The 55,211-nt window shown below is 61.3% G+C and carries 57 protein-coding genes and 2 tRNA genes (1 of these 59 running past the window's edge); 30 read left to right on the forward strand and 29 right to left on the reverse strand.

Annotation, left to right across the window (positions count from 1 at the left end; genetic code table 11):
* Nucleotides 1–33: 33 nt before the first annotated feature.
* Both NPS47_RS12825 and NPS47_RS12830 read right to left on the reverse strand, forming a co-directional pair.
* Nucleotides 34–1,887 (reverse strand): DUF4105 domain-containing protein, encoded by a 1,854-nt coding sequence (locus tag NPS47_RS12825; protein WP_274295301.1) that lies wholly within the window; start codon nt 1,885–1,887, stop codon nt 34–36.
* Nucleotides 1,888–1,963: 76 nt separating this feature from the next.
* Nucleotides 1,964–2,452: a DUF3015 domain-containing protein gene (locus tag NPS47_RS12830; RefSeq protein WP_157194296.1), complete on the reverse strand. Its 489-nt coding sequence runs from the start codon at nt 2,450–2,452 to the stop codon at nt 1,964–1,966.
* 278 nt (nt 2,453–2,730) lie between these two features.
* Between NPS47_RS12830 and NPS47_RS12835 the strand changes: the two genes are divergently transcribed.
* The 5 genes from NPS47_RS12835 (at nt 2,731) to NPS47_RS12855 (ending at nt 7,442) form a co-directional block, all read left to right on the forward strand.
* Nucleotides 2,731–5,169: a Lon protease family protein gene (locus NPS47_RS12835; protein ID WP_157194295.1), complete on the forward strand. Its 2,439-nt coding sequence runs from the start codon at nt 2,731–2,733 to the stop codon at nt 5,167–5,169.
* A gap of 159 nt (nt 5,170–5,328) precedes the next feature.
* Complete coding sequence (locus NPS47_RS12840; protein ID WP_045187966.1) at nt 5,329–5,670, forward strand: hypothetical protein; 342 nt, start codon at nt 5,329–5,331, stop codon at nt 5,668–5,670.
* Nucleotides 5,671–5,796: 126 nt separating this feature from the next.
* The gene (locus tag NPS47_RS12845; RefSeq protein ID WP_038614811.1) at nt 5,797–6,285 is read left to right on the forward strand and encodes a TIGR00645 family protein; all 489 of its coding nucleotides are present in this window, start codon (nt 5,797–5,799) and stop codon (nt 6,283–6,285) included.
* A gap of 147 nt (nt 6,286–6,432) precedes the next feature.
* Nucleotides 6,433–6,738, forward strand: a complete 306-nt coding sequence (locus NPS47_RS12850) for a DUF6482 family protein (RefSeq protein WP_274295302.1) — start codon at nt 6,433–6,435, stop codon at nt 6,736–6,738.
* 86 nt (nt 6,739–6,824) lie between these two features.
* Complete coding sequence (locus NPS47_RS12855; RefSeq protein ID WP_274295303.1) at nt 6,825–7,442, forward strand: FKBP-type peptidyl-prolyl cis-trans isomerase; 618 nt, start codon at nt 6,825–6,827, stop codon at nt 7,440–7,442.
* Between the two features lie 114 nt (nt 7,443–7,556).
* Here NPS47_RS12855 and NPS47_RS12860 read toward each other — a convergent pair whose 3' ends face one another.
* From NPS47_RS12860 to NPS47_RS12870, 3 genes are all read right to left on the reverse strand, one after another.
* Complete coding sequence (locus tag NPS47_RS12860; protein ID WP_028944047.1) at nt 7,557–7,805, reverse strand: hypothetical protein; 249 nt, start codon at nt 7,803–7,805, stop codon at nt 7,557–7,559.
* Nucleotides 7,806–7,940: 135 nt separating this feature from the next.
* Complete coding sequence (locus tag NPS47_RS12865) at nt 7,941–8,282, reverse strand: zinc ribbon domain-containing protein YjdM (protein ID WP_274295304.1); 342 nt, start codon at nt 8,280–8,282, stop codon at nt 7,941–7,943.
* Nucleotides 8,283–8,381: 99 nt separating this feature from the next.
* On the reverse strand, nt 8,382–9,350 hold the full coding sequence (locus NPS47_RS12870) for a polyprenyl synthetase family protein (protein ID WP_274295305.1): 969 nt from the start codon (nt 9,348–9,350) through the stop codon (nt 8,382–8,384).
* Between the two features lie 252 nt (nt 9,351–9,602).
* Between NPS47_RS12870 and rplU the strand changes: the two genes are divergently transcribed.
* From rplU to NPS47_RS12895, 5 genes are all read left to right on the forward strand, one after another.
* A complete protein-coding gene (gene rplU, locus NPS47_RS12875) occupies nt 9,603–9,914 on the forward strand; it encodes a 50S ribosomal protein L21 (protein WP_038614793.1) in 312 nt (103 codons plus the stop codon).
* Nucleotides 9,915–9,946: 32 nt separating this feature from the next.
* Nucleotides 9,947–10,204: a 50S ribosomal protein L27 gene (rpmA, locus tag NPS47_RS12880; protein WP_009398991.1), complete on the forward strand. Its 258-nt coding sequence runs from the start codon at nt 9,947–9,949 to the stop codon at nt 10,202–10,204.
* Nucleotides 10,205–10,397: 193 nt separating this feature from the next.
* Complete coding sequence (gene cgtA, locus NPS47_RS12885; RefSeq protein ID WP_038614790.1) at nt 10,398–11,621, forward strand: Obg family GTPase CgtA; 1,224 nt, start codon at nt 10,398–10,400, stop codon at nt 11,619–11,621.
* Between the two features lie 75 nt (nt 11,622–11,696).
* A complete protein-coding gene (proB, locus tag NPS47_RS12890; protein ID WP_274295306.1) occupies nt 11,697–12,815 on the forward strand; it encodes a glutamate 5-kinase in 1,119 nt (372 codons plus the stop codon).
* A gap of 10 nt (nt 12,816–12,825) precedes the next feature.
* Nucleotides 12,826–13,281, forward strand: a complete 456-nt coding sequence (locus NPS47_RS12895; protein WP_107023755.1) for a CreA family protein — start codon at nt 12,826–12,828, stop codon at nt 13,279–13,281.
* Nucleotides 13,282–13,358: 77 nt separating this feature from the next.
* On the opposite strand, the gene mksF is transcribed toward NPS47_RS12895, so the two are convergent.
* From mksF to mksB, 3 genes are read right to left on the reverse strand one after another with little or no spacing between them, the layout of a single operon-like run.
* Nucleotides 13,359–16,193: an Mks condensin complex protein MksF gene (gene mksF / locus NPS47_RS12900; protein ID WP_274295307.1), complete on the reverse strand. Its 2,835-nt coding sequence runs from the start codon at nt 16,191–16,193 to the stop codon at nt 13,359–13,361.
* Nucleotides 16,190–16,891, reverse strand: a complete 702-nt coding sequence (gene mksE, locus NPS47_RS12905; RefSeq protein ID WP_274295308.1) for an Mks condensin complex protein MksE — start codon at nt 16,889–16,891, stop codon at nt 16,190–16,192. Before mksE ends, mksF begins: the two co-directional genes overlap by 4 nt.
* A complete protein-coding gene (gene mksB, locus NPS47_RS12910) occupies nt 16,881–18,158 on the reverse strand; it encodes an Mks condensin complex protein MksB (protein WP_274295309.1) in 1,278 nt (425 codons plus the stop codon). Before mksB ends, mksE begins: the two co-directional genes overlap by 11 nt.
* 179 nt (nt 18,159–18,337) lie before the next feature.
* Here mksB and NPS47_RS12915 point away from each other — a divergent pair, with 179 nt between their 5' ends.
* From NPS47_RS12915 to NPS47_RS12930, 4 genes are all read left to right on the forward strand, one after another.
* On the forward strand, nt 18,338–19,129 hold the full coding sequence (locus NPS47_RS12915; protein WP_274295310.1) for an energy transducer TonB: 792 nt from the start codon (nt 18,338–18,340) through the stop codon (nt 19,127–19,129).
* Entirely contained in the window at nt 19,122–19,574 is a 453-nt protein-coding gene (gene rimI, locus NPS47_RS12920) for a ribosomal protein S18-alanine N-acetyltransferase (RefSeq protein WP_274295311.1), read from the forward strand. Before NPS47_RS12915 ends, rimI begins: the two co-directional genes overlap by 8 nt.
* Nucleotides 19,575–19,621: 47 nt before the next feature.
* Nucleotides 19,622–20,260: a carbonate dehydratase gene (gene can / locus NPS47_RS12925; protein WP_038614773.1), complete on the forward strand. Its 639-nt coding sequence runs from the start codon at nt 19,622–19,624 to the stop codon at nt 20,258–20,260.
* A 65-nt stretch (nt 20,261–20,325) separates the two neighbouring features.
* Nucleotides 20,326–20,931 (forward strand): D-Ala-D-Ala carboxypeptidase family metallohydrolase, encoded by a 606-nt coding sequence (locus tag NPS47_RS12930; RefSeq protein ID WP_274295312.1) that lies wholly within the window; start codon nt 20,326–20,328, stop codon nt 20,929–20,931.
* Here NPS47_RS12930 and NPS47_RS12935 read toward each other — a convergent pair.
* Nucleotides 20,919–21,797 carry a LysR substrate-binding domain-containing protein gene (locus NPS47_RS12935; protein ID WP_274295313.1) on the reverse strand — a complete coding sequence of 293 codons (879 nt, stop codon included), beginning with the start codon at nt 21,795–21,797 and terminating at the stop codon, nt 20,919–20,921. The genes NPS47_RS12930 and NPS47_RS12935 overlap by 13 nt on opposite strands.
* 147 nt (nt 21,798–21,944) lie before the next feature.
* Here NPS47_RS12935 and NPS47_RS12940 point away from each other — a divergent pair, with 147 nt between their 5' ends.
* Both NPS47_RS12940 and NPS47_RS12945 read left to right on the forward strand, forming a co-directional pair.
* Complete coding sequence (locus tag NPS47_RS12940; protein ID WP_274295314.1) at nt 21,945–22,562, forward strand: LysE family translocator; 618 nt, start codon at nt 21,945–21,947, stop codon at nt 22,560–22,562.
* Between the two features lie 41 nt (nt 22,563–22,603).
* Nucleotides 22,604–23,554 (forward strand): FecR family protein, encoded by a 951-nt coding sequence (locus tag NPS47_RS12945; RefSeq protein ID WP_274295315.1) that lies wholly within the window; start codon nt 22,604–22,606, stop codon nt 23,552–23,554.
* 60 nt (nt 23,555–23,614) lie between these two features.
* On the opposite strand, the gene NPS47_RS12950 is transcribed toward NPS47_RS12945, so the two are convergent.
* Nucleotides 23,615–23,691: transfer RNA gene (locus NPS47_RS12950), tRNA-Met, on the reverse strand.
* 130 nt (nt 23,692–23,821) lie between these two features.
* Nucleotides 23,822–24,016: a hypothetical protein gene (locus tag NPS47_RS12955; RefSeq protein ID WP_274295316.1), complete on the reverse strand. Its 195-nt coding sequence runs from the start codon at nt 24,014–24,016 to the stop codon at nt 23,822–23,824.
* Nucleotides 24,017–24,266: 250 nt separating this feature from the next.
* Between NPS47_RS12955 and NPS47_RS12960 the strand changes: the two genes are divergently transcribed.
* Entirely contained in the window at nt 24,267–25,484 is a 1,218-nt protein-coding gene (locus tag NPS47_RS12960; protein WP_274295317.1) for an MFS transporter, read from the forward strand.
* On the opposite strand, the gene NPS47_RS12965 is transcribed toward NPS47_RS12960, so the two are convergent.
* A complete protein-coding gene (locus tag NPS47_RS12965) occupies nt 25,446–26,384 on the reverse strand; it encodes a LysR family transcriptional regulator (protein ID WP_274295318.1) in 939 nt (312 codons plus the stop codon). The genes NPS47_RS12960 and NPS47_RS12965 overlap by 39 nt on opposite strands.
* 101 nt (nt 26,385–26,485) lie before the next feature.
* Nucleotides 26,486–27,712: an MFS transporter gene (locus tag NPS47_RS12970; protein WP_274295319.1), complete on the reverse strand. Its 1,227-nt coding sequence runs from the start codon at nt 27,710–27,712 to the stop codon at nt 26,486–26,488.
* Between the two features lie 464 nt (nt 27,713–28,176).
* Here NPS47_RS12970 and NPS47_RS12975 point away from each other — a divergent pair, with 464 nt between their 5' ends.
* Nucleotides 28,177–29,334 carry an MFS transporter gene (locus NPS47_RS12975; RefSeq protein ID WP_274295320.1) on the forward strand — a complete coding sequence of 386 codons (1,158 nt, stop codon included), beginning with the start codon at nt 28,177–28,179 and terminating at the stop codon, nt 29,332–29,334.
* Between the two features lie 51 nt (nt 29,335–29,385).
* On the opposite strand, the gene ppk2 is transcribed toward NPS47_RS12975, so the two are convergent.
* The 9 genes from ppk2 to NPS47_RS13020 all read right to left on the reverse strand — a co-directional run bounded on the left by ppk2 (nt 29,386) and on the right by NPS47_RS13020 (nt 37,163).
* The gene (gene ppk2 / locus NPS47_RS12980; protein WP_274295321.1) at nt 29,386–30,195 is read right to left on the reverse strand and encodes a polyphosphate kinase 2; all 810 of its coding nucleotides are present in this window, start codon (nt 30,193–30,195) and stop codon (nt 29,386–29,388) included.
* A 153-nt stretch (nt 30,196–30,348) separates the two neighbouring features.
* Complete coding sequence (ychF, locus tag NPS47_RS12985; RefSeq protein WP_274295322.1) at nt 30,349–31,449, reverse strand: redox-regulated ATPase YchF; 1,101 nt, start codon at nt 31,447–31,449, stop codon at nt 30,349–30,351.
* Nucleotides 31,450–31,470: 21 nt separating this feature from the next.
* Nucleotides 31,471–32,055, reverse strand: coding sequence for an aminoacyl-tRNA hydrolase (pth, locus tag NPS47_RS12990; protein ID WP_038614756.1), 585 nt, complete (start codon nt 32,053–32,055; stop codon nt 31,471–31,473).
* Between the two features lie 74 nt (nt 32,056–32,129).
* A complete protein-coding gene (locus tag NPS47_RS12995) occupies nt 32,130–32,729 on the reverse strand; it encodes a 50S ribosomal protein L25/general stress protein Ctc (RefSeq protein ID WP_274295323.1) in 600 nt (199 codons plus the stop codon).
* Nucleotides 32,730–32,867: 138 nt separating this feature from the next.
* On the reverse strand, nt 32,868–33,809 hold the full coding sequence (locus NPS47_RS13000) for a ribose-phosphate pyrophosphokinase (protein ID WP_009405962.1): 942 nt from the start codon (nt 33,807–33,809) through the stop codon (nt 32,868–32,870).
* A gap of 48 nt (nt 33,810–33,857) precedes the next feature.
* Nucleotides 33,858–33,932 (reverse strand) — tRNA-Gln (locus tag NPS47_RS13005).
* Between the two features lie 34 nt (nt 33,933–33,966).
* Nucleotides 33,967–34,812 (reverse strand): 4-(cytidine 5'-diphospho)-2-C-methyl-D-erythritol kinase, encoded by an 846-nt coding sequence (gene ispE, locus NPS47_RS13010; protein ID WP_274295324.1) that lies wholly within the window; start codon nt 34,810–34,812, stop codon nt 33,967–33,969.
* Between the two features lies 1 nt (nt 34,813).
* Entirely contained in the window at nt 34,814–35,431 is a 618-nt protein-coding gene (gene lolB, locus NPS47_RS13015; RefSeq protein WP_274295325.1) for a lipoprotein insertase outer membrane protein LolB, read from the reverse strand.
* Between the two features lie 4 nt (nt 35,432–35,435).
* Nucleotides 35,436–37,163: a tetratricopeptide repeat protein gene (locus tag NPS47_RS13020; RefSeq protein WP_274295326.1), complete on the reverse strand. Its 1,728-nt coding sequence runs from the start codon at nt 37,161–37,163 to the stop codon at nt 35,436–35,438.
* Nucleotides 37,164–37,339: 176 nt separating this feature from the next.
* On the opposite strand from NPS47_RS13020, the gene hemA reads away from it, so the two are divergent.
* From hemA to NPS47_RS13050, 6 genes are all read left to right on the forward strand, one after another.
* The gene (hemA, locus tag NPS47_RS13025) at nt 37,340–38,617 is read left to right on the forward strand and encodes a glutamyl-tRNA reductase (protein ID WP_274295327.1); all 1,278 of its coding nucleotides are present in this window, start codon (nt 37,340–37,342) and stop codon (nt 38,615–38,617) included.
* Nucleotides 38,614–39,696 carry a peptide chain release factor 1 gene (gene prfA / locus NPS47_RS13030; RefSeq protein ID WP_038614744.1) on the forward strand — a complete coding sequence of 361 codons (1,083 nt, stop codon included), beginning with the start codon at nt 38,614–38,616 and terminating at the stop codon, nt 39,694–39,696. Before hemA ends, prfA begins: the two co-directional genes overlap by 4 nt.
* Nucleotides 39,697–40,527 carry a peptide chain release factor N(5)-glutamine methyltransferase gene (gene prmC / locus NPS47_RS13035; protein ID WP_274295328.1) on the forward strand — a complete coding sequence of 277 codons (831 nt, stop codon included), beginning with the start codon at nt 39,697–39,699 and terminating at the stop codon, nt 40,525–40,527.
* A complete protein-coding gene (locus tag NPS47_RS13040) occupies nt 40,521–41,276 on the forward strand; it encodes a molybdopterin-synthase adenylyltransferase MoeB (protein ID WP_274295329.1) in 756 nt (251 codons plus the stop codon). Before prmC ends, NPS47_RS13040 begins: the two co-directional genes overlap by 7 nt.
* Nucleotides 41,269–42,069: a glutamate racemase gene (gene murI, locus NPS47_RS13045; RefSeq protein ID WP_274295330.1), complete on the forward strand. Its 801-nt coding sequence runs from the start codon at nt 41,269–41,271 to the stop codon at nt 42,067–42,069. Before NPS47_RS13040 ends, murI begins: the two co-directional genes overlap by 8 nt.
* A 117-nt stretch (nt 42,070–42,186) precedes the next feature.
* On the forward strand, nt 42,187–42,705 hold the full coding sequence (locus NPS47_RS13050) for an acyloxyacyl hydrolase (RefSeq protein ID WP_274295331.1): 519 nt from the start codon (nt 42,187–42,189) through the stop codon (nt 42,703–42,705).
* Between the two features lie 38 nt (nt 42,706–42,743).
* Here NPS47_RS13050 and NPS47_RS13055 read toward each other — a convergent pair whose 3' ends face one another.
* The 4 genes from NPS47_RS13055 to NPS47_RS13070 form a co-directional block, all read right to left on the reverse strand.
* On the reverse strand, nt 42,744–43,448 hold the full coding sequence (locus tag NPS47_RS13055; RefSeq protein WP_274295332.1) for an SDR family NAD(P)-dependent oxidoreductase: 705 nt from the start codon (nt 43,446–43,448) through the stop codon (nt 42,744–42,746).
* Nucleotides 43,441–44,886 carry a deoxyribodipyrimidine photo-lyase gene (phrB, locus tag NPS47_RS13060; RefSeq protein ID WP_274295333.1) on the reverse strand — a complete coding sequence of 482 codons (1,446 nt, stop codon included), beginning with the start codon at nt 44,884–44,886 and terminating at the stop codon, nt 43,441–43,443. Before phrB ends, NPS47_RS13055 begins: the two co-directional genes overlap by 8 nt.
* Before the next feature lie 9 nt (nt 44,887–44,895).
* On the reverse strand, nt 44,896–45,864 hold the full coding sequence (locus tag NPS47_RS13065; protein ID WP_274295334.1) for a YbgA family protein: 969 nt from the start codon (nt 45,862–45,864) through the stop codon (nt 44,896–44,898).
* 127 nt (nt 45,865–45,991) lie between these two features.
* Nucleotides 45,992–46,978, reverse strand: a complete 987-nt coding sequence (locus NPS47_RS13070) for an NAD(P)/FAD-dependent oxidoreductase (protein WP_274295335.1) — start codon at nt 46,976–46,978, stop codon at nt 45,992–45,994.
* Nucleotides 46,979–47,166: 188 nt separating this feature from the next.
* On the opposite strand from NPS47_RS13070, the gene NPS47_RS13075 reads away from it, so the two are divergent.
* Nucleotides 47,167–48,072, forward strand: a complete 906-nt coding sequence (locus NPS47_RS13075) for a TIGR01777 family oxidoreductase (protein ID WP_274295336.1) — start codon at nt 47,167–47,169, stop codon at nt 48,070–48,072.
* Nucleotides 48,073–48,085: 13 nt separating this feature from the next.
* Nucleotides 48,086–49,099, forward strand: a complete 1,014-nt coding sequence (gene hemH / locus NPS47_RS13080; RefSeq protein ID WP_274295337.1) for a ferrochelatase — start codon at nt 48,086–48,088, stop codon at nt 49,097–49,099.
* A gap of 77 nt (nt 49,100–49,176) precedes the next feature.
* On the opposite strand, the gene NPS47_RS13085 is transcribed toward hemH, so the two are convergent.
* On the reverse strand, nt 49,177–50,439 hold the full coding sequence (locus NPS47_RS13085) for a uracil-xanthine permease family protein (protein WP_274295338.1): 1,263 nt from the start codon (nt 50,437–50,439) through the stop codon (nt 49,177–49,179).
* A 2-nt stretch (nt 50,440–50,441) separates the two neighbouring features.
* Nucleotides 50,442–51,080: a uracil phosphoribosyltransferase gene (gene upp, locus NPS47_RS13090; RefSeq protein WP_274295339.1), complete on the reverse strand. Its 639-nt coding sequence runs from the start codon at nt 51,078–51,080 to the stop codon at nt 50,442–50,444.
* Nucleotides 51,081–51,243: 163 nt separating this feature from the next.
* Here upp and NPS47_RS13095 point away from each other — a divergent pair, with 163 nt between their 5' ends.
* The 3 genes from NPS47_RS13095 to NPS47_RS13105 all read left to right on the forward strand — a co-directional run bounded on the left by NPS47_RS13095 (nt 51,244) and on the right by NPS47_RS13105 (nt 52,746).
* Nucleotides 51,244–51,801: a hypoxanthine-guanine phosphoribosyltransferase gene (locus NPS47_RS13095; protein ID WP_274295340.1), complete on the forward strand. Its 558-nt coding sequence runs from the start codon at nt 51,244–51,246 to the stop codon at nt 51,799–51,801.
* Nucleotides 51,802–51,920: 119 nt separating this feature from the next.
* Complete coding sequence (locus NPS47_RS13100) at nt 51,921–52,388, forward strand: hypothetical protein (RefSeq protein ID WP_274295341.1); 468 nt, start codon at nt 51,921–51,923, stop codon at nt 52,386–52,388.
* Between the two features lie 70 nt (nt 52,389–52,458).
* On the forward strand, nt 52,459–52,746 hold the full coding sequence (locus NPS47_RS13105; protein ID WP_274295342.1) for a PA4642 family protein: 288 nt from the start codon (nt 52,459–52,461) through the stop codon (nt 52,744–52,746).
* Nucleotides 52,747–52,800: 54 nt separating this feature from the next.
* On the opposite strand, the gene mqo is transcribed toward NPS47_RS13105, so the two are convergent.
* On the reverse strand, nt 52,801–54,306 hold the full coding sequence (mqo, locus tag NPS47_RS13110) for a malate dehydrogenase (quinone) (protein WP_274295343.1): 1,506 nt from the start codon (nt 54,304–54,306) through the stop codon (nt 52,801–52,803).
* A gap of 750 nt (nt 54,307–55,056) precedes the next feature.
* On the opposite strand from mqo, the gene NPS47_RS13115 reads away from it, so the two are divergent.
* On the forward strand, nt 55,057–55,211 hold the 5' end (the start) of the coding sequence (locus tag NPS47_RS13115) for a YajG family lipoprotein (protein WP_274295344.1). 430 nt of this gene lie beyond the right edge of the window; 155 of the gene's 585 nt are visible here — the first part of the coding sequence; the start codon lies at nt 55,057–55,059; its stop codon lies off the right edge, out of view.

The raw sequence follows: 55,211 nt of genomic DNA on the forward strand, positions 1-55,211 counted from the left end.
TGCTTGTGGGAGCGGGCTTGCCCCGCGATGGGATCAGTAGTGATACCACTTCACCTCCAGCATCACCTCGTTCTGCGCCGTCGCCAGCTGACTGAATTCACGCTTGGCACTCAGGCGCAAACCGAGGTCACGGGACAACTCCCACTGCTGGTTCAGGCTCAGGCTGCGGCGCACCTCGCCGTTGGTGAAGTAATCGGCTTTCGCCTCGACACTCAGGTTACCCAACGGATTGCGCCACAGCAGACCGGTGTTGAAGCCGGCCGCCGGGGAAATGAATTCGGAGAAGTCGTTGTTATGTTCGACCCTCACCGTACCCAGGGCAAAGCCAAGCATTTCATCAGCCAGTTGCCAGGTACCGCCCGCCCCACCATTGACGTGGCTGACCAGCACTTCGTCGTCGTGCTTGCCCAGCACCCGTTCAAGACCGCCGGTCACCTGCCACGACCAGGGTTGCAGCAGGTCGTTGCGCGGCGTCAGCGAGCGGATGGTAGCCAGGTCCAGACGCTGCACCTGCCAGTCGTTGCTTTCGTACTGACGCACCTTGAGCTGGAGTATTTCGATCTGTGCACCGAGGGGGAAGCCATAGGCGTTGTCGTTGAGATCGTGGTAGGCCATGCGCAGGCCGTATTCGGCGAAGGCGCGGTCTTCGCGGGTCCCCGCGCCAAGCTGCCAGGTGCGCGATTGATGGCCATCCTCGGGCAATCCGGGGCGTTCAATGTCCAGCTCCGGCGCCGGGTTGCGGTTGATTGCCCGCAGCAGCTCGAAGCTGCGCTGGGTCCGCGCCGGATCGCGCTCCTGACCGTTGGCCCGGTAGCGTTCGAGGCGGTAGGCAGCGTCCTGGACCAGCGCCTGACGGTCGCGGGGCAGGGCGGTGAACTCGGGACTCTGCAGGTGAGCGGTGTCAGCGCTGACGTCCAGTACTTGTTGTTGCTCGGCGCTATCCAGCGGCTTGGCACGCTCCAGCAGCTCGCGTTCGCGCGACGGGCGATAGTCGATGCGTTCCACCAGCCCCGACTGCTTGACCGCCTTGACCGTGTCGGTGGGAATTGCGGTCAGCGGAAACTGTGAGGTCAGGTCCAGGCCCGGGCGGGCGACCTGGAGCAATTCGAGCAGGCGATACGAGCAGTTCTCGTCGAAAAAGAAATAGTCGAACTGGATCTGCTTGAGCTCCCAGACATGTTCGACCATGCGCCCGGTTTCTTCCGGTGTCAGGTTAAGCCGGTATTCCCACAGGTCGCGGTTCTCCAGGCTGCGGTATTCGGAGAGCTTTTCCTGGTAAGGCACCAGGGCAAACAGCCCCGGGTAGCCGCCCATCAGGCCTTTCCAGGCGTAGAGGATGCTGTTGTCGTTGCCTTCGATGTAGGCACCGAAGTTGATCGCGTAGCTGAGCAGGGCGGTCTGGTTGCTCTGCACGTCGGCCTGGTCGATGCGCAGCAGGGTATGACCGAACATCGAAGACGGGCTGTTGAGGTAAGCCGCAGGGAAGATCATCACTGCGCTATGAGGCGAGACGTCCTTGTACCACTGGGTGTATTCCTTGCAGTCCGGCGCCGGCAGGTCATCGAGCTGCAGCTGTTCGCGCAGCCAGCGGGTGCGTGCCGGGAATACACATTGCGCATGTTTGTCGCCCAGACTGGCCGGGGCATAGAGAGCCTGCAATGTGGCGCGCAGCTCCTGGTCGGGATGGTGGGCACCGTCCTCGGCGAGGAAGAAGCGCCGGTCATCGACATAGCTGCGCCAGCCGCCGAGCTTGGCGGTTTCATAGTGGCCCAGGGAGATCCAGTAACGGTCGGCGGCCAGTTGCGCAAGGCGTGTGTCATCGTATGAGGGAGCAGCTTGCAGCGGGGCGCAGGCACAGAGCGCCAGGTAGGCAAGGCGTTTGAGCATGTCGGGCAACTACGTCTGAATGATGCCGATAGAGGCAGGAAACAACCCGCCCCGGTCAGGGGCGGGTGGGCCGAGCTTAAGCCTGGGTCGCGTACTTGGCCAGGCGTGGATCGCTTTTGAGTACTGCCAGGGTGTTGCTGTGAACATCTTCGGCGGTCACATCCGCAGTCTTGAAAATTTCCTGGAAGTGCTGGTGGGTGACGGCGGCAAAGTGCGCACGGTCTTCCGGGGCGACGCCAAGCACCACCGCGTAGGTGGTCAACGCTTCGCCCTGACCTTTGGCCATGTCTTCGGAGAGTTCGTTCATCATGCCGTTCATGGCGAACCAGGATTTGCCGCCATAGGTCAGTGCCGCGTTGGTCGAACAGCCGTTGGTGCCCGAGGTCATGCCGAAGGTGGCGTTGCCGGAGGTACCGTTGGTGGTGGAAGCGAGGAAGTGGGCCGGTGTGCCGCGTTGGCCCTCGAACAGCATGTTGCCCCAGCCGCAGTCCGGTCCACCAGGGGCCTGGGCCATGGCGTTGAGGGAAACCGCGGTGAACAGAGTACCCAGAAGAATCCGTTTCATAGCTTTGTTCTCTTTCTAGTCGTAGATACCAAAGGTCAGGGTTATCTGGCATGTCTGTCAGCAGAATTGCCAGGGCGGGTCGGTTGTTTACCCAGCCGCGCAGTAATGGAGTTTAGGCACGATCTAAGGGTTCCGTGATTTATTGCGAAAAATTGCTGAGGAATGTTGACCGGGCGCGGGTTTTCGACCCTGCGACATATTGTGCCGATGAGCCTTGCAAGGCGCGGGCAGGCGGCGCCAGAATGCCGTCATCTGCCCCGCCGAAGTAAGGAAGCCCGATGCCCGATCCTGTCGCTGCGAGCCTGCGTCTTGCGCCAGAAGCCTTGACCCGGCCGTTTTCCGCCGAACAGTTCGCCTTTTCCACCACCAATGATCTGGAGCCTTTTCGCGGTGTGCTTGGCCAGGAACGTGCTGTCGAAGCCTTGCAATTCGGCGTCGCCATGCCGCGCCCCGGTTACAACGTGTTTGTCATGGGTGAGCCCGGCACCGGGCGATTCTCGTTCGTCAAACGTTACCTCAAGGCCGAAGGCAAGCGTCTGCAAACGCCGTCGGACTGGGTCTACGTCAATAATTTCGACGAGCCGCGCGAGCCGCGGGCCCTGGAGCTGCCCCCGGGCAGTGCGGGGGCGTTCATCAGTGACATCGGTGGTCTGATCGACAACCTGCTGGCCACCTTCCCGGCGGTGTTCGAGCACCCGTCCTACCAGCAGAAGAAGAGCGCCATCGACCGCGCCTTCAACCAGCGCTATGACCGTGCCCTGGATGTCATCGAGCGCGCGTCGCTGGAAAAGGACGTGGCCCTGTACCGCGACAGCAGCAACGTCGCTTTCACGCCGATGGCCGATGGCAAGGCGCTCGACGAGGCGGAATTCGCCCAGTTGCCGGAAGCCGAGCGCGAGCGCTTCCATGAAGATATCGCCGCCCTCGAAGAGCGCCTCAACGAAGAGCTGGCCAGCCTGCCGCAGTGGAAGCGCGAATCGAACAATCAGCTGCGCCAGTTGAACGAAGAAACCATCACCCTCGCGCTCCAGCCTTTGCTCGCGCCGCTGTCGGAAAAGTACGCGGAGAATGCTGCCGTGTGTGCTTACCTGCAGGGCATGCAGGTTTATCTGCTGCGCACGGTGGTCGAGCAACTGGTCGATGACAGCAAGACTGACGCCCAGGCGCGCAAGCTGCTGGAAGAGCAATACGCCCCGAGCCTGGTGGTCGGCCATCACGTCAGTGGTGGCGCACCGGTGGTGTTCGAACCGCACCCTACCTATGACAACCTGTTCGGCCGTATTGAATACAGCACCGACCAGGGCGCGCTCTACACTACCTATCGCCAGCTGCGCCCCGGCGCGCTGCACCGGGCCAATGGCGGCTTCCTGATCCTCGAAGCGGAGAAGATGCTCGGTGAGCCGTTTGTCTGGGATGCGCTCAAGCGCGCCCTGCAATCGCGCAAGCTGAAGATGGAGTCGCCGCTCGGTGAGTATGGCCGCCTGGCTACCGTGACCCTCAATCCGCAGATGCTGCCGCTGAACATCAAGGTGGTGATCATCGGCTCGCGCCAGTTGTACTACGCCTTGCAGGACCATGATCCGGACTTCCAGGAAATGTTCCGGGTGCTGGTGGACTTCGACGAAGACATCCCGATGGTCGACGAGAGTCTGGAGCAGTTCGCCCAGTTGCTCAAAACCCGCACCAGCGAGGAGGGCATGGCACCGCTGAGCGCCGATGCGGTGGCGCGTCTGGCGACCTACAGTGCGCGCCTGGCCGAGCATCAGGGGCGTTTGTCGGCGCGCATTGGCGACCTGTTCCAGCTGGTCAGCGAGGCGGATTTCATTCGTCACCTGGCCAACGACGAGATGACCGATGCCGGTCATATCGAACGCGCGCTCAAGGCCAAGGCGACCCGCACCGGCCGGGTCTCGCAGCGCATTCTCGACGACATGCTGGCGGGGATCATCCTCATCGACACCGAAGGCGCCGCGGTCGGCAAGTGCAACGGCCTGACCGTGCTGGAAGTCGGTGACTCGGCGTTCGGTATCCCCGCGCGCATCTCCGCCACGGTTTATCCCGGTGGCAGCGGCATTGTCGATATCGAGCGCGAGGTCAACCTCGGCCAGCCGATTCACTCCAAAGGCGTAATGATCCTCACCGGCTACCTGGGCAGTCGTTATGCCCAGGAATTCCCTCTGGCGATTTCGGCGAGCATTGCTCTGGAGCAGTCTTACGGTTATGTGGACGGTGACAGTGCGTCGCTCGGCGAGGCCTGCACACTGATCTCGGCGTTGTCGAAAACCCCGCTCAAGCAGTGCTTTGCCATCACCGGCTCGATCAATCAGTTCGGTGAAGTGCAGGCGGTGGGTGGGGTCAACGAGAAAATCGAAGGCTTCTTCCGCCTCTGCGAGGCGCGCGGGCTGACGGGCGAGCAGGGCGCGATCATTCCGCGCGCCAACGTCGCCACCCTGATGCTCGATGAGCGGGTGTTGCAGGCGGTGCGCGCAGGCATGTTCCACGTCTATGCGGTCAGCCAGGCCGATGAAGCCTTGAGCCTGTTGGTCGGCGAACCGGCCGGTGAGCCGGATGCCGAAGGCGAATTCCCCGAGGGCAGCGTCAACGCCCGCGTGGTAGAGCGCCTGCGGGTGATTGCCGAAATGATCAGTGAAGAGGAGCTCAAGGAGGCCGAGAAAGAGCATGCCGAGCAAGCCCTGGCCCAGGTGAAATCGTCCTGAGTCAAATTATCGGCGCCGCAGCGGTCATGACCGCTGGGCGCCGGTTTTTCCACGCGGCAGCGGATTTCTTCTATTCTTCTATGCAGGGATCGTAGTCATTACAGGATCGAAACAGCCTTGCCCGCAAGGCTGAACCAGGGTTTACCGAGGATCGTCGCCATGCCGCGCAGCCTCAGCCTCACCCGCCAATGCCTGGGCCTGGTGACCCGCATTGAATGCAGCATTCGCCCACTGGCCGGTGACAACGGCATGTGGACCCTTTTATTTGCCGCCGGCATGGCTGGCGAACAACCTTCGGCGATCAAAGCCCAGGGACCTTTTCATGGGCCCTTTGTGGCTGAATCAGTGCTCGACGCCATCGTCGACAGCCTGACCCTGCATGGCTATCAGGTGGCCGACGACCCGCAGATCTGGTGCGTGCACCTGCAGGCCCAGCTCCGCCGGATCAATGGTGAGCGAGTCCATCACGTCGGCGATTTCCAGTTCCATCCGGAAACCTGAAGCGCCGATCCGCAGGCACTGCAACAACGCCCGATGCTGCCCCTGTGGCAGCGTGCCACGGGCTTTTTCTGTCATGGCTGGCTGTTATACTCGCGCTCGCTTTTTTTGCCACCTGACGAGTTTTCAATGGAACGTATTATCGAAAATGCGATGTATGCCTCGCGCTGGCTGCTCGCCCCGATCTATTTTGGTCTGTCGTTGGGCCTGCTGGCGCTGGCACTGAAGTTCTTCCAGGAGATCTTCCATGTGCTGCCCAATATCTTCTCGCTGGCCGAGGCTGACCTGATCCTGGTGATCCTTTCGCTGATCGACATGGCCCTGGTCGGTGGTCTGCTGGTGATGGTGATGATTTCCGGCTACGAGAACTTCGTCTCCCAGCTGGATATCGACGAAGACAAGGAAAAACTCAACTGGCTGGGCAAGATGGACTCGTCTTCGCTGAAGATGAAAGTGGCGGCGTCGATCGTGGCGATCTCCTCGATCCATCTGCTGCGGGTGTTCATGGATGCGCGCAACATCGAGACCGAATACCTGATGTGGTACGTGATCATCCACATGACCTTCGTGGTGTCGGCCTTCGCCATGGGCTACCTGGACAAGCTGACCAAGCACTGATCCCCCGTCCGGCGCGCTGAATGACCGCCCGTCCGTTGCAAAACGGACGGGCGGTTGCGTTTTTGCCTTGTGCTTTGCCGCCTGCTGTACAAAAAATGAACCGTCACTCGAAGTGCCTGCTCAACGTTCCAGTAGCGAGGTATCAGCATGAACCTTCAACAACTGAACACAGAGGCCAAGGCCGGTCATGTCGAAGAACTCAATCTGATCGCCCTCGAAGGCGGCGATTTCATTATCGAAGCACGGGTGAAAGGCCACGCCCATCCACTGGATGACAGACATGGACAGCGCGTGAAAGTGCATTCGGTGGTTGATGCGCAGCGTCTGCTCAACGGTTTGCCCTCCGTGCCGGTGCACATGGTGCACTGGTCGATGGATGACGAGATGTGCGGCGCCGGCAGCGCCGGTGACGGCGACCTGAAAATCCCGATGCCACGCCGTTCTGCCTGGTAGCTGAACTGCTTTGCCGCAGTGTGCTAGGCTGCTCGCCCTTTTCATAAAGGGCGCAGTTGTCGTGCGCCCTGCAGCGGAGCAAGCAAATGTCCGAAATCAACCTGTCTACCGACGAAACTCGCGTCAGCTACGGCATCGGCCGTCAGCTGGGTGGCCAACTGCGTGACAACCCGCCACCGGGCGTGAGCCTGGACGCGATCCTGGCCGGCCTGACCGACGCTTTCAACGGCAAAGACAGCCGCGTCAGTGAGGAAGACCTGTCGGCCAGCTTCAAGGTCATCCGTGAAATCATGCAGGCAGAAGCGGCGGCCAAGGCCGAAGCGGCTGCTGGCGAAGGCAAGGCCTTCCTGGCCGAAAACGCCAAGCGTGACGGCATCACCACCCTGGCTTCGGGCCTGCAGTTCGAAGTCCTGACCGCAGGTGAAGGCGCCAAGCCAAGCCGTGACGACAGCGTGCGCACTCACTACCACGGCACCCTGATCGACGGCACCGTGTTCGACAGCTCCTACGAGCGTGGTCAGCCTGCAGAGTTCCCGGTCAGCGGCGTGATCGCTGGCTGGACCGAAGCCCTGCAACTGATGAACGCCGGCAGCAAATGGCGCCTGTACGTTCCGAGCGAGCTGGCTTACGGCGCTCAGGGCGTTGGCAGCATCCCGCCGCACAGCGTACTGGTGTTCGACGTCGAGCTGCTGGACGTACTGTAAGCACTGCGGAGGGCCTTTCGGCCCTCATCGCCGGCAAGGCCGGCTCCCACAGGATTGCACTGATCTGAAGATCAACTGGGTCTCTGTGGGAGCTGGCCTTGCCAGCGATGCTTTTCAGTTCCACTCGGTTCCACCACCAGGGCGCAACGCCCGCGCATAGCAGAACAGGAACAGGTTCCTCACCAGTTCCTTGAGCACAATCGGCTCACTTGAATTCAAACCGTTGAGGTCCAGGTCACCCTGATCGCGCAGTTCGTCCAGTGCTTCTTCTTCGAGCACGGCACAGACTTCGCCGGTTTCCCGGTGCAGGATGCGCAGGTAAGGATGGGGGCGGTCAAGCCAGGCGTCGATCAGATAAGTCATGGCTATTCTCCTTGGAAGCTTCCAATGAGAATAATTCTTATTATCAGAATAGCAAGAGACTATTGGGAAAAAATCGCCCAATGGTGTTTGGCGCGATGTTTCGAGGCTGGCTGGCAGCCCCGAAACCACCGGGACTCAGACCTTGCGGACGAACTCGGATTTCAGCTTCATCGGGCCAATGCCGTCGATCTTGCAGTCGATGTCGTGGTCGCCATCGCACAGGCGGATGTTCTTGACCTTGGTGCCGACCTTGACCACCAGCGAGGTGCCTTTGACCTTCAGGTCCTTGATCACGGTGATGGTGTCGCCGTCCTGCAGGACGTTGCCCACCGAATCCTTCTTGACCGCTTCATCGCTCACTGCCTCGGCTTCACCGGCGGCGGACCACTCGTGAGCGCACTCTGGGCAGATCAGCTGGGTGCCGTCTTCGTAGGTGTATTCGGAGTTGCATTTAGGGCAGGGTGGCAAAGTGCTCACTAGGGTTCCTCAAGACGTACAGGTACAAAACCTACATTGTATAGGGTTTTGTCCGTCAGAGGGTAATCAGGCCCATCGAGCGATGGGCCAGAGGCAGGATCAGTGCGTGCGGGCGACCGCGAATTCGCTCAGTTCGACCAGGGCGTCGCGGTATTCGCTGGCTGGCAACACGTCCAGGCAGGCGATGGCGCGGGCCACGTAGTCGCGGGCCAGCTGCGCGGTGTACTCCAGGGCGCCGGAGGCTTCGACCGCAGCACGGATGCTTTCGAGGTCTTCGATGCCGCCTTTCTGGATCGCCTGGCGCACCAGTGCAGCCTGTTCGGCGGTGCCTTCGCGCATGGTGTAGATCAGCGGCAGGGTCGGTTTGCCTTCGGCCAGATCGTCGCCGACGTTCTTGCCCAGGGTCTGCGCATCGCCCTTGTAGTCGAGCAGGTCGTCGACCAGCTGGAAGGCTACGCCCAGGTGATCACCGAAGGTGCGCAGCGCTTCACTTTGCTCAGGGGTGGCCTGGGCCAGGGCGGCGGCGCTGTGGGTCGAGGCCTCGAACAGCATCGCAGTCTTGCCGCGGATGACGTCCATGTAGACTTCTTCGGTGGTGCTCGCGTCGCGAACCTTGGACAACTGCAGGACTTCGCCCTCGGCGATCACCCTGGTGGCCTTGGAGAGGATCTGCATGACCGGCATCGAGCCCAGTTCGACCATCATCTCGAACGAGCGCGAATAGAGGAAGTCACCGACCAGCACGCTCGGCGCGTTGCCCCACAGGGCATTGGCGGTGGAACGGCCGCGGCGCATGCCGGACATGTCGACCACGTCATCGTGCAGCAGGGTGGCGGTGTGCAGGAATTCGATGGTGGCGGCCAGCAGGCGCACGTCGTCGCCTTCGCGACCCAGGGCCTTGCCACACAGCAGCACCAGCAGCGGGCGCAGGCGCTTGCCACCGGCTGAAGTGATGTAGTCGCCGATTTTCGATACCAGCGGTACACGCGAAGTCAGCTGTTTCTTGATAATCTCGTCAACGGCGCTGAAGTCGTCCGCTACCGCTCGGTAGAAAGCTTGGGGTTGCATCGGCCACAGGTGCTCCATAAAGGTTGCGCGGCATGCTAGGTCGCGGGTCCCGGCGTGTCAAGGCGCGGTCCCCGCAGGCCGGGGGCGGGACTTGCAAGGGGCGAGCGGCTTGCGTACAATCGCGCACCCTGAACTTCCTGGGCAGCACCTGCCTTACGCAATTGCACTGGGCCGTTCCAGCCCTATGCAGCCATGCCAGCCAATACTCTTCCTATAAAGAGCTGGGTGAGCAGGATTATCGGAGAAATACCCATGTACGCAGTAATTGTTACCGGTGGCAAGCAGTACAAAGTCGCCGAAGGTGAATACCTGAAAATCGAAAAACTGGAAGTCGCCACTGGCGAATCCGTGACTTTCGACCGCGTTCTGTTGGTTGCCAATGGCGACGACGTGAACATCGGCGCTCCAGTCGTTGCTGGTGCCAAAGTTGTTGCTGAAGTGATCTCCCAAGGTCGTCACGACAAAGTTCGCATCATCAAGTTCCGCCGCCGTAAGCACCACATGAAGCGTATGGGCCACCGCCAGTGGTTCACCGAAATCAAGATCACCGGTATTTCGGCTTAATCGCCAAAATCCCATTTCTGGAGAATTGAACCATGGCACACAAAAAAGCTGGTGGTAGTACCCGTAACGGTCGCGACTCAGAAGCCAAACGCCTTGGCGTGAAGATGTATGGCGGCCAGGCTATCGTTCCTGGCAACATCATCGTGCGTCAGCGCGGCACCCAATTCCACGCTGGCTACGGCGTTGGCATGGGCAAGGATCACACCCTGTTCGCCAAGATCGCGGGTAAGATCAAGTTCGAAGTAAAAGGCGCCTTCGGTCGTCGTTACGTGAGCGTTGTCGCCGAGTAATCGCGCGAACGCTGGAAAAGCCCTGTCTCGCGACGGGGCTTTTTCGTTTGTGGGGTGAGTCTCTTGCAAAGCTGTTTGTATGGGCTGCCGGCGCTGGTGTTTCGGTCGTTGACGGGGGCCGCCGCGCTCACTTTTGCAAGAGCCTTATGTCTTTGTGTCACTCAGCTCGTCCAGCTGACGAGAGGCGGTTTTTATGAAGTTTGTTGACGAAGTATCGATCCGGGTCAAAGCCGGTGATGGCGGTAACGGTTGCATGAGCTTCCGCCGTGAAAAATTCATCGAGAACGGTGGTCCCAACGGCGGTGACGGTGGCGACGGCGGTTCCGTATTCATGGTTGCCGACGAGAACCTCAATACCCTGGTCGACTACCGTTACACCCGTCACTTCGAAGCCCAGCGCGGCTCCAACGGTGGCAGCACCGACTGCACCGGCAAGAAGGGCGACGACCTGATCCTGCGCGTGCCGGTCGGCACCACGGTGATCGACTCCGCCACCCAGGAAGTCATCGGTGACCTGGTCAAGCCTGGCCAGAAGCTGATGGTGGTTCAGGGCGGCTGGCACGGCCTGGGCAACACCCGTTTCAAATCCAGTACCAACCGTGCGCCACGCCAGACCACGCCGGGCAAACCGGGTGAGCAGCGTGACCTGAAACTGGAAATGAAGGTATTGGCCGACGTTGGTCTGCTGGGCTTGCCGAACGCCGGCAAGAGTACCTTCATCCGTTCGGTCTCGGCCGCCAAGCCGAAAGTCGCCGACTACCCGTTCACCACCCTGGTGCCAAACCTGGGCGTGGTCAGCGTCGACCGCTGGAAGAGCTTCGTCATTGCCGACATTCCCGGCCTGATCGAAGGCGCCTCCGAGGGTGCCGGCCTGGGTATCCGCTTCCTCAAGCACCTGGCGCGTACCCGCCTGCTGCTGCACCTCGTCGACCTCGCGCCGCTGGATGAAAGCAGCAGCGCCGATGCCGCCGAAGTGATCGTCAACGAGCTGGTACGCTTCAGCCCGTCGCTGGCCGAGCGTGATCGCTGGCTGGTGCTGAACAAGACCGACATGCTGATGGACGACGAGCGTGACGAGCGCGTCAAGGAAGTGGTCGAGCGCTTGCAGTGGGAAGGTCCGGTCTACGTGATCTCGGCCATTTCCAAGCAGGGCACCGAGCAGCTCAGCCGCGACATCATGCGCTACCTCGAAGACCGTGCTGATCGCCTGGCCAACGACCCGGCCTATGCCGAAGAGCTGGCTGACCTCGATCAGCGCATCGAAGACGAAGCCCGTGCCCAGCTGCAGGCGCTGGACGACGCGCGTGCCTTGCGCCGCAGCGGCGTCAAGAGCGTGCACGACATCGGCGACGACGATGACGACGATTGGGATGATGACGACGAAGACGGTCCGGAAATCATTTACGTGCGCGACTGATTCGTTGCAGTACACTAAACGCCGCTCTCTGGAGCGGCGTTTTAGTATCTAAAGATCTATATAGGTTGGAAGAAGATGCGGAGCAAGGTGACGGGTGCGCAGCGCTGGGTGGTGAAGATCGGCAGTGCCCTGCTGACAGCAGATGGCAAGGGTCTGGATCGCGCCGCCATGGGTGTCTGGGTCGAGCAGATGGTGGCGTTGCATGAGGCAGGTGTTGAACTGGTGCTGGTGTCGTCCGGGGCGGTTGCCGCGGGGATGAGCCGCCTGGGCTGGGCCAAGCGACCGAGCGCGATGAACGAGCTGCAGGCTGCGGCGTCGATCGGCCAGATGGGCCTGGTGCAGGCCTGGGAATCGAGCTTTGCCGAGCATGGCCGGCATACCGCGCAGATCCTCCTGACCCACGACGACCTCTCCGACCGCAAGCGTTACCTCAACGCTCGCAGCACCTTGCGCACGCTCGTCGAGCTGGGCGTGGTGCCGGTGATCAACGAGAACGACACGGTGGTCACCGACGAAATCCGTTTCGGCGACAACGACACCCTGGCCGCGCTGGTGGCCAACCTGGTCGAAGCCGACCTGCTGGTGATCCTCACCGACCGCGACGGTATGTTCGATGCCGACCCGCGTAACAATCCCGATGCGCAGCTGATCTACGAAGCCCGTGCCGATGATCCGAGCCTGGATGCGGTAGCCGGTGGTACCGGTGGCGCGCTGGGCCGTGGCGGCATGCAGACCAAGCTGCGTGCTGCGCGTCTGGCGGCACGTTCCGGTGCCCACACGATCATCGTTGGCGGGCGTCTGGAGCGTGTGCTCGATCGTCTCAAGGGCGGCGAACGTCTGGGTACCCTGCTGTCGCCTGAGCGCGGCATGCTGGCTGCGCGCAAGCAGTGGCTGGCCGGGCACCTGCAGACGCGTGGCACCCTGGTGCTTGACGACGGCGCGGTGAAGGCCTTGCGCAAGGACAACAAGAGCCTGTTGCCGGTTGGGGTCAAGACCGTGCAGGGTAGCTTCCGCCGTGGCGAGATGGTCGTGTGTGTCGGGCCTGATGGCCTCGAAGTCGCTCGCGGCCTGGCCAACTACAGCGCCCTTGAAGCGCAGAAAATCATCGGGCAGTCGTCTGAAGCAATCGAAAGCCTGCTGGGCTATAGCGCCGAGCCGGAACTGGTGCATCGCGACAACCTGATTCTGGTCTGAGGAAACAACCGTGCTCAAAGGGATAGTGACTGCCGCGCTGCTGGCATTGCCGGTGTTGGCATCGGCCGAGGAAATCGGCCAGGTGTCGACCGTGTTCAAGTTTGTCGGGCCGAACGACCGTATCGTCGTCGAGGCTTTCGATGACCCTAAGGTGGAAGGGGTGACCTGCTACCTGTCGCGGGCCAAGACTGGCGGTGTGAAGGGTGGCTTGGGCTTGGCCGAAGACCGTGCCGAAGCCTCGATCGCCTGTCGCCAGGTGGGGCCGATTCGCTTCAAGGAGCAGCTCAAGGATGGTGACGAGGTGTTCAAGGAACGCACCTCGCTGGTATTCAAGACCATGCAGGTGGTGCGCTTTCTCGACAAGAAGCGCAACACCCTGGTCTATCTGGTGTACTCGGACCGGCTGATTGAAGGCAGCCCGCAGAATGCGGTGACGGCGATTCCGATCCTGCCCTGGGCCCAGTAAAGCTTCGCGGGGCAAGCCCGCTCCCACCGGAGGGTGATGATTCCGGTGGGAGCGGGCTTGCCCCGCGATTAGCTGCTTCAGGCTGAAGCTTCTTCCTCTTCTTCTTTGCGCACCACCGCCTTCTCCACATCCCGGCGACTGATGTACTTCCAGTCCGCCTCGTCGATGTAGATCCCGTTCGGTCCGCTGCCGCCTTCCAGGTCGATGGCGACATGCGCCGAAACCTGCGGCTTCACACTCGCCAGAATCGGCACGAAGCCCAGCTGCAGGCTGGTTTCCAGCAGTGCCGCCTGGTTGCGTTCGTCGATGTCGGCCGCCTCGTCGAGGTAGTACGGCAGGCGCACGCGGCCGGCCAGGTCACGGTCCATCAGGTGCAGCAACAAGTACATGTTGGTCAGCGCCTTGATGGTCATGGTAGTGCCGTTGGATGCCGCACCGTCGATGTCGGTGTGGATCACTGGCTGGCCGCCGACCTTGGTGATCTCGAAGGCCAGTTCGAACAGGTCCTTGAGCCCCAGCTGGTTGTGGTTGGCCGCGACCAGGCGCGCCAGGTACTCCTTGGCTTCTTCGTTCTTGTTGTCCTGCTCGGCACTGGCACTCAGGTCGAACACCGACAGAGTCTCGCCTTCTTCGTACTGACCGGCGCTGTGGATGATCTGGTCGATGTGCTTGAGTGCTTCCTTGTTTGGCGCCAGGACAATGCGGAAGCTCTCCAGGTTGGAAACCTGACGCTTGTTGATCTCGCGGTTGAACAGTGCCAGCTGGTGCTCGAGGCTGTCGTAGTCGCTGCGGATGTTGCGCAGGGTCCGGGCGATGTCGGTGACGGCCGCGCGGCGCGCCTTGCCCAGGGTCAGGGCTTCTTCGGTGCGGTGCGAGTAGGCGTTGATCAACAGTTGCAGGCGGCGCTCCATGTCGTCTTCGCTGTCGAACTTGGCCACGCCCTTGAGGCGCACCTGGGCGTACAGCGCTTCAATCTGGCCATCAACGCGTAGCAGGCCCTGCCAGCTGTCCTGGTAGTCGTTGAGCAGCGGCAGCAGGTTGTCCATGGAGTCGTCGACCGGCTCCATGAACGGCGTGCCGAACGGCAGGTCGGCCGGCAGCAGCTGGCGACGGCGCAGAGCGTCGTCGAGGGTACGTTGCTTGGCTTCCATGTCGGCGATCTGGCGGCCGACCAGTTGCAGCTTGGCCGACAGCTGCTGGACGCGCTCGGTGAAGGCGTCGCTGGAGCGCTTGAGTTCGTCCTGGGCGGCTTCCATCTGGGCCAGCTGTTCGAGCTTGTCGCCTTCCTCGGCGGCCAGGGTCTGGCTGCGGCGGAAGTCTTCCAGGGCTTTTTGCGCGTCCAGAACCTGCTGGTACAGGGCTTCGGTCTGGGTCTTGCTCGCGGCGCGGTCGGCGGCCACGGCTTGCTGGGTCTTGAGCTGCTTGAGCTCTTTCTCCAGGCGTTCTTTCTGGTCGCGCAGCGCGGCACGGTCGGCCAGGGCCTGCAGGGCAGGGGGCTCGATGTGCGACAGGTCGATCGACAGGCCGGGGGCTTCGAAGCGCTCGCCCTTGAAGCCGTCGAGCACCGCTTCCAGGGATTTGACCCAGATGTCGCTGTCGTCCAGCTCGATGCCGCGCTCGCCCAGTGGCAGGCTGAACAGTGCGCCGTTGAACAGGCGCATCAGGCGTTCGACGTCCTGCTGCGAGAACTCTTCGCGCAGACGCGCGTAGCTGTTGTTGTCGGCGTGGTCGAGCTGCTGCTTGACCGACTTCAGGCGTTTTTCCAGGTCGCGCAGACGCTCTTCGAGGTCTTCGGCACTGAACTGACGGGACTGGGCCAATGCACCGGCCAGTTCGTCGTGGGCGTCCTTGGCGGCCAGCAACTGCTGTTCCAGGACCTTGACGTCATCGACCAGGGCAAAGCGGTGCTTGAGCACCGACAGCTCGCCGAGCCAGCGTTGCACGCCGGTGATTTCACGTTCCAGACGCATCAGCTCCTGGGTGCCACCGCGCTGGTCGTTCTGCAGGTGGTCCTGTTCGTTCTTGTAGTGCTCGGCCTGGATCACCAGCTCTTCTTTGCGGGCGCTGGCGTAGTCCTGCCAGGTGCCGAGCAACGAATCGAGCAGCGGCGACAGGCGATGCAGCTTGCCGCGCAGGATGTCGCGCTGGGCCACGCCGTTGGCCAGGGCCTCGACCAGCGGGCCGGCAGCGACCAGCGAGTTGTAGTCCTGCTCCATGCGGCGAACGTCGCGGAAGGCTTCTTCGCAGGCGGCGATGTAGTCGACACTGCCCGAGCGCAGGCTGTGCTCGAAGGCATCTAGGAACAGCTGCTTGAGCTTGGCCGCAGTGATTTCGCGCATGTGCAGCAGGTTGATGAACAGTGCGCGGAAGGTCTTCAGGCTCTGCTCGCTGGTGGAACGCAGCGGGATTAGGGTGAGGTCGAGCGGGATCGAGGTGTGACCGCCGACCAGCAGGCGCCGCAGTTCATCAGGCTTGAGCTCGTAGGCCTTGAGGCCATTGCGCTCAAGGTTGCTGAACAGTTCCTTCTGGCGCAGGCAGGTGTCGTCCTTCTGGTAATGCGCCAGATCCAGCTCGCCGGCATAGGCGAAGAACTGGTGGCCGAAACCGCCACCCGGGCCGCGACCGACCACGCCGATCACGTGCGGACCGTGCGGGAGGTTGACCTCGCAGAGGATGTAGCTGGTGTCGCTGGCAAAGTAGAAACGCCGCGACTGCTCCAGGCTGTACTTGCCGAAGCTCATGTCGGACATGCGCGCCAGGATCGGGAACTGCAGGGCGTTGATCGAGGCACTCTTGCCCAGGTTGTTCGCGCCATAGACCGACAGCGGGTGTTCCAGGGGGAACAGGCCAAGGCTGTAGCCGGCGGTGTTGAGCAGTGCGAAGCGGCGAATGCCGTAGCGTTCCTGGCTCATGCGTCAATCTCCTGTTGCTCTTCGGCGATGGCGCGGGCCAAGGCGTCTTCTTCGCTTTCTTCGAACGGGCTGAGGTCGAGCGGATCGTCGGTGCGGTTCAGCTCTTCCGGGCTCTCTTCTTCGACCAGTACCGGCGTCGGCAGCGGCAGGGTGCTGTGCAGGCTGGCGGCCAGGTCGCGGTCCTGCTGGACCGACAGGCAGACGTCAAGGAAGCGGTGCATCGGCGGCAGGAAGCGGTAGATGCCGTTCTCTTCGTGAGCAAAACCGAGTTGGGTCATGCGGCGCATGATCTTTTCTTCCAGCTCGTCGGGGGTTTGCACTTCGGCCTGAATGAACAGGTCGCGGTATTTCTCCAGCATCGATGGCAGCTCATCGCGGCCGAGGCTGCCGCCATCGAGAACCGACATCGGGTCGCGGCCCTGGTCGGCCAGGTGTTCGACCAGAATGAAGGTGAACAGCGACAGGCGCTGGGCGGTCTTGTTGACCTGCGCAGCGGCCAGCTCCGGGACGAAATAGTAGAAACCGCGGGTGTCGCACACCAGTTCAAAGCCCAGGGCCTTGAACAGGCCGCGGTACTGGTCCTGGAAGTTCGACAGGTGGGCGTACAGCTCCGGGTCGCGGCGGCTGATGTGAAAGCCCTTGAACAGCTCGCGGAAGATCGGCGCGAGCTGAGGCAGTTCGGAAAGATCAAGATGCATGGGCAGGGCTCGCAGTAGGCTCAGGCGATGGTTCGCGGCTCGATGTCAGGGCGAAGGAGCGCAGGCTGACCAGGTGTTCGCGGGTGAGGTATTCGCGGCGCTCGAGGCGCTCGCGGGTAAAGCGTTTTTCCCGCGACAGGCGCGAGAACCAGTACAGCAGTTCGTCGGTGGCACCTTCGGGCTCCTGGTCCAGCAGCCAGACCATCAGGTCCGGCAGGGGCAGGGCACCTTCGCAGCGCTCGAGCATTTCCTTGACCGTGCGCGGCGCGCGCGGGGCCTCGCCCTTGTGGCTCTTGTGCGCCTTGGGGAACTTGGCCGGCTTCGGTTCGAAGCGGGCCAGGGCATACACGTAGGCTTCGACCTGGCTGGCACTGCCGAGGAAGGTGCTCTGCGGCCGGGTGAACATCGGCATGGCGGCCTGGGGGACTGCGTCCAGACCTTTACGGCGGATCACCGACAGGGCCAGGGCAGCGCCGCGGGTCACGGCGTTGTGACGGCGGGCTTCTTCACGCAGCGGCAGCAGCAGTTCGCGGGCATGGCGCAGGGTCAGCTGGGCGCTGGTCTGCATTTCGAGGATGCGCGCGTGGGTACGCAGCAGCATGTCGTCATCGACCAGGTGGCCGAGCCGGGCCTGCTCGCCGAGCAGACGCAGCAGCACGGTCTCGACCTTGCGTACGCCCTGTTCGAAAGCGCCGTCGGCGTTGACCAGCTGGATCATCGGCTCGACATATTCGTCCCAGGTCGCCAGGACCTCGGCATAACGCTGGCGCAGCGGGATCTGGCGGTCGCTGGTCTTGGCCCGTTCGGCCACGGCGACCAGCGCCTGCTCATCGTTGTCGAGTTTTTTCAGGACATCGCGCACACGCATGTCGAGCAGGCGCAGCTGGCGCGCCAGGTCGTTGCCATCGCGAATCTCGAAGGCGTCCTGGATATGCCCGGCCAGGCGCTCGAGGTGGCGCAGGTAGGCTTCGATCTCCAGGCACAGGCCCAGGCGGTGTTCGCGGCGCAGGTAGGCGAGGAAGTCGTGGATCTGCGCATTGAGCTCGAAACGGTTGGGGCTTTTCGCCACCGGCACGAGGATATCCAGGCGGATCCAGACGTCGAGCAGGCTGGTGATGTCCTGGGGCGTGCTCTCCAACTGCTGGTTGGCCAGTTGCTGGCGCAGTTCGGCGAGGCTCAGGGTGCCCCCGTCGAAGCGCTCGCACAACGGCTCAAGCAGGGCCCAGTGTTCGGCTAGGGCGCGCAGGACGCGCTTGGGTTCGATCATTGGCGGGTCGACTCGTTGCCAAATAAAAGCGCCGATTGTACTGCATCAGGTGCCTGTCGATTCACCCCCTGATCGTTTGAAGCTGCTGTCGGGCGGTTTTCTGCCGATCAACAGCGGCGCCGAGCGGCGAACAACGTTAGAATATCGGCCCTGACTTATCCACAGATGGCCGATCCTTCTTGTTAATCGAGTCCCGCCGCCGCGCTTACCTCAACGCCATGCAAGTGGTGCACTGGCTGCCGCGTACCGAACTGCCGTTCGCCGCGCCGTCGCGCCCGGAGCTGTTGCTACCGCTGGCGCCTGAGGCGGTGCCCGAGTTCGATGCGCCGCAGGTGGAGCCGGCACGGGTGACGGTCAATGCGCCGCAGGCGCGCAGTGGCGAGCGACCGAAGATCGAGATCCCGCGTCCTGGCAGCACGCCCAAGGCTGCCAGCAAGCCCGCTGAAGCCGCTGAAGCAGCCCCGGTAGTGGCCAAGCCAGTGCCGGTACCGCCACCGCGTTTCGCGCTGCAATTGCTGCGCGCCGGTAGTTGCCTGCTGCTGGTGGAATTGGCGACCGGCCAGCCGTTTCAGAGCCGCGACCCTTCGTATCTGTTGCTCAAGGACATGCTGCGCGCCGCCGGTCTGCCCGACAGCCCGCAGATCGTCGGTGAGCCGGTGCGTTGGCCGTTGCTGGTGCGTGGCAACCTCGACCAGGGCCCGCAGGCGGCAACCGATTTTGTCCAGGGCTTCATTCAGGCTCGGCTTGAAGAGTCGCCCTGTGTCTGTTTATGGCTGATTGGCCTGCCTGCCGTGCGGTTCGCCGGAGAGGCAGACGCCGAGGCTTATTACCGCGAGTTGCCGGTCGAGGGGCTGGGCACTGCCTGGGCCTTGCCTGGCCTTGAACTGTTGATGGACGAACCGCAACGCAAGGCGGACGTCTGGCAAGCCATGCGCCGGCTGATGGCGCGCTGGAAACCAAGCGATGAGTGACACAATCAGCTTCCGCCGGATGACCGAGGCGGATCTGGATGCCGTACTGAAGATCGAATACGCCGCCTTCAGCCACCCCTGGACCCGGGGGATTTTCCTCGACGGGCTAAAATCCTATGAAATCTGGCTGATGTTCGAAGGCGGGCAGCAGGTGGGTCATGGCGTGATCAATGTGATCATCGACGAAGCGCACCTGCTCAATATCACGGTCAAACCGGAGAGCCAGGGCCGTGGTCTGGGCCTGCGTCTGCTGGAAGAGCTGATGAAACGCGCCTACGAGCTGAACGGCCGCGAGTGCTTCCTTGAAGTGCGCGCCAGCAACCAGTCGGCGTATCGTCTGTACGAGCGCTACGGCTTCAATGAAATCGGGCGGCGCCGCGACTACTACCCGGTTGCTGGCGGTCGCGAAGATGCCTTGGTCATGGCCTGTACCCTGATCGAGTAAACGAGCGTCACTGTAGCCCGGCAACATCCAACAGATGAGAAGCGAACATGCACGATCTACAAGAACTGATTGATAACAACGCGCGCTGGGCCGATGCGATCAAGCAGGAAGATCCGGATTTTTTCGCCAAACTCGCCCGTCAGCAGACCCCTGAATTTCTCTGGATCGGTTGTTCCGATGCTCGGGTGCCGGCCAACGAGATCGTCGGCATGCTGCCGGGTGATCTGTTCGTGCACCGTAATGTCGCCAACGTGGTGCTGCACACTGACTTGAACTGTCTGTCGGTGATCCAGTACGCGGTGGACGTGCTCAAGGTGAAGCACATTCTGGTGACCGGGCATTACGGCTGCGGTGGTGTTCGCGCGTCGATGCAGGACCGCCAACTGGGCCTGATCGACGGCTGGCTGCGTTCGATTCGCGACCTGTATTACGAGAACCGGGTGGAGCTGGCCAAGCTTGCCACCGAAGAGGAGCGAGTCGACCGCCTGTGCGAGCTGAATGTGATTCAGCAAGTGGCTAACGTCGGTCATACCACCATCGTTCAGAACGCCTGGCACCGCGGTCAGAGCCTGTCGGTGCATGGCTGCATCTACGGCATCAAGGACGGTCGCTGGAAGAGCCTGAACGCGACCATCAGTGGCCTGGACCAGTTGCCGCCGCAGTATCGCTTGCGTCCTCAAGATTAAATTGGCTTTCATCGCGCCCATGCTTAACTCCTTGTGATGCTTAGAACAGCCAAGGAGTGGGACAAATGGCCTCATGGCGCACAATCGGGCTCTTGCTGACACTGCTGTGCAGCGCTCATTCGCACGCCGATGAGCGCGACCTTTACATGTTTGCCCAGTGGGCTGGCGACCATGAAACCCGGACCTTTCGCCAGATGCTGGTGGATGCACGCCTGTATGGCGTGGTGCCGATTTCTCAGCTGCTGCGTTCGGCCAGTGACTGGCGCCTGTGCTTGTCGCAGCCCTTTGCGGTGGCGCCAGCCGCGCAGTGGCCGTCAGTACGGTCGACCCTTCAGTTGCTCAAGACCCTGGGTGACCAGGGCCTGTTGCAGCGTTATGAAGTGGTTTCGGCCTACCGCGATCCGCGTCTCAACCGCTGTGCTGGCGGCGCCGTAAACAGCGCGCACACCCGGGCGTTTGCGGTTGATGTGATCCTGCCGTCCTGGGCCGATCCCAATCCGTTGTGCCAATTCTGGCAGGCCCGGGGCAAGGCCTGGAACATGGGCCTGGGCCGTTACCCATCAGGGCGCATTCATATCGACACGGCGGGCTTTCGCACCTGGGGCGGGGACTTCAGTGCTGGCTCGTCTTTCTGTGCCTTGCCAGCGGCCGATCAGCCTCAAAGCAAATGAGCCAGGCAGGCTTGCACCTGTGCGCTGACCCACTGGGCGAAACGTTGGCATTTGTCGTCGTCGGCCATTGTTTGCAGGCACAGCAGGTAGTACGCCGATTGATCCTGGACGAAGCTGCGCGGCGCTTGCAACTGGCCGCTATCGATCTCGTCCTGAACCATCAGGAATGAAGCCATGGCCACACCCAGGCCAGCCACGGCAGCCTGGATGCACAGATAAAAATGTTCGTAATCGGCGCGACTGCTGCCCTTGATTGATTCGCCTGTCACACGCAACCAGGTGTTCCAGGCACTGGGTCGTGATGCACTGTGCAGCAAGCGCAGGCCCTCCAGGCCCTGGTCCGGTATGGCCAGGTGGGTGCTGCTCACCGGGCCTACCCATTCATCGCAGATTTTTACGGCGTGCAGATCGGCTTCCCAGCGAAAGTCATCGCGGCGCAACGCCAGATCAACGCCGCTGCGGGCGAAATCGACAGGGCCACCAGCCGCCACCAGATGCAGGTGGATATCGGGATGGGCGGCGTGAAAGGCCGGTAGCCTCGGGATCAGCCATTTCATCGCGATGGTAGGCTCGCAGGACAGCACCAGCACGTTCTCCCGCGCCTGTTGCTGCAGTCGATGTACCGCGCCCTGTAGTTGCTCGAAGACTGACAGGGTGGTGCCGTGCAAGGCACGACCGGCCGGGGTAAGGAAGATGGCGCGATTGCGCCGCTCGAACAACTCGACCCCCAAAGACTCTTCCAGCAGGCGCACCTGGCGGCTCACGGCGCCATGGGTGACGTTCAGCAGTTCGGCGGCGCGCACGAAGCTCTGGGTCTGGGCGGCGACGTCGAAATAGCGAAAGGCGGAGAGGGCGGGAAGTTTCATATGTGTGAGGAAAACTAGCGGATTTAACGCACTATAAATCGTTTTTTGTCGTTTACGAAGCTTTCGATAATGGCGGTGTGCAGGGCGTTATCGCGGGGCAAGCCCGCTCCCACCTGTGCAATTTCCTAGCAGATCGAGGCGTTTTTCGTGAATGAACTCATTGCCGTTGCTGTGTTCACCGTCCTGGCGGTGATCAGCCCGGGCGCAGACTTTGCCATGGTCACCCGCAGCAGTTATGCCTTTGGCCGCCGCGCCGGTCTGTCAGCAGCGCTGGGCATCGCCCTGGGCGTGCAGGTGCATGTGCTGTACACGGTGCTTGGCATTGCCCTGATCATCAGCCAGACCCCGTCATTGTTTCTGGCAATGAAAGTGCTGGGGGCGGGCTATCTGATCTACCTGGGTTACAAGTCGTTGACCAACACCACGCGGATCTCCCTCGACGGCGGTGCTGCTTCCAGCCAGCTCGGCGTGTGCGCAGCCTTTCGCTCGGGATTTCTGACCAATGTCCTCAATCCCAAGACCATGCTGTTCGTGGTCAGTGCCTACACTCAGGTAGTGCAACCGGGCAGCTCGCTGGCGACCAGTCTTGGTTATGGTCTGTTCATGTCTGTGGCCCATTGGCTGTGGTTCAGCCTGGTCGCGCTGTTCTTTTCCTCGGCATCCTTGCGCCGGGTCATGCTGGATCGGCAGTTGCTGGTCGATCGGGTGATCGGTGTGGCCCTGATTGGCCTGGGGCTGGCGGTGGTGCTGGCCAACGTGCGCTGAGGGGCAGGAATCCTTCATGCGTCTGCTCGGTGCCGGTGCCTATGAACAATTCACCTTCTGCACAAGTGCTGCAAGAGGCGGCCGAATGGCTGGTGCGCCTGGATGGCGAAGTCGGCGCTGCCGAGCGCAATGCCTTTCGCGACTGGCTCGACGCCGACCCTGAGCATCTGCAGGCAATCGAGTGTCTGCAGAGCAGGATGGCGACGCTGCGCGATTTGCCGCGGGAGCCGGCGCGGGTGGCCCTCGAGAGTATTGCCCGACGGCGTGCCGTCCGGCAGCCGATCAAGGCGCTGGCGCTGGCCGCGTTGCTGCTGTTGCCGATCGGTTTGGCGTTGCAGCAGTTTCCGCCGTCCTACCTGTTTGCCGACATTCGCACCGGCAGTGGCCAATGGAGCACCCGACAGCTACCCGATGGCAGCCGTATCAGCCTGGATGGAAGCAGCGCCGTTGATCTGCAGTTCGATGGGCAGCGCCGCACGCTGCGCCTGGTGCAAGGGGAAATACGGGTGGAGGTGGCCAACGATGCCCGACCCTTCCTGGTACTGACCGAGCACGGCAGTGTGCGGGCGCAGGGCAGCCGTTTTGTCGTAGAGCAACTGCCTGACTCCAGTCGGCTGGCGATGATTGAGTCGGCCAGTGAAGTCGACAGTGCCGGCAAGCGCGTAACGGTTCGGGCCGGACAGACGTTGCGCTTCGATGTGGCGGGGGCGGGGGCGCTGCAGTCTATCGACATTGCTGAGGTTGAGCAGGCCTGGGAGCAGCATCAACTGCTGGCGCGCGAACAGCCCCTGGATCAGGTGCTTGAGCGCCTGGCGCGCAATCATCGGGGTTACTTGCTGTATGACGCCAAAGACCTGCAATTGCTGCGGGTCACCGCCGTGCTACCCGCCGATGACAGTCAGCGGGCACTGCGCCTGTTGGCGCGCAGCTTGCCGATCAGGATCGAGCATTACACACCCTTGATCACGCGCGTGTCTCTTGAGCGGCCTTGAAGTCTAAAATACACAAGGCAAAAAAAGGGCCTACCTTGCGGTAAGCCCTTTTTCGGTACTTGGTGGCTACACAGGGACTTGAACCCCGGACCCCAGCATTATGAATGCTATGCTCTAACCAACTGAGCTATGTAGCCAAGTGGCGCGCATTATTCGCTTTAAACGGATACCTGTCAACACTCTTTTTTAAAAAAATTCATCGTGCGATCAACTGCTTAGCGGACAGGTAGCTCAGCAGCCCGCTACGTGGTGTGGCAGCAGTGCAAATCAGCGGACGATGATCAATTGCCCAGCCAGTTCGTGGGCGCGCAACTGCTGAGCGCTGGCCAGGGTATCGAAGGTGCCGGCGGCCTGGTCGAGGTTGAAGTCACCAATGACCAGGCGCCGCCCAGCCGGGTCATCGAGCAGTAGCAGGCGGCTGCCCTCCACTTTGCCCTTGAGCAGGACCACTATTGCGGTCACGACCTCGGCTGACCGAGAAACGCGTGCCCAGCACCTGAATCCGGGCGCCGTTGACTTCGACTACAAAGGGGCGGCCATCATGGATCACATTGAGAAACCCCTGGCGCACCGGCCCGCGCAGGTCGACGTCCACCGCGCTGGCGCTGTCGAGCGTCAGTTTCGGTCGAAATCACGTTCGTCGAAAAGAATAGTGCGCTTGCTAACGAATTCTGGATAATTGGATCCCAACCACCGGATGGAAGACCTTGTCATGGCTGTAAGCAGTGCCTCGTCCATTTCGCCCGCCAGCACCACGACTGCCCAGAGCAGCCCGCTGGTCATGCGGATCATCGCCGCTTGCGCCCTGGCGCACCTGATCAACGACCTGATCCAGGCGGTGCTGCCGTCGATCTATCCGATGCTAAAGGCCAACTACGGGCTGAGTTTTGCCCAGGTGGGGATGATCACCCTGACCTTTCAGATCACCGCCTCACTGCTGCAGCCCTGGGTGGGTTTCTACACCGATCGCAAGCCGATGCCCAACCTGTTGCCGCTGGGCACGCTGTGCACCCTGGTGGGGATCGTCATGCTGGCGTACGTCGGCAGCTTTCCGATGATTCTGCTGGCAGCGGCGTTGGTCGGCATCGGCTCTTCGACCTTCCACCCGGAGACCTCGCGCATTGCCCGGCTGGCTTCGGGCGGGCGCTTCGGCTTGGCGCAGTCGACTTTTCAGGTCGGTGGTAATGCCGGCTCTGCGTTTGGTCCTCTGCTGGCGGCGGCGATCATCATTCCGTTCGGCCAGGGCAATGTCGCCTGGTTCGGTCTGTTCGCGGTATTCGCGGTACTGGTGACCTATGTGCTGAGCCGCTGGTACCGCGAGCACCTGAACCTGTTCAAGGCCAAGGCCGGTCAGGCGGCCACTCACGGCCTGTCGCGCGGGCGAGTGACCGGTGCGTTGGTGGTGCTCGGGCTGCTGGTGTTCTCCAAGTACTTTTACATGTCCAGCCTTACCAGTTACTTCACCTTCTACCTGATCGAGAAGTTCGACGTGTCGGTGGCCAGTTCGCAGTTGCACCTGTTCCTGTTCCTCGGTGCGGTGGCCGCCGGGACGTTCTTCGGCGGGCCGATCGGTGACCGCATCGGCCGCAAGGCGGTGATCTGGTTCTCGATCCTCGGCGTGGCGCCGTTCACCCTGTTGCTGCCTTACGCGGACCTGTTCTGGACCAGCGTCCTGAGCGTGATCATCGGCTTTATCCTGGCGTCGGCGTTCTCGGCCATCGTGGTTTATGCCCAGGAACTGGTACCCGGCAATGTCGGCATGATCGCCGGGATTTTCTTTGGTCTGATGTTCGGTTTTGGCGGTATCGGCGCGGCATTGCTCGGCTACCTGGCCGACCTCAAGGGCATCGAGTACGTCTACAGCCTGTGCTCGTACTTGCCGCTGTTCGGTCTACTGGCGATCCTGTTGCCGTCCACTGGAAAGCGCTGAAGGCAGGTGACAAGCGAGGAACTTCGACAAGGCATCGACTTTTGGAAGGAGCTGACGGCTGCGTGGCCAGACCAGGCTGATGGGTAACCCGGCGGTAGACAGTTGCGGAAGGATCTCCACCAGTTCACCACGTTGCAGTTCTTCGCTGATCATCCAGGTGGCCAGCTGCGCAATGCCGTAGCCGCCTTTGACCGCTTGAACCTGTGCTTCGCCACTACCGAGGACGATTCTGCCGTTCATGGCCCGACGCTCTATCTGCCGCTCGGGCCCGGCGAAGAGCCAAGGGCTGATACTGCCGTCCGCCCGTCCATACATCACATGGTCATGCTGATCGAGGTCCTGGCTGGTGATGATCGTGGCGTGCTGGCGCAAGTAGTGCGGTGCCGCGCAGAGGATCAAGCGTTCCTGGCCTATAGGCAGGTGTGCGAGCAGGTCCGGGAGTTGATCAATGCTGCCGATTCGCACGGCCAGATCGATGCCTTCTTCAATGACATCGACGAAGCGATCGGTGAACGAGGTATGTAATCGTAGCCGTGGGTTGTTTTCGGTGAAATTGAGCAGGAGCGGTAGCACATGTTGGCGACCGAACGTCACCGGGACATCGACACGCAAGCGTCCTGCAGGCTCCTTGCGTTCGGCGGCCAGGACGCTCTGGGCTTCTTCGAGTTCGGCCAGGATCCGGCTGCAGGTGAGGTAGAACGCATCGCCCGCAGCGGTCAGGTTGAGGCTGCGTGTGGTGCGCTCGAACAAGCGTGTTCCCAGCCGGGCCTCCAGGCGTGCGATCCCTTTGCTGACCGCAGATGTTGTCAGGTGGAGCTGGATGGCGGCGGCGGTGAAGCTGCCGGAATCTGCTGCTGCTACAAAAACTTCGATGCCTTTGAGGTGCTCTGTAAGCCTCATTGTCGATCCTTGAATGGCTCGTCGATGTACTTCGGGGCGGGCATCATCTCGTGGAATGCTGATCCGCTCCAGCCGCACAGTGAGGCGCGGGGGGAGGGGCATCAGTGCGGGTCGGTAGCGGTTGCGGCTAGTGTCAACGGCACTTGTCTGCTCCGCGCCATTGCAACGGCCATCAGCACCGCAAGCAAGGCAATGCCGGCCGCGACATAGCCAATGCTGGCGAGCCCGCCCAGTTCAATGCTGTAGCCTCCGATGATCGCCCCGAGGCCGATACCGGCATTGGCGGCCGAGACGTTCAATGTGCCGGCCAGTGCCTGAGCGTGGGTGGCTGCCTTCATGACACGTACCTGGCAGACCGGATACAGCGCGGTGTAGGCGATACCCCATACCGTCAATGCCACCGCGAGCCAGAGGTAGGAGCTTGCCAGCGGGATGGTGATCGCCATGCCGATAGCCAGGATCAGCACGAAGGCAGCGGTAGCGCCCAGTGGATTGCGATCGACGAAGTGGCCACCCAGCCAGTTGCCGAGCAGTCCGATTGCACCAAAGCCCATCAGCCACCAACCGACAGCTACCGGCTCGATACCCGCCAGGCGCTCCAGCAGATCTGCCAGATAGGTATAGGCAGTGAACATCGCGGTAAACACCACAACCGAGAGGATCACATTGGCGACAAAGCGGCGGTCGCCGAGAATGCTCAGTTGCTTGAGAAAGCCCGTACGCTGCGGACGCGCCAGTCTGGGCATGAACACTGCCAGCAGCACGGTCATGACCAGCGACAGTACCGCCAGCCCCCAGAATGCGCCACGCCAGCCAATCATGTTGGCTGCGACCGTGCCCAGCGGAATGCCGAACAAGGTGGCGGCAGCAATCCCCAGATAGACTTGAGAGACCGCACGCCCGGCACGTTCGGGGCCAACCAGCTGGCTGGCGGTTTCACTTGCCGTTCCCCAGAAAACCGGCAGCAGCAGGGCAGGGATGAAGCGTGCCAGGCTGAGTATCCAGATGTTGGGGGCCAATGCGGCGAGGGCGTTGGATGCCGCGAACACGACCATGATGAAGATAAACAGCCGCTTGCGTTCGATGTGAGCCAACGCCGCGGTCAACGGTGGGCCGAACAACATGACCGTGAACGCAAAGAGGGTGACCAGTTGGCCTGCCGCAGGGATTGAAATTTGCAGATCACGGGCCAGCGCCGGCAGTAATCCGATAATCAGAAACTCGGTGGTCACAATGACGAACGCTGCCACCGCCAGAAGTGCGATGGAGAAGCCGCTGGCGCCGTGGGGGGCGCTAGTGGTCTGGGGATGATTCAATACTTGAGTCATGGACTGGAATCCGACGGACGAAGAGTCCCCATAGGCTATAAAAGATTTATATTCTTATCTTTGATGTGTTTTCTTCCGATTGTTGAATCAAATTCCCTAATAAGTGACTTGCCTCAATCGCTTTTCCAACCATTGCGCTGCACATTGACGCCTGCCGTGTACATCCCCTAGAGTGCGCCTCCCTTTCTGACGGTTGCTGATGCATGAGCCGCTCTTGCAGTTGTTACACGATGCCACCACCCGCTGCCCAGGCCGCGTGGTGCAACTGGCCGTGTGACACGGTACTCAAGCGTCGACGCAGCGTACTGTTCGCCTTCACCTTCTCCCCGCCCGCGTTCGCTCACTGACGCGGTAAAAGCACGCCCGGCATCGCCGCGGTCGAGCTTGCCTGCACCTGAACTCTTTAAGGTCATGTATGAGCTGGCCCAGGACGACTTCGTTCGTGCGCCAGTGGTGGAGTTGTAATGAACAAGCGTTTTCTGGCGGGCCTGTTGTTCGCCGTATCGGTGGTCGGTTTCAGCCTTGGGGCGAGCCTGCCGTTGGTGTCACTGCGTTTGCTTGAAGCAGGTGCCAGCACCTTGCAGATCGGAATCCTCTCAGCCATTCCGGCGGCGGGGATGATGCTCTCGGCGTTCATGGTCGATGCCTGCTGCCGGTACCTGACACGAAGAGTCATCTACCTCCTGTGCTTCGGCCTGTGTGCCTTGAGTATCGGTCTGCTCGAGTGGGCTTTTTCCTCGATCTACCTGCTGGCGCTTTTGCGTTTGGGCCTGGGCATCGGCATGGGCATCGCGATCATTCTTGGCGAGTCCTGGGTCAATGAACTGAGCGAAGAGCGCAACCGCGGCAAGGTCATGGCGCTGTACGCCACTGCGTTCACCGGCTTTCAGATGCTCGGCCCGGCCATGCTGGCGCTGCTCGGTGCGCAGAGCGTCTGGGTGACGGCAGTGGTTACCGCCTGCTATGGCCTGGCGTTGCTGTGTATCGTGCTGACAGTGCCCAACGATCACGTCGAGCATGGCGAGGAGGGCGGCAAGAGCTTCTCCCTGGCGGGCTTTTTCCGCGTCGCGCCGGCGTTGTGCATGGGCGTGCTGTTCTTCTCGTTCTTCGATGCGGTAATTCTGTCGCTGATGCCGGTGTACGCCTCGAGTCACGGTTTTGCCGTGGGAGTGGCGGCCTTGATGGTGACGGTGATCCTCACCGGCGACATGCTGTTTCAGCTGCCCCTGGGCTGGCTGGCGGACCGCAGCGAACGGACCCTGGTGCATCTGGTCTGCGGTGTGGTGGCGATGCTGATTGGCCTGGCCTTGCCCTGGCTGTTGCAGGTGCAGTGGCTGCTGTGGCCGGCGCTGGTGGTGCTGGGGGCGGTTGCCGGTGGGGTCTATACCCTGGCGCTGGTGTTGATCGGCCAGCAGTTCAAGGGGCAGGATCTGGTTACCGCCAATGCCAGTGTCGGGCTGTTGTGGGGCGTTGGCAGCCTGATCGGGCCATTGCTCAGCGGTGCGGCCATGGATGTCGCGCCCCATGGTTTGCCGATGGCGCTGGCGATCATGGCCGCGTTGTTCGTGTGCTTTGCCCGCACTGCCAACCGCAAGGCCAGGCGCCTTGCAGTTGCGGGCTGAGATGAGGCAAGCGTCAGCCCTTGATCAGTGTCGAGGGTGCCGCAATCCTGTTCAGAAACGTTCTGGAATCAGGCGGAACGGGTAGTCGGCACTCTTGTAGCTGCCGATCTTGCCGCGCTTTGGCAGCTTGATCTGTTGCTCGTGGGTAATGTCCTTGTAGGGAACCTGCTTGAGCAGGTGGCTGATGATGTTCAGGCGTACCCGTCGTTTGTCTTCGGAGTGCGCCATGTACCACGGCGCCCAGGAAGAATCGGTAGCGGCAAACATCTCATCGCGGGCGCGGGTGTAGTCGTCCCAGCGGCTGAACGATTTCAGGTCCATGGGCGAGAGCTTCCAGATCTTGCGACCATCGGTGATGCGCTCTTCCAGGCGTCGTTGCTGCTCTTCGGCGCTGACTTCGAGCCAGTACTTGATGACGATGATGCCGGACTCGACCAGCATCTTTTCGAACAGCGGGGTCACCGCCAGGAATTTTTTCGCCTGGTCGTCGGAGCAGAAGCCCATGACCCGCTCGACCCCGGCGCGGTTGTACCAGCTGCGGTCGAAGATCACCACTTCGCCAGCGGAGGGCATGTGCTGAATGTAGCGCTGGGCATAAATCTGGCTCTTTTCCCGCTCGGTCGGTGCCGGCAGTGCGACAACGCGAAATACCCGCGGGCTGACCCGCTCGGTGATGGCCTTGATGGTGCCACCTTTGCCGGCGCCGTCACGCCCCTCGAAAACGATGCAGACTTTCAGGCCCTTGGCCGTCACCCACTGTTGCAGCTTGACCAGTTCGACATGCAGAGATTTGAGTTCTTTTTCGTATTCCTTGCGGGGCAGCTGCTCTGCGTCGCGCGCCTTTGCCTTCTTCTTTGCCATGCGCTGATACCTCGTCAGTAAAAGTGCCTCTGAGTATAGACAGGGCGGGCGTGGAGGGGCCTGACGCGGCTCAATGGAAAAGAAAAACCCCTTGAGGCGGATAGCCTCAAGGGGTTTTGTGTTCATCCGGGCCCGGCAGGACCCGCAGACGGCTTAGACGTTAAAGCGGAAGTGCATCACGTCACCGTCCTTGACGATGTAGTCCTTGCCTTCCAGACGCCATTTGCCGGCTTCTTTCGCGCCGCTTTCACCCTTGTACTGGATGAAGTCGTCATAGGCGACCACTTCGGCACGGATGAAGCCTTTCTCGAAGTCGGTGTGGATCACGCCTGCCGCTTGCGGAGCGGTAGCGCCGACACGCACGGTCCAGGCGCGGACTTCCTGAACACCGGCGGTGAAGTAGGTCTGCAGGTTGAGCAGGCCGTAACCTGCGCGAATCACGCGGTTCAGGCCAGGCTCTTCCAGGCCCAGGGCCTCGAGGAACATGTCCTTTTCTTCGCCTTCGTCGAGCTCGGCGATTTCCGCTTCGATCTTGTTGCACACCGGCACGACAACAGCGCCTTCTTCTTCGGCGATGGCGCGCACGACGTCCAGGTGCGGGTTGTTCTCGAAGCCGTCTTCAGCGACGTTGGCGATGTACATCACCGGCTTGCTGGTCAGCAGGTGGAAGCCACGGATCAGTGCCTTCTCGTCGTCCGCCATGCCCTTCATCAGGCTGCGCGCAGGCTTGCCTTCGGTGAAGTGCGGGATCAGTTTTTCGAGGATGGCTTTCTGCGCCAGGGCATCCTTGTCGCCGCCTTTGGCGTTACGCGCAACTTTCTGCAGTTGCTTCTCGCAGCTGTCGAGGTCGGCGAAGATCAGTTCCAGGTCGATGATTTCGATGTCGCGCTTGGGGTCGACACTGTTGGAGACGTGAATCACGTTCTCGTCTTCGAAGCAGCGCACTACGTGGGCGATGGCGTCGGTTTCGCGGATGTTGGCCAGGAACTTGTTGCCCAGGCCTTCACCTTTCGAGGCACCGGCTACCAGGCCGGCGATGTCGACGAATTCCATGGTGGTCGGCAGTACGCGGTTCGGCTTGACGATGGCCGCCAGGGCATCCAGGCGCGCATCAGGCATCGGTACGATGCCGCTGTTCGGCTCGATGGTGCAGAAGGGGAAGTTCTCTGCCGCGATACCGGATTTGGTCAAGGCGTTGAACAGGGTGGACTTGCCGACGTTGGGCAGACCGACGATGCCGCAATTGAAACCCATGGTGAATCCCTCTTCGTGGAGTCAGGCCTTCTGGCTGTGCAGCTCTCTCATCGCACGCGTCCAGTCGCCGGCGAGGATGTCCGGCAGCACGCCGAGGGCAAAATCGATACTGGCGTCCAGCTTTTCCTGTTCGGCGCGCGGCGCCTTGCCCAGGACAAAACCGGAGACCCTGCTGCTGTCACCCGGGTGGCCGATGCCAAGCCGCAGACGGTGAAAGTCTTGGTTGTTGCCGAGCTGCGCAATGATGTCGCGCAGGCCGTTGTGGCCACCGTGGCCGCCGCCTTTCTTGAGCTTGGCGACGCCGGGCGGCAGGTCTAGTTCGTCGTGGGCCACCAGGATGGCATCTGGCGGGATGCGGAAAAAATTCGCCAGTGCAGCAACGGCCTGGCCGCTGCGGTTCATGTAGGTGGTCGGAATCAATAGACGAACGTCTTTGCCCTGATGGCTGAATTTTGCCGTCAGGCCGAAATACTTGCGGTCAGCGGTCAGGTTGACACGCTGGGCGCTGGCAATGCGTTCTACGAAAAGAGCCCCTGCGTTATGCCGGGTCTGTTCGTATTCGGGGCCAGGGTTTCCCAGGCCGACGATCAGTTGGATGGCGGTCACGTCAGGGGCTCTTCCTTGGAGTTGGGGGTTACAGTGCGGGGCACTGTAACCCGATCAACGCCGGCGTGCTGAGATTACTCAGCAGCGCCTTCTGCAGCTTCAGGCGCAACACGCGGAGCGTGAACGTTGGCAACAGCTTTGTCATCACCGTGGGCCAGAGCAACGAACTCAACGCCTTTCGGAGCTTTGAGGTCCGACAGGTGAATGATGGTGCCGACTTCGGCTTTGGCCAGGTCGACTTCGATGAACTCAGGCAGGTCTTTGGCTTCGCAGGAAACTTCGATCTCGGCCACTACGTGGGAGATTTCGCCGCCTTTCTTGACCGGAGCTTCTTCGTTGACGAAGTGCACAGGTACTTTGGCGGTCAGTTTCTGGCCAGCAACAACGCGGACGAAGTCAGCGTGCATGATGAACTGCTTGGCTGGGTGACGCTGCATGGCTTTAACAACGACGTTTTCTTTCTTGCCGTCGATGTTCAGCTCGATAACGTGGCTGAAAGCAGCTTCGTTTTCGAACAGCTTGGCAACTTCTTTAGCCAGCATGGTGATGGAAACTGGCTCTTTGTCACCGCCGTAAACTACAGCAGGAACGGAAGAGGCGAGACGACGCAGGCGGCGGCTCGCACCTTTCCCCAGGTCGGTACGCGCTTGGGCGTTCAGGATGAAATCAGTCATTTTGTATCTCCAAAATAGCCATCTCCCGCAGGCGTTTGCGACCAGCGCCAAACGGGGTGGGCAAAAAAGCCCCGCCCCAACAACAGGTGTTGGGGCGGGGCGCTTTTCGTCAACGAGAGGTTCGCGAGGACAAAGTCCTCAGCGGAACATCGCGCTGATCGATTCTTCGTTGCTGATGCGGCGCACCGCTTCAGCGACAACCGGTGCGATATCCAGTTGACGGATACGGTCACAGGCTTGTGCAGCTGCGGACAACGGGATGGTATTGGTCACCACCAGTTCGTCCAGCACGGAGTTCTCGATATTCTCGATCGCCCGACCCGACAGGACAGGGTGCGTGCAATAGGCGTAAACCTTGGCAGCGCCGTGTTCTTTCAGGGCTTTGGCCGCGTGGCACAGGGTGCCGGCGGTATCGACCATGTCGTCGACGAGAATACAGGTACGTCCTTCGACGTCGCCGATGATATGCATCACTTCGGAGTGATTGGCCTTTTCACGGCGTTTGTCGATGATACCCAGATCGACGCCCAGGGACTTGGCAACCGCACGTGCACGCACGACGCCGCCGATGTCCGGGGACACGATCATGAGGTTCTCGAAACGCTGGTCTTCGATGTCATCCACCAGAACGGGGGAGCCGTAGATGTTATCTACCGGAATATCGAAGAAACCCTGGATCTGGTCAGCGTGCAGGTCGACAGTGAGAACACGGTCGATACCGACGACGGTGAGCATGTCAGCGACGACTTTGGCGCTGATGGCAACACGCGCCGAACGCGGACGGCGATCCTGGCGGGCATATCCGAAGTAAGGAATCACGGCAGTGATTCGGGACGCTGAGGAGCGGCGGAAGGCGTCGGCCATCACTACCAGTTCCATCAGATTATCGTTGGTTGGCGCGCAAGTCGGCTGAATGATGAAAACGTCCTTACCGCGAACATTTTCATTAATCTCAGTGCTGATTTCGCCGTCGGAGAATTTACCGACAGAAACATCACCCAGTGGGATATGCAGCTGACGTACGACACGCCGAGCCAGATCGGGGTTGGCGTTCCCCGTAAAGACCATCATCTTGGACACGCGCAGTACCTGAAGGCTGAGGGTATACCTGGATGAGTATAAGGAAAATGGCAGGGGCGGCTGGATTCGAACCAACGCATGGCAGGATCAAAACCTGCTGCCTTACCGCTTGGCGACGCCCCTGTATCTGTTGCTGCGAGTACCTTGTACTCGATTCCTAGTGCAGGCTTTGAAGCTTGCGATGCAACATCGAAATGTTGCTTCCTTTTGCTACAAACCCTGTTTGGGTATCTGCAAGAAGGGCCAAAACTTTATCAGCTTCAGCTTTGCTTGGGAAGGCCCCAAACACACAACTTCCAGTTCCGGTGAGTCTAGCTTCAGTGAATTTGCTTAACAAATCCAGTGAGTTACGTACTTCTGGGTAACTCTGCTCTACTACCGGTTGGCAGTCATTACGACTGTTTCCCTTGGGAACGGGGCGCATCTTAAGGGGCAAGGAATCACGTGTCAACTGCGGATGTGAAAAAATTTCTGCTGTACTTACAAATACTTGTGGCACCAGCACGACATACCAGGGCTCTTCCGGGTCTGCCGGGGTGAGGATTTCGCCGACACCTTCGGCGAATGCCGCGTGGCCACGAACGAAAACCGGTACGTCAGCGCCCAGGCTCAGGCCCAGTTCTGCCAGCTGATCTTCGCTGCAACCAAGCTGCCACAGGTGATTGAGGCCGAGCAGGGTGGTGGCGGCATCGGAACTGCCACCGCCGATGCCGCCGCCCATGGGCAGGATTTTTTTCAGCCAGATGTCGGCGCCCTGGGTGCAGCCGCTCAGGGCCTGCAGTTTACGGGCGGCCTTGACGATCAGGTTGCTGTCGTGGGGGACGCCTTCGATGTCGCTGTGCAGGCGGATTTCGCCGTCTTCGCGCACGGCGAAAGTCAGTTCATCGCCGTAGTCGAGAAACTGGAAGAGGGTTTCCAGCAGGTGGTAGCCATCGGCGCGGCGCCCAAGAATGTGCAGCATCAGATTGAGTTTGGCCGGGGCCGGCAGGGTCAATCGGGTCATGTCAGTGCCCCAGCTGGCGTGGCTGCCAGTCCTTGACCACCAGGGTCACGTCGATATTTTGCCCGTGCAGTTTGAGGCGCTCGGGCAGCCAGTAGCCGTTCTGCTCGGTGTAGCTCAGGTACTGCACGTCCCAACCATCCTGCTTGAGACTGGCCAGGCGGCTGTCGCTGCCCAGAGTCAACTGGCTCTTGCTGTCCGGTGCAGGCAGGCCGCGGACCCACCAGACCAGGTGCGATACCGGCAATTCCCAGCCGAGCTGTTCTTCGAGCAGGGCCTCCGGGCTTTTTGCTTCGAAACGGCCCTGGTTGGCAACTTCCAGCACGACCCCGCCCGGGCGACCGGTCAGGCGCGCGGCGCCACGGCCCAGCGGGCCGGACAGGCGAATGTCGTAGTAATCCTGGCGCTGCAGCCAGAACAGGGTGCCGCTGCCGGAGTCTTTCGGGGCGCGGATGCCGACCTTGCCGTTGATCTGCCAGCCGTCGAGGGTGCTCAGCTGTTGTTTGTGCTCGCGCCACAATTGTGGGCTGCCCTGGCCCTGGAGGGCTTCACGGGAACCGAAGCCGGCACAACCGGCGAGCAGGGCGATCAGGCTGAAGGTGATGCAGTGGCGCAAAAACATAGGCTTAAAGAGTCTCGGAACCGGTCAGGCGCAAGACGGTCTTGCGCAGGATAGGGCTGTCGGGTTGGGCTTCGATGGCTTTGGCCCAGATCTGGCGTGCTTCGCGGCGCTTGCCGTTGGCCCACAGGACTTCGCCCAGGTGCGCGGCGACTTCGTGATCGGGGAAGCGCTCCAGGGCCTGGCGCAGCAGGCGCTCGGCTTCGTCGAGATTGCCCATGCGGTAGTTGACCCAGCCCAGGCTGTCGAGCACCGCGGGATCGTCGGGGTTGATCTGGTGAGCCTTGTCGATCAGCGCCTTGGCTTCGGCATAACGCGTGGTGCGGTCGGCCAGGGTGTAGCCCAGGGCGTTGAGGGCCATGGCGTTTTCCGGCTCGCGGGCGATGATGCTGCGCAAGTCCTTTTCCATCTGGGCCAGGTCGTTGCGCTTCTCGGCCAGCATGGCACGGGTATACAGCAGGTTGTTGTCGTCAGGGTACTGCTTCAGGGCTTGTTCCAGCACCTGCAGGGCCTGGGCATCCTTGTCGTTGTTGCCCAGTGCTTCGGCTTCGATCAGGTACAGCTGGATGGCGTAGTCCGGCTGAGTGTCGCGGGCCAGCGCCAGGCGGCGTGAGGCTTCTGTGCTGCGACCGTTGGCCACCAGGATGTCGGCCTGGCGCAGTTGGGCTGGCAGGTAGTCGTTCCCCGGACCGACCTGGGCGTATTCGTCCAGGGCCGCTTGCGGCTGGTTGCGTTCTTCATGGATGCGCCCAAGGTTCAGGTGCGCCGAGTCGACGTGACTGTCGCGCTCGATCAGCTCTTGCAGGTAGCCGCTCGCTTCATCCCAGTTCTTGGTTTCCAGGCAGATCAGCGCCAGGGAGTAACGCAGCTCGTCATCATCCGGGTATTGCTCGAGCAGGCTGGCAAACTCGACTTTGGCGTCGTCCAGGCGATCCTGCTCCACCAGCGTGCGGGCGTAGGTCAGGCGCAGACGCTTGTCGTCGGGGTTCTGGCGAATGGTTTTCTGCAGCAAGGGCAGGGCTTCTTCGCCGCGGCCCACGCTTTGCAGCAGGCGCGCGCGCAGCAGCACCGGGGCGATCTCGCCTTCTTCGGGCGGATGTGATTCAAGCAGGTCCAGCGCCGCCTTGGCGTTGCCGTCCTGTTGCAGGAGCAGGGCCTTGCCGAATACCAGCTGGCCATTGTCCGGGTATTTCTGCAGCAGGCGATCGAAGCTCTTCTGCAGGCCGTCGCGGGTGTCCTGGTCGGTTTCGGCGGCCGACAGGGCGAGGAAATCGAAATGGGTGTCGCCTTTGCCCTGCAGCACTTTCTCCATATAGACCATGGAGTCGTCGTAACGGCCAGCGCGTGCCAGCTGGATGGCAGCGGCGCGTTGCGCGTCGAGGTTGTCCGGAGCGTTTTTCGCCCAGATCAGTGCGGTATCCAGGGCCGATTGATCGGCGCCCAGGTATTCGGCGATGCGGTAGGCGCGCTCGGAAATGCCCGGGTCCTGGGTTTTGATGGCCTCGCTGACATAGTTGTCCAGGGCAATGTCGAAGCGATTGCGCTGGCCGGCCAGTTCCGCACTCAACAGGTTGTACACGGTTTCCTGGGTAAACGACCCATAGACCACCGGCTTGTCCGCCGGCTTTTGTGCGGCATCGAGGGCAGGCGCCTGGGCATCCGACGAGTCGGGGGCCAGGGTCTGGCAGCCCTGGAGCAGGGCCAAGGCAAGGAACAACGCGTAGGATCTATTCATAATGAGGATTTGGGCGGCTTACCAGCGGTCGGATCATCATGACACAAGCGCCGGGGCAAACCCATAAGCGAAGGTCTCGGTAGAGGTAGTCTATAGAGACAATAGCGAGCGGTGGTTGTTCTGAAACCTGCGAAGTAGGACAATTATCGGCTTCTCGTCATAATCAGCGACCTTGCATGGCCTTTCTTGCCCTCGGTATCAACCATAAGACTGCCTCGGTAGACGTACGCGAGCGCGTGGCGTTTACCCCTGAGCAGCTGGTGGACGCCTTGCAGCAGCTCTGCCGACGGACCGCCAGCCGTGAGGCGGCGATCCTTTCGACCTGTAACCGCAGCGAACTCTATATAGAGCAGGACCACCTGGCCGCAGAGAGTATTCTGCGCTGGCTGGCTGAATATCATCAGCTGAGCCTGGATGAACTGCGCGCCAGTGCCTACATCCATGAGGATCATGATGCCGTCCGGCACATGATGCGGGTGGCGTCCGGGCTCGACTCGCTGGTGCTTGGCGAGCCGCAGATCCTCGGCCAGATGAAGTCTGCCTACGCCGTGGCGCGCGAGGCCGGGACCATCGGTCCGCTGCTCGGGCGTCTGTTCCAGGCGACCTTCAGTGCCGCCAAACAGGTGCGCACCGATACCGCCATCGGCGAAAACCCGGTGTCGGTGGCCTTTGCCGCGGTCAGCCTGGCCAAGCAGATCTTCAGCGATCTGGGGCGTAGCCAGGCGCTGTTGATCGGCGCTGGCGAAACCATCACCCTGGTGGCGCGACACCTGCATGAGCAGGGCGTACGGCGTATCGTGGTGGCCAACCGTACTCTGGAGCGGGCCAGCACCCTGGCCGAGCAGTTCGGTGCCCATGCGGTGTTGCTGGCGGATATTCCGCAGGAGCTGGTCAACAGCGATATCGTCATCAGTTCCACCGCCAGCCAGTTGCCGATCCTCGGCAAGGGCGCGGTGGAAAGCGCGCTGAAGCAGCGCCGGCACAAGCCGATCTTCATGGTCGATATCGCCGTGCCGCGTGACATCGAGCCAGAAGTTGGCGAGCTGGACGACGTCTACCTGTATACCGTCGATGACTTGCACGATGTGGTCGCCGAGAACCTCAAGAGCCGTCAGGGTGCTGCCCAGGCTGCCGAAGAGCTGGTCTCGGTGGGCGCCGAAGATTTCATGCTGCGCCTGCGCGAACTGGCGGCGGTGGATGTGCTCAAAGCGTACCGTCAGCAGAGCGAACGCCTGCGTGACGAAGAATTGCAAAAGGCCCAGCGTCTGCTGGCCAATGGCGGCAGTGCCGAAGAAGTGCTGGTGCAACTGGCGCGCGGGCTGACCAACAAATTGCTCCATGCACCCAGTGTGCAACTGAAAAAGCTCTCTGCCGAAGGCCGCCTCGATGCGCTGGCCATGGCCCAGGAACTCTTTGCCCTCAATGAGGGTTCGACGGATAAAACCCCGCAATGAAAGCGTCGCTGCTCAATAAGCTGGACACCCTCCAGGACCGTTTCGAGGAATTGACCGCCCTGCTGGGTGATGCTGAAGTCATTTCCGACCAGACCCGCTTTCGCGCCTATTCCCGCGAATATGCCGAAGTCGAGCCCGTGGCGGCGGCCTACGCCCAGTGGCGCAAGGTGCAGGACGACCTGGCCGGTGCCCAGGCACTGCTCAAGGACAGCGACCCCGACCTGCGCGAAATGGCCGTAGAGGAAGTGCGCGAAGCCAAGGAGCAACTGGCCGAACTGGAGAACCAGCTGCAGCGCATGCTGCTGCCCAAAGATCCCAACGACGGGCGCAACGTGTTCCTGGAAATCCGCGCCGGTACCGGCGGTGACGAGGCGGCGATCTTCTCCGGCGACCTGTTCCGCATGTATTCGCGCTACGCCGAACGGCGTGGCTGGCGTCTGGAAATCCTCTCGGAGAACGAGGGGGAGCACGGTGGCTACAAGGAAATCATCGCCCGGGTCGAGGGCGACTATGTCTATGGCAAGCTGAAGTTCGAGTCTGGCGCCCACCGTGTCCAGCGCGTGCCGGAAACCGAATCCCAAGGCCGTATCCACACTTCGGCCTGCACCGTGGCGGTACTGCCCGAGCCCGACGAGCATGTGGCGATCGAGATCAACCCGGCCGACCTGCGCGTGGATACCTACCGTGCCTCCGGCGCGGGTGGTCAGCACATCAACAAAACCGACTCGGCGGTGCGCATCACCCACTTGCCTACCGGTATTGTGGTTGAGTGTCAGGAAGAGCGCTCGCAACACAAGAACCGCGCACGGGCGATGTCCTGGCTGTCGGCCAAGCTCAACGACATGCAGACCAGCGCGGCGCAGAATGCGATTGCCAGCGAACGTAAACTGCTGGTGGGCTCGGGCGACCGTTCCGAGCGGATTCGTACCTACAACTATCCACAGGGCCGGGTCACCGATCACCGTATCAACCTGACCTTGTATTCTCTGGATGATGTGCTGGCCGGTGGCGTGGACGCGGTGATCGAGCCGCTGCTGGCCGAGTATCAGGCTGACCAACTGGCTGCACTGGGTGAGTAAATGACGATTATCGCCAGCCTGCTCCGCGCTGCGGAGCTACCGGATTCGCCTACGGCACGCCTGGATGTCGAGCTGCTGTTGGCGGCCGCCATCGGCAAGTCGCGCAGTTATCTGCATACCTGGCCTGAGCGGATTGTCAGCAGTGAAGCGGCGTTGACCTTCGCCGAGTACCTGCAGCGCCGCCGCAGCGGTGAGCCGGTGGCTTATATTCTGGGTCAGCAAGGGTTCTGGAACCTGGACCTGGAAGTGGCGCCGCATACCTTGATACCGCGTCCGGACACAGAATTGCTGGTCGAGACCGCGCTGGAGCTGTTGCCATTGAGCCCGGTTCGCGTGCTGGACCTGGGCACCGGGACCGGCGCCATTGCCCTGGCCCTGGCCAGTGAGCGGGCGCAGTGGCAGGTCATGGCGGTGGACCGCGTGCTTGAGGCTGTGGCCCTGGCAGAGCGCAACCGCCAGCGCTTGCAACTGAACAATGTCCAGGTGCGCAGCAGCCACTGGTTCGACGCCCTCAAGGGTGAACGCTTCGATCTGATCATCAGCAATCCGCCGTATATCGCCGCCGAAGATCCACACCTGGTGGCGGGTGATGTGCGCTTTGAACCGAGCAGCGCGCTGGTGGCGGGCGCCGATGGCCTGGACGACCTGCGCGTCATCATCAGTCAGGCACCTGCGCACCTGCAGCCGGGTGGCTGGTTGCTGCTCGAGCACGGTTACGATCAGGCTGCCGCGGTGCGCGAGTTGCTGGCGCAGCACGACTTCGAACAAATCGAAAGCCGCATCGATCTTGGCGGTCATGAACGAATCAGCCTGGGGCGACTGTCGTGCTGAGTGATCAGGAACTATTGCGCTACAGCCGGCAGATCCTCCTGGCTCAGGTCGATATCGACGGACAGCTGCGGCTCAAGAACAGCCGGGCATTGATCGTCGGTCTTGGTGGCCTGGGTTCGCCCGTGGCGTTGTACCTGGCGGCGGCGGGGGTTGGTGAACTGCACCTGGCGGATTTCGACACGGTCGATCTGACCAACCTGCAGCGTCAGGTACTGCATGACACTGCATCGGTGGGGATGAGCAAGGTCGACTCGGCGTTGAACCGCTTGCAGGCGATCAACCCTGAAATCCGTCTGGTTGCCCACCGCAACGCCCTCGATGAAGACTCGCTGACGGCCGCTGTGCAAGCGGTCGACCTGGTGCTCGACTGCACCGACAATTTCGCCACCCGCGAGGCGGTCAATGCCACGTGTGTGGCGCAAGGCAAACCTCTGGTCAGTGGCGCGGCGATTCGCCTGGAAGGGCAGCTGTCGGTGTTCGATCCGCGTCGCCCTGAAAGCCCCTGCTACCACTGCCTCTATGGCCATGGCAGCGAAGCCGAGCTGACCTGTAGCGAAGCCGGGGTGGTCGGTCCGCTGGTAGGTCTGGTGGGCAGCCTGCAGGCCCTTGAAGCGCTCAAGCTGCTGGCCGGTTTTGGTGAGCCACTGGTTGGTCGCTTGCTGTTGATTGATGCGCTGGGCAGCCGCTTCCGTGAGTTGCGCGTCAAGCGTGATCCGGGGTGCAGCGTCTGTGGCGGGCGGGATGACTGATCAGGTGGCAGCGCCGATCGGCGTCTTCGATTCCGGTGTCGGTGGTTTGTCGGTGCTGGCAGAAATCCAGCGCTTGCTGCCCAATGAATCTCTGCTGTACGTCGCCGACTGTGGGCACATTCCCTATGGCGAGAAATCGCCTGAATTCATCCGGCAGCGTTGCCGTCTGGTCGCCGAGTTTTTCCGCGAGCACGGCGCCAAGGCCATGGTGCTCGCCTGCAACACGGCCACTGTCGCTGCGGTAGCCGATCTGCGTGAGCACTATCCAGACTGGCCGTTGGTAGGCATGGAGCCTGCGGTAAAGCCTGCTGCGGCTGCCACCCGCAGTGGCGTGGTCGGGGTGCTGGCCACCACTGGCACGCTGCAGAGCGCCAAGTTCGCTGCGCTGCTCGACCGCTTTGCCAACGACGTACAGGTAGTGACTCAGCCATGTCCCGGGCTGGTCGAGTGCATCGAGGCGGGGGATCTGGGCAGTCCGGTCCTGCGTGACCTGCTTCAGGGCTATGTGAATCCTCTGCTCGCAGCGGGCTGCGACACCTTGATTCTGGGGTGCACGCATTACCCTTTCCTCAAGCCACTGCTGGCACAGATGGTGCCGCCATCGATTGCCATTATCGACACCGGTGCTGCCGTCGCCCGCCAGCTGCAACGGCTGCTGGGTGAGCGGCAATTGCTGTCTGATGGCCCAGCGCGTGAGGCACAGTTCTGGACCAGTTCAAGCCCGGAACATTTGCGAAAGATACTTCCAATCTTGTGGAATAAATCTGACAGTGTGCGAAGCTTCACAGTGTAAGAAGTGTGAGGGGCACTGACGATTTCTGTGAACTAACGCCGCCGCGCCGACCTCTATAATTTTGTCCGACGAGACAGAAGAACCAACAATAGCATTAGGAAAAAAAGGACGTTTCTCATGAAGAAACTGCTTTGTTTGGCTGCACTTGCAGCCTTGACCCTGGGGCAATCGTTCACAACTCAAGCGGCAGATGTTTCTTTTTCGGTAGGGCAGACCGGTGAGTCGACCATGACCTATCGCCTGGGTCTGCAATCGAACTGGGATGCCAGTTGGTGGCAAACTAGCGTTGGCCGGATTACCGGTTATTGGGATGCCGGCTACACCTATTGGGACGGAGACGAGACGACAAGTAACCACAGCCTTTCCTTCGCTCCGGTGTTTGTCTACGAGTTTGCTGGCGAGTCAGTCAAACCCTATATCGAGGCAGGTATCGGGGTGGCGGCATTCTCCAGCACCGAAGTTGAAAACAATGGCCTGGGATCGTCTTTCCAGTTCGAAGACCGGATCGGTTTCGGTCTGCGATTCGCCGGTGGCCATGAAGTCGGCGTGCGCGCCATCCACTATTCCAATGGCGGGCTGCAAACACCTAACGATGGTGTGGAAAGCTACGCACTCCACTATCGCATGCCGTTGTAAACCTGCTTCGGCCCTGCACTGATTGCAGGGCTAAAAGGCTACCTGGGCAGCGGCCATAACTCGTGCAGGTGCAGGGCCTCCAGCACCAGGTTGGCAGGGCGATCAGGCAGGCGATTGAGAATGACCTCTGCGGCGGTGAGCGCCGTCCATTGTTCTGGAGCAACCTGCTCCGTCACCAGCGCATCCTTCAAATCCAGTGGCGCAATGATCGTCAGGTCTATGGCCTGAGTGGCGAGGGCGCTACGCTGGCGGTTGAACAACTGTCTCAAGCTGTTGTCCGCGTTTGCCGGCTGCCTGGGGTCGTGTAGCTGCAGTGCTGAGTAGCGGCTGAGGATACCGACGACTTGAGGCGAACGACCACCTTTCAACAGTTGCCAGGCACTATCCAGGCAATGCCGGGTGACGCTGAGGTTGCTGCTGACAATGCCTTCGAAAATACCCGAGGCCGGTGTATCGACGGCCAGGTAGTCGCAAGTTCCAGTATTGATGATCAGGCAGTCGAGTGCGCCCCAGTGATCATTGATCCGGCTGGAAGCTTTTTGCACTTCATGTGGATCGCTCAGATTGCCGTCAAGTAACAGCAAACTTTCAGGATACTCCCGGGACAAGTCTTGCAAGTCTTCACAAGTCCGGCCACTGGCAGCTACCTGTGAGCCCTGTGCCAGTAACCGTTCGACCAGCGCAAGCCCTAGACCGTTACTGGCACCGGTAACCCAGACTCGATTGGCAATGGAGTTATTCAAAAGGTGATTCCTCAACCTGCCGCGTGGACAAATTCTTGAAAGCATTCAAGGCACGTTGGCGACTGCTACCGAGGTCCACAATCGGTTGTGGATACTCATTTGTAACAAATAGTTCTGCTAATGGCACCCCGTTATGAATGTTTTTTTCATCGGCTGTTGCCAGCTCCGGCAACCAGCGCTTGATAAACCAGCCTTGACTGTCGAAACGCCGGGACTGGCTGATCGGATTGAATATCCGGAAGTAAGGCACCGCATCGGTTCCGGTGGAGGCGCTCCACTGCCAGCCACCATTGTTCGCGGCCAGATCGCCATCGATCAGGTGGCGCATGAAGAAGCGCTCGCCTTCGCGCCAGTCGATCAACAGGTTCTTGCTCAGGAACATCGCCACGATCATCCGCAGCCGGTTGTGCATCCAGCCGGTGGCAAGCAGTTGACGCATGGCCGCGTCGATGATCGGAATGCCGGTGCGGCCTTCTTGCCAGGCTTTCAACTCATCGGGCGCATGGCGCCAGGGGAGTGCCTCGGTCTCCTGGCGGAAGGCGCGGTGACGCGACACCCGCGGGTAGCCGTTGAGGATGTGCTTGTAGAACTCACGCCAGATCAGCTCGTTGATCCAGGTCACCAGCCCGCTGTTGCCGCTGTCGAATTCGCCGTGGTTGTGCGCCAGGGCACGCAGCAAGCACTGGCGAGGGGAGATCACGCCCGCCGCGAGATAAGGCGAGAGCTGGCTGGTGCCGGTAACGGCGGGAAAGTCCCGTTGCAGCTGGTAGTCATCAACGGCTTCATCGATAAAGCGCTGCAGACGCTCATGGGCCTCGGTTTCACCGGCCGGCCAGAGATCGCTCAGGCTGGCAGGTGGCACGGCGAAACCTGGCACTTGAGTGGGGACCGCGTCGTTGGCGACCGTTAGCGCAGCCTGGGGTGTTGGCGGCGGCTGCAGGCTGGGCAAGCCAAGGTGCAAGCGTTCGTAGCAGGCTTTGCGAAACTGGCTGAAGACCTGGAAGTAGCCACCGCTACGGGTGAGGATGCTGCCGGGTCTGAACAGCACTTGGTCCAGGTGGCGATGCACGGCAATGCCCGCCTGAGACAGCGACTCGCTGACGGCTTGATCGCGGCGGCTTTCGTTGATGCCGTATTCGTCGTTCAGGTGCAGTTCCCGAATCCGATGCTCGCGGCAGATCTCGAGCAGCACATCAGGGGCCCGGTCCCAGGTGTCGGCTTCGCGCACCAGTAGCGGGATGTTCAGCGTGGCCAGCTGCTCGCTCAGTGCTGCCAGGTTGCGCAACCAGAAGTCGACTTTGCACGGGGCGTCATCATGGCTGTGCCATTGTTGCGCGCTGACCAGCCAGACCGCCAGGGTCGGCCCCTGCGCGCAAGCGGCGGACAGTGCGGTGTTGTCGTGTAGGCGCAGGTCGTTGCGCAGCCAGATCAGTTGCATGGTGTTTGTTCAGATGGCATTGCGCAGACTCAGGCTTTCCGGGTGCGGTTGCAGGTAGACCTGTTGCAGCACGTAAGGGTCGGGGTGGCTGCGCAAGTGATGCTTGAGCAGTGTTAGCGGCACCACCAACGGCACCACACCGTCGTGGTATTGATTGATCAGGTGCCGGATTTCCTGCCTGTCGTCCTGGCTCAGCCCGCTACGCAGGTAGCCGCTCAGGTGCAGCAGTACATTGCTGTGGTTGCCGCGGCTGGCGCAACGGCGCAGGGCCCGCATCAGTTGACTGAAATAGTGGGGGCCAAGCACCTGCGGATCATCGTCGCGGGTCATGCTGCCCAGTAGCTTGCCCAGCACCTTGTATTGATGCGGATTGTTGGCCATCAGTTGGTACTTGTAGCGCGCATGGAAGGCGATCAACGCGCCGCGGCTGAGGCCCTCGGCGAGCAGCCGCTGCCAATCGGCGAAGGCATACACGCGGGTGATGAAATTTTCCCGCAGTACCGGGTCGCACAGACGGCCGTCCTCTTCGACGGGCAAATCCGGGCGTTGCTGGCAAAAGGCAGCGGCATAAAGACCGCGGCCGCCTTCGTGAGCGGGAGAGCCGTTGGCCTTGTAGACCTTGACCCGTTCAAGCCCGCACGACGGAGATTTCTGCATGAATATGTAGCCACAGATGTCCGTGAGGTCCGCAGCCATCTGCTGTCCATAGGCGCGCAGCGGGCCGGACAGGTCCAGCGCCGGATCATGGCTGCCGACTGCTTGTGGGTCAGCGGGATCGCCTATCAGGCGGATGGGCGCGCGTGGCACGCCGAGGCCGATGGCTATTTCCGGGCAGACTGGAATGAAGTCGAAGTACTGACCGAGTACCTCGTTGCAGAGTCGAGAGGCCTTGTGACCGCCGTTGTAGCGAACCTCGGCACCGGTCAGGCAGGCGCTGACCGCGATCCTGGGTTTGCAAGTGGCGTGTGACGCATCCATGGCGAGCTCCGAATATTCCTGTACATAATTAAATTTATGTACAGGAATATCATAGGAGCAAATGTATACGAGTCAATTGCAGTGCATAGTTTTTGTACAGATATTTGTTGCGGCGTTGCCGGGTAGATCACTCCATGTGTTCGAGTAGCCTGCGCGCTGCTTCCTGGCCGCTGAGCCAGGCGCCTTCGACACGTCCAGACAGGCACCAGTCGCCACAGGCATAGAGACCCAGGTCGGCGTCGGCCAGGGCGCCCCATTCGTGGTTGTTGGCCGGGCGGGCGTACAACCAGCGGTGGGCGAGGGAGAAGCTGGGGGCAGGGACCACGCAGCCGACCAGCTCGGCGAAATCGCCCCAGAGCTGTTCGATCACCGCTTCCTTGCTCAGGTCGATGTGCTGCTTGCTCCAGTGTGAAGTGGCATGCAGGACCCAGGTGTCCATGTGTTCGTCACGCCCCGGTTTGCTGCGATTGCGCGCCAGCCAGTCCAGCGAGCTGTCCTGCACGAAGCAACCCTGCATCGGGGTGTCCAGCGGCGTCTCGAAAGCCAGGGCAATTGCCCAGGTCGGGTCCATCTGTACGTTGGCGGCAGTGGCGGCGAGTTTGGGCGCGGCACTGAGCAACTGGGTCGCCTGCGGTGCCGGCACCGCGACCACTACCCGGCTATACGGACCATGGCTGCATCCGTCGGTATCCTGCAAATGCCAGTACTGCTGACCACGGTAGACTTCGGCAATCCGGCAGCTGAAATTGACCGTCATGTCTTTGAGCAGGCCGCGGGTGATGGCACTCATGCGTGGCACGCCAACCCAGCGGGTCTGTTCGTCGGGGGAGGGGCTCAAGACGCCATTCTGGTAGTTGTAGAGTTGTGGCTTCCACTCTGCAACCCAGCCGGCTGCGACCCACTGCTGGACCTGATCGACGAAGCGCCGGTCGCGGGCAGTGAAATACTGGGCGCCGAGGTCCAGGGCGCCGGCATCGCTGCGTTTGCTGGCCATGCGGCCGCCGCTGCCGTGCCCCTTGTCGAACAGGTGGACGGTCTGCCCGGCTTTTTGCAGTGCCTGGGCCGCTGACAGCCCGGCGATTCCGGCACCGATGATGGCAATAGGTACAGTCATGATGGCCTCTTCGAACCTTATGGGTGCAGACTTCTCTTCCGCCGGGCAAACCTTTACATCTTGCAAGTTCTGTATAAGGTGCTTCCGTTCATTACCGCAGGTTGGCCTATGTTTATCCGAGAGTGTTCGGTCAAAAAAGTGCCTTGATCTTAAAAATAGACCAGGGCGCGCCATGTGAGGACACAGCCATGCATATATTGCTGACCGGCGGTACGGGATTGATAGGTCAACAGCTTTGCCAGCGCTGGTTGGCGCAAGGACATCGCCTGACGGTCTGGAGCCGGCGTCCTGAGCAGGTAGGTAAATTGTGCGGGGTCGGTGTGCAGGGCGTCGCCCGGCTCGAGGCTTTGAGTGAGGATGAGCCCATCGATGCGGTGATCAATCTGGCCGGCGCACCGATTGCCGATCGCCCTTGGACCGCGCGCAGGCGTGCGTTGCTCTGGAGCAGCCGGATCACCCTCACTGAACAGTTGATTGCCTGGCTTGAAAGCCGTCAGCAGCGTCCTGAAGTGCTGATCTCCGGGTCAGCGGTAGGGTGGTATGGCGACGGTGGTGAGCGTGAGCTGACCGAGGCCTCGCAGCCGGTCAAGGAAGACTTTGCCAGTCAGCTGTGCATTGCCTGGGAAGAAACCGCACAACACGTCCAGGCCTTGGGCATGCGTGTGGTGCTGGTGCGTACCGGCCTGGTGCTGTCGAGTGAGGGCGGCTTTTTGTCGCGCCTGCGCCTGCCGTTCAAACTCGGCCTGGGCGGGCCGATTGGCGATGGCCGGCAATGGATGCCCTGGGTCCATATAGACGACCAGGTCGCCCTGATTGATTTTCTCTTGCAGCACAAGGACGCCAGCGGTCCTTATAATGCCTGCGCCCCGGAACCTGTACGCAACCGCGAGTTTGCCAGGCGCCTGGGGCGCGTCCTGCATCGTCCTGCCTTGATGCCGTTGCCGGCACTGGTGCTGAAGGCCGGGTTGGGCGAGCTGTCGACCCTGCTGCTGGGCGGACAGCGGGCACGCCCGGTGCGCTTGCTCGCTGCGGGGTTCACCTTCCGCTTCAATGATTTGCAATCGGCGCTGGATGACTTGTCCAGGCGCCTCTGAAATAGGACGTTGCATGACCGATCACGCTCTGCTGCTGGTCAACCTGGGCTCGCCGGCCTCCACTTCGGTGGCTGATGTGCGCCGCTACCTCAATCAGTTTCTGATGGACCCGTACGTCATCGACCTGCCTTGGCCGGTGCGTCGTTTGCTGGTGTCGCTGATCCTGATCAAGCGTCCTGAGCAATCGGCTCATGCCTATGCCTCGATCTGGTGGGATGAAGGCTCGCCACTGGTGGTGCTGACCCGACGTCTACAAGCCGCCATGCGTGAGCACTGGCAGCATGGACCGGTGGAAATCGCCATGCGTTACGGTGAGCCGTCCTTGCCGACGGTGCTGCAGCGCCTGGCTGCGCAAGGCGTGCGCAAGGTCACCCTGGCGCCGCTTTATCCACAGTTCGCCGACAGTACGGTGACCACCGTGATCGAGCAGGCCAGGCAGGTCGTTGCCGAACACGCGTTGCCGTTGCAGATGGCCGTGTTGCGGCCATTTTATGACCAGCCAGAGTATATCGATGCCTTGGTGGAAAGTGCCCGGCCTTATCTGGAGCAGGATTACGATCATCTGCTGATGAGTTTTCATGGCTTGCCCGAGCGGCATTTGAAGAAGCTTGATCCGACCGGTAAGCATGATTTCCAGGCTGAGGATTGCTGTCGCGATGCTTCACCCGAGATGCTTGCTGTCTGCTATCGCGGCCAATGTCTGCGTACGGCGCAGGCGTTTGCGAAAAAAATGGGCATCCCTGATGGCAAGTGGTCGGTGTCGTTCCAGTCTCGGCTTGGCCGGGCTAAATGGATCGAACCCTATACCGAAACCCGCCTGGACGAGCTGGGTAAGTCAGGGGTGAAAAAGCTCTTGGTGATGTGCCCGGCGTTTGTTGCCGACTGCATCGAGACGCTGGAAGAGATCGGCGATCGCGGGCGCGAGCAGTTTGTGGCGGCGGGCGGCGAGGAGTTGGTGCTGGTGCCGTGCCTGAACGATCACCCGCAGTGGGTGCAGGCGTTGAAGGGGATGTGTGAGAAAGCCTGAGGGCTGATCGCGGGGCAAGCCCGCTCCCACAGGTGGTGTACACACCTCGGTGGGAGCGGGCTTGCCCCGCGATGCTGTTAGTCCTTTATCTTGTTCTTCCAGCCATCATTTCCAGGCAGCAGCAGGTTCAGGGCAATCGCCACCACCGCACACAGGGCGATGCCTTTGAGGCCCCAATCGTCCGGACCGGTACCGGTACCGACCAGCACGCCGCCGATCCCGAACACCAGGGTCACCGAAACGATCACCAGGTTGCGTGCTTCGCCCAGATCGATCTTGTGGCGGATCATGGTGTTCATGCCCACTGCCGCAATCGAGCCGAACAGCAGACAGAGAATCCCGCCCATCACCGGCACCGGAATGCTCTGCAGCAAGGCGCCGAACTTGCCGATGAAAGCCAGGGTGATGGCGAAAATCGCCGCCCAGGTCATGATCTTCGGGTTGTAGTTCTTGGTCAGCATCACCGCGCCAGTGACTTCGGCGTAGGTGGTGTTAGGCGGGCCACCGAACAGGCCGGCCGTGGTGGTGGCGATGCCATCACCGAGCAGGGTGCGGTGCAGGCCGGGCTTTTTCAGGTAGTCGCGACCGGTCACGCTACCTACCGCGATCACCCCGCCGATATGTTCGATCGCCGGCGCCAGGGCCACCGGCACGATGAACAGGATCGCCTGCCAGTTGAACGCCGGTGCAGTGAAGTGCGGCAAAGCCAGCCACGGTGCGGCGGCAATCTTGGCGGTATCGACCACACCGAAGTAGAACGACAGGCCAAAACCCACCAGCACACCGGCGATGATCGGCACCAGGCGGAAGATGCCCTTGCCGAACACGGCGACGATCAGGGTGGTCAGCAGTGCCGGCATGGAGATCATCATCGCCGTGCCGTACGGCAGCAGCTCGGTGCCATCGCCAGCCTTGCCCATCGCCATGTTGGCGGCAATCGGGGCCATGGCCAGGCCGATCGAGATGATCACCGGGCCGATCACCACAGGTGGCAGCAAGCGGTCGATGAAACCGGTGCCTTTGATCTTCACCGCAAGGCCGAGGAAGGTGTAGACGAAACCGGCCGCCATCACCCCGCCCATGGTCTCGGCCAGGCCGAACTGGCCTTTGGCGAGAATGATCGGGGTGATGAAGGCGAAACTCGAAGCGAGGAACACCGGTACCTGACGGCCGGTGACTATCTGGAACAGCAGAGTTCCCAGACCTGCGGTGAACAGCGCGACATTCGGGTCGAGGCCGGTGATCAGCGGCATCAGCACCAGCGCGCCGAAGGCTACAAAGAGCATCTGCGCGCCGGAGACGACCTGGCGCCAGAGCGGGTCGTTGAACTCATCCTGCATGTTCAGGCGTCCTTCTGCTTGGTACCGAAGATCTTGTCACCGGCATCGCCCAGGCCCGGGATGATGTAGCCATGCTCGTTCAGGCGCTCATCGATCGAAGCGGTGTAGATCTGCACGTCCGGGTGGGCCTTCTCGACCGTGTCGATACCTTCAGGCGCGGCAACCAGGACCATGGCGCGGATATCCTTGCATCCGGCTTTCTTCAGCAGGTCGATGGTGGCGACCATCGAGTTGCCGGTGGCCAGCATCGGGTCGATGATCAGCGCCAGGCGCTCGTCGATTTCCGGGGCGAGCTTTTCCAGGTAGGTGTGCGCTTCGAGGGTTTCCTCGTTGCGGGCAACGCCGACGGCGCTGACCTTGGCGCCTGGAATCAGGCTGAGCACGCCGTCGAGCATGCCGATACCGGCGCGCAGGATCGGTACTACAGTAATCTTCTTACCGGCGATTTTCTCGACCTGGACCTTACCGCACCAGCCTTCGATCTCGTAAGTTTCGAGTGGCAGGTCTTGGGTGGCCTCGTAGGTCAGGAGCGTGCCGACTTCCTGGGCGAGTTCGCGGAAGTTCTTGGTGCTGATATCAGCGCGGCGCATCAGGCCGAGCTTGTGACGGATCAGCGGATGGCGGATCTCACGGGTAGGCATAGGGAAAGCTCCGGGGGCGGGCAAAAAAACCGCGGTAGATTAATCTATTCAGCCGTGTGTGTCCTATAGGCATTCTGGACGTTAGTCCATAAATGCTTGATCTGACGCCCCCGGATGCGTACCTTTGCCCGCTTTTCTCATTTGCAGCCCCCTGGAGAGCGCCATGTCCGCTGATCTCGAGCATATCCGTCAAGTCATGCGAGAGGCTGACTGCCTGTACAACGAAGCCGAAGTAGAGGCCGCCATTGCCCGCGTTGGCGCGCAGATCAGCGAAGTGCTGGCCGAAAGCAACCCGGTGGTGTTCTGCGTGATGAACGGTGGCCTGATTTTCGCCGGCAAGCTGCTGACGCACCTGCAGTTCCCGCTGGAGTCGTCCTACCTGCACGCCACCCGCTACCGCAATCAGACCAGCGGTGGTGATCTGTTCTGGAAAGCCAAGCCGGAAGTCTCGTTCATTGACCGCGACGTGCTGATCATCGACGACATCCTCGACGAAGGGCACACCCTCAGCGCCATCATCGATTTCTGCAAGCACTCCGGCGCCCGCGCCGTGCACACTGCGGTGTTGATCGACAAGGATCACGACCGCAAAGCCAGTGCCGAGCTCAAGGCTGATTTCTGTGGTCTGAGCTGCGTTGACCGCTACGTGTTCGGTTATGGCATGGACTACAAGGGCTACTGGCGCAACGCCAATGGGATCTTCGCTGTAAAAGGACTCTAAGGACTGATCGCGGGGCAAGCCCGCTCCCACAGGTTGGATATGACCTCTGTGGGAGCGGGCTTGCCCCGCGATGGCGTGATCCCATGCTAGAGTGCCAGGCCGCCCCCAAGGAGCCTGACATGCGTGCAATTGTCCCCTTTCTGCTGCTACTGAGCATGCCCCTGGCTGCTGCCCCGCTACACAGTCAGTTCCTGCCTCCGGACGATCTGGCGCTACGCCAGGAAGCCCCCGAAGCCCAGCAGTTGCTGCAGGTCACCGACTATTCGGTGGTGGTGGGCAATCAGCGTCAATCCAACCAGCAGCCGATCCCGGTCACCTCCCCTTTGATCCTGCGTCTGAAGGGCAAGCCCCTGAGCAAGGGCGCCACGGTCAGCCAGGTGCTGATCAGTTTCGATGTCGAGAGCAAGAGCCTGAAAAAGCCGGTGTTCGATGACAAACGCAAGGTCCTGAGCCTGAACTACCCGATCAGTCAGTACCCGGTAATCGTCGACCTGCTGCGCAACAACACGGTCTATGTGCAATTTCTCAGTTATGCCAACGGCCACGTCTGGGCCGATGTGCATACCGGGGCCGTACGCGCGCGTTGAGTGGCGGTGCCGGGCAGGGGTAAACTGCCGGCCCGTGAAAATGTCCGTGATGGTTCAGTTGGAGTCGGCAATGCGTAAAGACAAGAAGCAAGTGATTGGGGATGAGATCAGCGACGAGTACGTCAAATCCTTCCTGCAGTTCGAACCGGCGGATGCCACTTCACCTTCGCTGCACAAACTGATCAAGGCCTATCGTGGCCTGCGCATCGACGACTTCGAACGCTTTGTCGGTTTCTTCGTCGAGGCCGGCCTGGATCTGGACGGTAAAGACGAGCAGGGCAAGACCTTCGTCGATCAGATCCGCGACCAGCGCAACGCGGCCGAGTACATCGAGATCATCGACAAGGCCCGCGGCTGATTGTCCTGAGCCCATAAAAAAACGCCCCGAAGGGCGTTTTTTTATGCCGGTGCGTTACGCGTAGTGCTGCGCCGGGCTGTTTTCGACCAGGCCCAGGACCTCGTCGTTGTGCGCGCTGATCTTGTGATAAAGCGCAGCGTCGGCGGCCAGGACCTTTTCCCGGGCCGGGAAAATTTCCTTGAGCTTGGCTGCCCAGGCACCCTTGGTCTGCTCGGGGAAGCAGCGTTCGATCAGCTCAAGCATGATCGAAACCGTCACCGAAGCACCCGGCGAGGCGCCCAGCAGGGCGGCCAGGGTGCCGTCCTTGGCCGCTACCAGTTCGGTACCGAACTGCAGGATGCCGCCTTTTTTCGGGTCTTTCTTGATGATCTGCACGCGCTGGCCGGCCACTTCCAGGCGCCAGTCCTCGGCTTTCGCCTCGGGGTAGAAGCGGCGCAGCGAGTCCAGACGCTGTTCCATCGACTGCATCACTTCGCTGACCAGGTACTTGGTCAGGTCCATGTTGTCGCGGGCCACCGCGAGCATCGGGCCGATGTTGCCCATGCGTACCGACAGCGGCAGGTCGAGGAACGAGCCGTGCTTGAGGAACTTGGTGGTAAAGCCGGCATACGGGCCGAACAGCAGCGAGGTCTTGCCGTCGACGACGCGGGTGTCCAGGTGCGGCACAGACATCGGCGGCGAACCGACCGCGGCCTGGCTGTACACCTTGGCCTGGTGCTTCTTGACCACTTCCGGGTTGTCGCAGCGCAGCCATTGGCCGCTGACCGGGAAGCCGCCAAAGCCTTTGCTCTCTTCGATGCCCGACTGCTGCAGCAGCGGCAGGGCCGCGCCACCGGCGCCGAGGAAGACGAAGCGGGCGTTGACTTCACGGCTGCTGCCGCTGTTGACGTCCTTGATGCTGACGGTCCAGCCACTGCCGTTACGGCGCAGGCCGGTGACCCGCTTGCAGTACTTGACCTGGGCATCCGGCGCGCTGGCCAGGTGCTTGAGCAGTTTGTTGGTCAGGGTGCCGAAGTTGACGTCGGTGCCTTTCATGACACGGGTGGCGGCGATTTTCTGGTCGGCAGGGCGACCCGGCATCATCAGCGGCATCCACTCGCTCATCAGCGCTTTGTCTTCGGTGTATTCCATCTCGCTGAAGGCGTGATGCTGCTTGAGCAGCTCGAAGCGCTTCTTGAGGAAATCGACGCCTTTGTCACCTTCGACGTAGCTCAGGTGCGGGACCGGGTTGATGAACGCCCGTGGCGAGCTGAACGCGCCTTTTTTGCTCAGGTAGGCCCAGAACTGCCGGGACACCTCGAACTGGGTGTTGATGTGCACCGCTTTCTTGATGTCGATGCTACCGTCGGCAGCCTGCGGCGTGTAGTTCAGTTCACACAGTCCGGCATGGCCGGTCCCGGCGTTGTTCCACGGGTTGGAACTTTCCGCGGCACCCGAATCCATCAACTCGACGACTTCCAGCTTGATCGCCGGGTCGAGTTCCTTGAGCAGTACGGCCAGGGTGGCACTCATGATGCCTGCCCCTACCAGTACTACATCGACTGCTTCGTTCTGCGCCATTTAACGCGTCTCCAAAATCTACAGCACCAAATTGACAGCATAGGATCTCTGGCTTGGCCAGGATCGCCATGTCCGATTCTTCGCAGTTTTTGCAACTTCAGCGGACACCGCCAAACGGGCTTTGCGTTGCCTATGAACGCATTTTAAGGCCGGTGCGGCAATTCGACTTATGGTCAAGGTGTCCGTCGTGCGTTATGGACCGGCCTCAGGCACTCATCCAGGATGCGCGCTGTTGCCAGCTGTTCAGGGCTGTTCGGGACACTTTAGGTGCTTTTGCACATGCCAGACTGTTCATTGCTCGCCACACTCTCGTGAAGTTGTGAAAACCCGTTTTTTCACGCTCTTTTGGAGTCGTGAACCTCAAAATGGGCTGCGCGATGGCAGACCCGGCAGGTTCAGGCAGAGCAGAGGGCCGAATATTGCAGGCACACTGGCTGGTGCAAGACCTGTGTGGAAGGCTCTCTGTGGGCGGTGCGGAGGATGCCGATGGTCAACATTGGCGGTGCTGCGAGGCCCGATCAGGAGACGTCCTTATAATCGGGGGGAGATTATAACGATGTCTCGGGCAGAAATGATCTTTATTAGCGACTTTTATTGATGCACGGTTCTTGGCCACCAGATGATCAAACGATTGCGGCCGCGAACTGACGGCGCTTGCGCCTGTCTTATTCGCTAATGGCACGGCGATGGCTGGGCCGCGTCGTGCTGGTTATACTGGCGGCCTTTGCTGCCTATTCTGGAGAGATGAGCATGTTGCAACGTTTGTTGTTCGGTTTGATCGCGGTGACCAGTCTGACCCTGGCCGGTTGTGCCCACAGCCCGCAACAACTCAGCCCGCAACCGAAACTCACCGCTCAGCTCGCGCCGGTCGGTCATGGCCAGCCGGTGGTGGTCAAGGTGGTCGA

Origin of the sequence: Pseudomonas putida (assembly GCF_028682475.1) — a bacterium.
Taxonomy (GTDB): Bacteria; Pseudomonadota; Gammaproteobacteria; order Pseudomonadales; family Pseudomonadaceae; genus Aquipseudomonas; species Aquipseudomonas putida_AG.

Excerpts from the sequence above, each read along its gene's own strand:
- NPS47_RS12825 (WP_274295301.1), bottom strand. The coding sequence starts at position 1,887 with ATGCTCAAACGCCTTGCCTACCTGGCGCTCTGTGCCTGCGCCCCGCTG.
- NPS47_RS12830 (WP_157194296.1), bottom strand. The coding sequence starts at position 2,452 with ATGAAACGGATTCTTCTGGGTACTCTGTTCACCGCGGTTTCCCTCAAC.
- NPS47_RS12835 (WP_157194295.1), top strand. The coding sequence starts at position 2,731 with ATGCCCGATCCTGTCGCTGCGAGCCTGCGTCTTGCGCCAGAAGCCTTG.
- NPS47_RS12840 (WP_045187966.1), top strand. The coding sequence starts at position 5,329 with ATGCCGCGCAGCCTCAGCCTCACCCGCCAATGCCTGGGCCTGGTGACC.
- NPS47_RS12845 (WP_038614811.1), top strand. The coding sequence starts at position 5,797 with ATGGAACGTATTATCGAAAATGCGATGTATGCCTCGCGCTGGCTGCTC.
- NPS47_RS12850 (WP_274295302.1), top strand. The coding sequence starts at position 6,433 with ATGAACCTTCAACAACTGAACACAGAGGCCAAGGCCGGTCATGTCGAA.
- NPS47_RS12855 (WP_274295303.1), top strand. The coding sequence starts at position 6,825 with ATGTCCGAAATCAACCTGTCTACCGACGAAACTCGCGTCAGCTACGGC.
- NPS47_RS12860 (WP_028944047.1), bottom strand. The coding sequence starts at position 7,805 with ATGACTTATCTGATCGACGCCTGGCTTGACCGCCCCCATCCTTACCTG.
- NPS47_RS12870 (WP_274295305.1), bottom strand. The coding sequence starts at position 9,350 with ATGCAACCCCAAGCTTTCTACCGAGCGGTAGCGGACGACTTCAGCGCC.
- rplU (WP_038614793.1), top strand. The coding sequence starts at position 9,603 with ATGTACGCAGTAATTGTTACCGGTGGCAAGCAGTACAAAGTCGCCGAA.
- rpmA (WP_009398991.1), top strand. The coding sequence starts at position 9,947 with ATGGCACACAAAAAAGCTGGTGGTAGTACCCGTAACGGTCGCGACTCA.
- cgtA (WP_038614790.1), top strand. The coding sequence starts at position 10,398 with ATGAAGTTTGTTGACGAAGTATCGATCCGGGTCAAAGCCGGTGATGGC.
- proB (WP_274295306.1), top strand. The coding sequence starts at position 11,697 with ATGCGGAGCAAGGTGACGGGTGCGCAGCGCTGGGTGGTGAAGATCGGC.
- mksF (WP_274295307.1), bottom strand. The coding sequence starts at position 16,193 with ATGAGCCAGGAACGCTACGGCATTCGCCGCTTCGCACTGCTCAACACC.
- mksE (WP_274295308.1), bottom strand. The coding sequence starts at position 16,891 with ATGCATCTTGATCTTTCCGAACTGCCTCAGCTCGCGCCGATCTTCCGC.
- mksB (WP_274295309.1), bottom strand. The coding sequence starts at position 18,158 with ATGATCGAACCCAAGCGCGTCCTGCGCGCCCTAGCCGAACACTGGGCC.
- rimI (WP_274295311.1), top strand. The coding sequence starts at position 19,122 with ATGAGTGACACAATCAGCTTCCGCCGGATGACCGAGGCGGATCTGGAT.
- can (WP_038614773.1), top strand. The coding sequence starts at position 19,622 with ATGCACGATCTACAAGAACTGATTGATAACAACGCGCGCTGGGCCGAT.
- NPS47_RS12930 (WP_274295312.1), top strand. The coding sequence starts at position 20,326 with ATGGCCTCATGGCGCACAATCGGGCTCTTGCTGACACTGCTGTGCAGC.
- NPS47_RS12935 (WP_274295313.1), bottom strand. The coding sequence starts at position 21,797 with ATGAAACTTCCCGCCCTCTCCGCCTTTCGCTATTTCGACGTCGCCGCC.
- NPS47_RS12945 (WP_274295315.1), top strand. The coding sequence starts at position 22,604 with ATGAACAATTCACCTTCTGCACAAGTGCTGCAAGAGGCGGCCGAATGG.
- NPS47_RS12960 (WP_274295317.1), top strand. The coding sequence starts at position 24,267 with ATGGCTGTAAGCAGTGCCTCGTCCATTTCGCCCGCCAGCACCACGACT.
- NPS47_RS12965 (WP_274295318.1), bottom strand. The coding sequence starts at position 26,384 with ATGAGGCTTACAGAGCACCTCAAAGGCATCGAAGTTTTTGTAGCAGCA.
- NPS47_RS12970 (WP_274295319.1), bottom strand. The coding sequence starts at position 27,712 with ATGACTCAAGTATTGAATCATCCCCAGACCACTAGCGCCCCCCACGGC.
- NPS47_RS12975 (WP_274295320.1), top strand. The coding sequence starts at position 28,177 with ATGAACAAGCGTTTTCTGGCGGGCCTGTTGTTCGCCGTATCGGTGGTC.
- ppk2 (WP_274295321.1), bottom strand. The coding sequence starts at position 30,195 with ATGGCAAAGAAGAAGGCAAAGGCGCGCGACGCAGAGCAGCTGCCCCGC.
- ychF (WP_274295322.1), bottom strand. The coding sequence starts at position 31,449 with ATGGGTTTCAATTGCGGCATCGTCGGTCTGCCCAACGTCGGCAAGTCC.
- NPS47_RS12995 (WP_274295323.1), bottom strand. The coding sequence starts at position 32,729 with ATGACTGATTTCATCCTGAACGCCCAAGCGCGTACCGACCTGGGGAAA.
- ispE (WP_274295324.1), bottom strand. The coding sequence starts at position 34,812 with ATGACCCGATTGACCCTGCCGGCCCCGGCCAAACTCAATCTGATGCTG.
- lolB (WP_274295325.1), bottom strand. The coding sequence starts at position 35,431 with ATGTTTTTGCGCCACTGCATCACCTTCAGCCTGATCGCCCTGCTCGCC.
- NPS47_RS13020 (WP_274295326.1), bottom strand. The coding sequence starts at position 37,163 with ATGAATAGATCCTACGCGTTGTTCCTTGCCTTGGCCCTGCTCCAGGGC.
- hemA (WP_274295327.1), top strand. The coding sequence starts at position 37,340 with ATGGCCTTTCTTGCCCTCGGTATCAACCATAAGACTGCCTCGGTAGAC.
- prfA (WP_038614744.1), top strand. The coding sequence starts at position 38,614 with ATGAAAGCGTCGCTGCTCAATAAGCTGGACACCCTCCAGGACCGTTTC.
- prmC (WP_274295328.1), top strand. The coding sequence starts at position 39,697 with ATGACGATTATCGCCAGCCTGCTCCGCGCTGCGGAGCTACCGGATTCG.
- murI (WP_274295330.1), top strand. The coding sequence starts at position 41,269 with ATGACTGATCAGGTGGCAGCGCCGATCGGCGTCTTCGATTCCGGTGTC.
- NPS47_RS13050 (WP_274295331.1), top strand. The coding sequence starts at position 42,187 with ATGAAGAAACTGCTTTGTTTGGCTGCACTTGCAGCCTTGACCCTGGGG.
- phrB (WP_274295333.1), bottom strand. The coding sequence starts at position 44,886 with ATGCAACTGATCTGGCTGCGCAACGACCTGCGCCTACACGACAACACC.
- NPS47_RS13065 (WP_274295334.1), bottom strand. The coding sequence starts at position 45,864 with ATGGATGCGTCACACGCCACTTGCAAACCCAGGATCGCGGTCAGCGCC.
- NPS47_RS13070 (WP_274295335.1), bottom strand. The coding sequence starts at position 46,978 with ATGACTGTACCTATTGCCATCATCGGTGCCGGAATCGCCGGGCTGTCA.
- NPS47_RS13075 (WP_274295336.1), top strand. The coding sequence starts at position 47,167 with ATGCATATATTGCTGACCGGCGGTACGGGATTGATAGGTCAACAGCTT.
- hemH (WP_274295337.1), top strand. The coding sequence starts at position 48,086 with ATGACCGATCACGCTCTGCTGCTGGTCAACCTGGGCTCGCCGGCCTCC.
- NPS47_RS13085 (WP_274295338.1), bottom strand. The coding sequence starts at position 50,439 with ATGCAGGATGAGTTCAACGACCCGCTCTGGCGCCAGGTCGTCTCCGGC.
- upp (WP_274295339.1), bottom strand. The coding sequence starts at position 51,080 with ATGCCTACCCGTGAGATCCGCCATCCGCTGATCCGTCACAAGCTCGGC.
- NPS47_RS13095 (WP_274295340.1), top strand. The coding sequence starts at position 51,244 with ATGTCCGCTGATCTCGAGCATATCCGTCAAGTCATGCGAGAGGCTGAC.
- NPS47_RS13100 (WP_274295341.1), top strand. The coding sequence starts at position 51,921 with ATGCGTGCAATTGTCCCCTTTCTGCTGCTACTGAGCATGCCCCTGGCT.
- NPS47_RS13105 (WP_274295342.1), top strand. The coding sequence starts at position 52,459 with ATGCGTAAAGACAAGAAGCAAGTGATTGGGGATGAGATCAGCGACGAG.
- mqo (WP_274295343.1), bottom strand. The coding sequence starts at position 54,306 with ATGGCGCAGAACGAAGCAGTCGATGTAGTACTGGTAGGGGCAGGCATC.